The organism is Streptomyces sp. NPDC001204 (genome assembly GCF_053598035.1).
In genome coordinates this window covers 114,657-158,330 of sequence record NZ_JBSFJL010000014.1, presented here as the reverse complement: position 1 = coordinate 158,330, position 43,674 = coordinate 114,657, and the positions used below count along the sequence as shown (strand labels likewise).

Below are 43,674 nucleotides of genomic sequence, written 5' to 3'. Positions count from 1 at the left end.
CTCGGGTCCGTCCGGGTCTCTCCGGTCACCCGGCCTGCTCGGCGCTCGGGTCTGCCCGGGTCTCTCCGGTCACCCGGCCTGCTCGGCGCTCGGGTCTGCCCGGGTCTCTCCGGCCACCCGGCCTGCTCGGCGCTCGGGTCTGCCCGGTCCTCGGGTGCGGCCGGCCCTCCGAGTGCTTCGGTCATCCGGTCCTCGGTGGCTTCGTGTGGGCGGGCTGGATGACGACCGTGCCCGCACCGCCCAGTCACGAGGCCGGGTGGCGGGGGCGGCAGTGCCGCCCTGGGCGGCGACGGCCCTGCAGACCGCGGCCACGAATTCCGGCCGGTCCAGCAGCACGACTGTTCCGGCTCCCCCGCCGAGGTCCTCCACTCCTCCGGGGCGCCCCGTCCTCCCAGCCCGACCGGGCGTGCGGCCCCTCCCGGCGTGCGGCCCTACGGTCGCGTGGTCGGACCAGGCGTGCGGCCCTACGGGCGCGTGGTCCGACCAGGCGTGCGGTCGGACCAGGCGTGCCGACCGGCCGGGCGATGCCGGCCGACCGGTCGGGTGTGCCATCGTTCGGGGGCGGTCAGCCCGCCGTGCGCAGGACGGCCGCCACGATCGGGCCCGCCGCGTCGCCGCCGTGGCCGCCCTCCTGGGTCATGGCGGCGGCCGCCATGTCGTTGTGGTAGCCGGTGAACCAGCTGTTGGACTTGGCCTGGCCGTCGACCTCGGCGGAGCCGGTCTTCGCGCCGATGCTGCCGCCGAGCCCGGACATCGCGGGGGCCGCGGTGCCGCTGGTGGCGGTGCGGTTCATCATCTGCCGCAGCTGGGTGACCGTGTCGGCCGACAGGCCCCGGGCCTGGGCCAGCGGGCGGCCGTCGAGCTTCGCGGACACGATGACGGGCTGGCGGAAGGCGCCGGTCATCGCGGTCGCCGTCACCGACGCCATGTTCAGCGGGCTCATCTGCACCTGGCCCTGCCCGATCAGGTTGGCGGCGGTGTCCGGACCGCCGGAGGCGGGGACGGAGCCGTCGAAGGACGGTATGCCGACCTTCCAGTTGTCCCGGCCGAGCCCGAAGCGCTCCTCGGCCTCCCTGGTCAGGGAGTCCACCTGGACCTCGTCCGCGTACTTCACGAACGCCGTGTTGCAGGAACGGGCGAAGCTCTCCGAGAGGGTGGCGTGCTCATTGGGCTGCATGTTCTTGAGGTTGTGGAACGTCTGGCTCTGCCACACCGCCTCGTTCGGGCAGGGCGCGGGGCCGGCGGCCGTCGTGATCCCGTTGTCGATCAGGGTGGCCGCGCTGATGATCTTCATGGTGGAGCCGGGCGCGAGCCGGCCGAGGAAGGCCGCGTTGAAGCCGTCGGCCCGGTGGTTGGCGACCGCGAGCACCTCGCCGGTGGACGGCTTCACGGCGACCACGGACGACTCGGAGTACCGCTGCACGGCCCGCTCGGCCGCCGCCTGCGCACTCGCGCGGAGGGTGGTCTGCAGCTTGCCCGGCCGTCCCTTGGCCAGGGTGATCAGCGGGGTCTCGGCGGCGCCGGAGGCCTCGTGCCGGATGCTCAGCTCGACCGACGGCTCGCCGCCCGCCTTGTCGCCGTACTTGGCCCGCAGCTCGTCCAGGATCGGCCCGAGCGAGGGGTACTTGTCCTTGGTCAGCACGGCGCCGTCCCGGTCGACGGCCTCGATCGGCGGGGACGCCGACGCCCCGGTGACGAGCGTGTCGCCCTTGACCAGGCCGGGGTGCACGACCGAGGGCTGCCAGTCGACCAGCGGCTGGTGGGTGGACACGCCCCGCACGATGGTCAGCCGGCTGGCGTAGGCCAGCGGCTTGGACTTCCCGTCGTACGAGACGGTGGCCTTGACCGAGAAGGGCACGGTGGCCCCGGAGGCGGTCCCGGGCGTGATCTTCACATCGGTGATGTGCGCGTCGCGTCCGTAGGCCGCGAGCAACTCCTCGGCCGCCTCGGGGAAGTCCGTGTACGACGCGGCCTCCGCCGCCTCGTTCTTCTCCCAGGCCGCGAAGAACTTCGCCGAGGTCTCCTTCACCTCGTCCCGGCTCGGTGGCCCGGTCCTGGCGGGCGCCGGCCCGCTGGCCGCGACCGTGTTCCCGTTCAGCGCGGACACGAAGTTGTACGTCCCGTATCCCGCCCCGCCGATCATCGCGGCGAACACCCCGCCGACGATGGCGGCCTTGACCCCCTTGCGCATGGAAGCGCTCCCTCCCCGTTGCGGCCCCACCGCACTGTAAGTGGCGGCAGGGGCAACTGTGAGGGCTGTTTTCGGATGGTGTCCGAACAGTGATCAGCCGGCTGACTCAGACCCAGGTGTCCAGCCACATCCTTGAACGCCAGGAGTCGATCGGAATCGACGTCCCCGTGTACAGCGGCCAGAAGTAGACGAAGTCTGCGCGGTGGGGCCAGGCATTGCCCCGACCAGGGCATTTGCGTCTGGCCGGGACCGGATCAGGCGACTTGGGCACGCCTCTGGGCCGTGATCTTGAAGATTCGACGCCAGACAGAGGCGGGGGCGCAGCGAAGGAGCTTGCCGCTTCGTGCCTCCCGAGACCGACGAACCTCACGTGGTGTACGGCGGCGATCCTGCGGCCGTGATCGCGGCGCCGGAGCGTGTCCGACGGGTCGCGTCATGCAGGCCGTCCCCACCTCCAGAGCTGCCATCGCTCCGCCGTCCGTCCCGCCTTCCCAGTCGGTCGCGAAGGCCTTGGGCGGGCCGGGTCAGCGGCCCCGCTCCCGACAGTCATGTCACCTGAATGGCGCAACATGATGTGCCGCCCACATGGGCGAAGCTCAAGCTGGCTAGTGCCCCAACCGAGGCAATCCGTGAAAGGGGAACCGAATGCGCATTCGACGAATCCTTGCCGCCGTCATCGCCACGGCAGCCCTCGCCGGACTCGGCCTCACAGGCGCCGCCACCGCCACCGCCGCCGTCGCAAAGGGTGCCCCAACCGTCGTCAGCCCTGGTCAGTGCGAGGAGGGCGGCGGAACGCCCCGGATCGACTTGCCGGGCAACCCCTGCAAGGGCGGTACGTACGACGGGCAGTCGGTCGACTAAACCCCCACAAGGCGCCCCGCAGCCACGCGCCGCGGGGCGCCCCCGCGCGAGCGTAGCCGGGAGAGTCGCAGGGACTGTGCCGACCCGTCGGACACGCCCTGGACGCCACCCGATCCCGGCCTCAGTGCCTGGGGGCTGCCCGGCCTACGGCCGGGCAGCCCCTCACCAGGATCTTCATGAGCCTTCTAGGTGGCCGGGTCGGGCAGGTCAGGCCCGATGGTCAATGTGATCGTGCCTGGCGCTGCCTGTGCCGAGAGTGTGGGCGTGAGGCCGGGCAGGCGGCCGGCCAGTGCCTGAGCCTGGTCGGATTGGCCCTGTGGGTAGGTGAGGGTGCTCGTCGTCACCGGGGCGGGTGCGTTGCCCGTTGCGGTTATCTCGAAGCCCATGGCGCGCAGTCGTTCGGCGACCTTCAGCGCCTCGCCCTTCGTGCCGGTGCCGTTGAGGACGGTGATGTGCACCGTGTTTGCGGGGGCGGGCAGGTGAGCGGTGGCCTTCTTCAGGTCGCTCTTCGTCATTTCGCGGTCACGGTTGATGGCGGTGAACAACTGCCGGGCCGCAGGTTCTTGCCAGGTGACGTTGGCTTTGTCGGTGGGCACATCACGTTCGCGCGGGTAGTTGGGGACCGTCAGAAAGGAGATTCGGTCGGTTGCTATGCCCTTGACGCTGGAGGCCAGGCTGTAGAGCTGCTCGAGGTCGGCCAGCTCCGGGTCGGTGGTCAGGGACTTGGTGGCGGAGTTCAGGAAGCCATAGAGGGCGGTGGGGTTGTACAGCTTGGACTTGGCGCGGGTGACGAGGGACTGCATGAACTCCTGTTGGCGGCCGATGCGGCCGATGTCGGTGCCGTCGCCGATGCTGTAGCGGGCACGGACGTAGCCCAGGGCCTTCTTGTCCTTGACGATCTGGCAGCCGGCCTCCAGGTCGAGGTGGGCCTTCTTGTCATGGATGGCCTGTTCCGGGCAGACCTCGACGCCGCCGAGGGCGTTGACCATGCCGGTGAAGCCGCGGAAGTCGACGATCAGGAAGTGGTCGATGCGGACCTGGGTGTTCGCTTCGATGGTCTTGATGGCACAGGCGGTGGCCTTCGCGGTGTCGCCGGTGGAGCCGCCGATCGCGAACGCCTCGTTGATCTTGAAGTGGTGGGCGGAGGACTGCGTGCCGTTGCCGCTGTCGCAGGCGGGGATCCGCACCCAGGAGTCGCGGGGGAAGGAGACGGCCGTGGCCCATTTTCCGTCGCCGCTGATGTGCAGCAGCATGAGGGTGTCGGACTGCATGGTGGTGAGGTTCTTGCCGTAGGCGTCGCCGAGTCCTTCGCGGCTGTCGGAGCCGATCACCAGTATGTTCTGGCCTCCGGCCGCGGCCTTGGGCCGGTTGTCGCCGAGCGATTCGCCCACGTCGGCGCCCTTGATGTTGCCGTTGAGATGTGTGTAGAGCCAGCCGCCCACAGCAGCCGTGCCCAGGATGAGCACGGATACGCCGAGTGCGACCCACCGGCCGGTGTGTCGTTTGGGGCGTCGCCGCCGCCTGCCGGCGGATTCCGGGGAGCCGGGTGTTCTGCGCGCGTGTCCTGCCATGTCTGGCGGCGCTCCTTCGTGGGTGGTCAAGGCCTCGCTCCGGAGTGTCCGGGCGGCAGCGGCACGGGGGGCTCGGCCAACTGCGGATTTGGGCGAGGCCGAGCACGGACAGCAGGCGGCGGTGGCGGCGTCAGCGCGGCCTGTAAAGCTGCGGGTTAAGGGGAAGGCGTAGTTGCACCCTGCGGGTTGTGCCTGTTTCCCGGGACTTCGCGGAGGCGTTTCCGGCTGAAGTGCAGGATCCCCGACCTGCTGGCGGCGGTGGTCAGCGCCAGTTGGTGTCGTGGCTGAGTCGGTGGTGGTGGGCGTCGTACTGGTCGACTGTGGTGATGGTCCGTCCGTTCGGGATGGGTGCGGCCCAGGCGCGGTAGGTGGTGGTGCCGGGGACGGTGACCGTGGTGGCCTTCACCTGGGTGCCGTCGGAGAGGGAGACCACGCCGTAGGCGACGTTGGCTTCGGGGTTGGACACCATCAGTCGGGTGCCGCTGAGGCCCTTGTCGTGCAGGCCCCACAGCCCCATTCCCGCTGAGGCCCGGGGGTCCCGTGTGCCGGTGACGGGCTGGCAGTCGGCCCAGGGGCCGCCTTGGTGGTCGATGCGGACGCCGCCGATGAACATGCGCTGGCACAGCAGTGATGTGCCCGGTGCCGTGGTCCCGTTGGGAAACGTGGGCAGGGTGTAGCCCTTGGGCAGCGTCCGGTGGAACTCCAACACCACCGACCAACGGTGCCCGTCCATCCGGCCCTTGCCGATCACCTGCGTGACCACCTGTGGCACCTGCGGATGAGCGGAAGCAGACCGCTTGGCAACGACGGAGACGGGTGCGGATGCCGAGTGGGCGGTCGGGCCCGACGTCGCCGCGATCGCGGAGGCACCGAACGAGATCCCTCCGAACGCGGCGACTGCGACGGCCGCTATGGCTGCCTTCCTGGCAGAACTGAGAGCCACGGAGCATTTCTCCTTCAAAGCTGCCGCCCGACACCACGCCGGGCGGTCCTCGACGGCCGGCGCGCTGGGCCCACGCGCCGACCTGCAGCGACCACCAGGAGCGGTGGCCGCGACTAGTGCCCCGACAGGCAACGTTCGCCCCGTCTCGACGCCCGGCACGCACTCTCGCCGCACCGCCCGAAAGCCCAAGTACATCCAGTACGAGGACTTCCGGCCGGCACGCCGAGAGCACGCACCGGACGCCGCTCCTTGACGGGCAAACGTTGCCTGCCGCGGCACTAGGACGTCCGCTCGTAGGTACTCCCAAACACCCACGGCGGGTTGCACGCCCGCCAACATCGGTTCGAAACATCCCTGCACCCTCGGGCAGGGGGCCGGGCCGCCACGCTGGGCGATAGGAACCTGGCTCACTGTTCGCTTGCCGGACAGTGGGGCATCCGTGGGGCGCCGGGCTGCTGGGCCGCCGTAAAGGCCAGATCATGCGCCGACTGCCGCGCGGCCCGTAAATCTGCCGTGGGGCCGTCTCCGGGCCGTCCGAGGGCGGCCGGCAGCAACGGCTGACGACCGACAACGACCATGAGGGCACGGCCGGCAGCCGCGCCCTCATGGTGTGTTCGCCCAGCTAGACCCAGGTGTCCAGCCACATCCGCGACCGCCAGGAGTCGATCGGAATCGACGTCCCCGTGTACAGCGGCCAGAAGTAGACGAAGTTCCAGGCGATCAGCAGGAACAGGACGCCCGCGCCGGTGGCGCCCGCGACGCGGCGGGTCTCCGAGGAGCCGGGCGGGCCCACGAGCGCGCCGATCAGCATCGCCACCGCCAGGCACAGGAAGGGGAGGAAGACGATGGCGTAGAAGAAGAAGATCGTGCGCTCCTGGTACATGAACCAGGGCAGGTAGCCGGCGGCGGCGCCGCAGGCGATGGCGCCCGCACGCCAGTCGCGGCGGAAGAACCAGCGCCACAGGACGTACACCAGCGCGGCGCAGGCCGCCCACCACAGCATCGGCGTGCCGATGGCGAGGACCTCGCGGGCGCACTTGCCGGCGGCGTCCGTGGGACAGCCCGCCGTGCCGGGGGAGGGCGACTCGTAGAAGTACGACACCGGGCGGCCGTCGACGATCCAGCTCCACGGGTTGGACTGGTAGTTGTGCGGCGAGGACAGGCCGACGTGGAACTTGTAGACCTCGTGCTCGTAGTGCCACAGGCTGCGCAGCCAGTCCGGCAGGAAGGTGAAGGCGCCGCCCTTGCCGTCGGTCGTGGCCCAGTCGCGGAAGTAGCCGCCGCTGCCGTCGGCGGGGGAGCGGATCCAGCCGATCCAGGAGACCAGGTAGACGGCGATCGCGACCGGGACCGTGGCCAGGAACGTGATGCCGGTGTCCCGCTTCAGCACGGCCGTGTACGGGTGCCAGGCGCCGGCCACCTTGCGGGCGCCCACGTCCCACAGCACGGCCATGACGCAGAACGCGGCCAGGATGTACAGGCCGTTCCACTTGGTGCCGAACGCCAGGCCCAGCATGAGGCCCGCCGCCCAGCGCCATGGGCGCAGGCCGAGGCGGGTCGTCTCGGCCGTGTGCGCGTCGGGCCGCACCCGCCCGTCGACGTCGGCCGGGAGCGCGGCGGCGAGTTTCTCCCGGGCCCGGTCGCGGTCGATCAGCAGGCAGCCGAAGGCGGCCAGCACGAAGAACATCAGCACGCCGTCCAGCAGTGCGGTCCGGCTCATCACGAAGTGCAGGCCGTCCACCGCCATCAGCGCGCCCGCCAGGCAGCCGAGGAAGGTGGAGCGGAACAGCCGCCGGCCGATCCGGCACAGCATCAGCACCGACAGTGTGCCGAGCAGGGCCGTCATGAAGCGCCAGCCGAACGGGTTGAACCCGAAGAGCAGCTCGCCGAGGCCGATCACGTACTTGCCGACCGGCGGGTGCACGACATAGGCCGCGTCCGAGGGGATCGGGATGTGCCCGCCGGTCTTGAGGATCAGGTCGTTGGCGTTCTTGTCCCAGTTGACCTCGAAGCCGCGGTGGACGAGCGCCCACGCGTCCTTGGCGTAGTACGTCTCGTCGAATATCACCGCCTTCGGGCTGCCCAGGTTCCAGAACCGCAGCAGGCCCGCCACCAGCGTGACCAGCAACGGGCCGCCCCAGCCCGACCAGCGGACGATCCGGTCGGCGAGGGTCCGCGGGATGCCGAGGGCCGCCCACAGGCGCTCCCCGGGCCGCGCATACGGCGGCACCAGACGGTCGACGACGCCACTGCCGCCGCTCGCGGGCCCCGCGGAGTGGCCGAAGCGGCGCAGGCGCTGCTGCCACGTCGGCCGCTGGTCGTGCGGGGCCGGGCCCTGCCGGGTTTCCGTGTGGGACGCGGTACTGGTCACCGCGCCATCGTAGGGAACCGTTCTGTGTGAGTCCCGCGCATGGCCGGTACCGGCCGGGACGCGTCCGCCCGCGACGGCACTTGAGAGGATGGGGTGCGTGAATGGAATCCTTGTTTTGGCGGGCACTCCCATCGGCGACGTCCAGGACGCGCCGCCCCGGCTCGCGGAGGAGCTGGCCGGCGCGGACGTGGTCGCCGCCGAGGACACCCGGCGGCTGCGCCGGCTCACCCAGGCGCTCGGCGTCACCCCCAAGGGGCGCGTCGTGTCGTACTTCGAGGGCAACGAGTCCGCCCGCACCCCGGAACTGGTCGAGGAACTGCTCGGCGGGGCGCGTGTGCTGCTGGTGACGGACGCGGGCATGCCGTCCGTCTCCGACCCGGGCTACCGGCTGGTCGCGGCCGCCGTGGAGCAGGACGTCCGGGTGACGGCCGTACCGGGCCCGTCCGCCGTGCTCACCGCGCTCGCGCTGTCCGGGCTGCCGGTCGACCGGTTCTGTTTCGAGGGATTCCTGCCGCGCAAGGCGGGCGAGCGGCTGACCCGGCTGCGGGAGGTCGCGGACGAGCGGCGCACGCTGGTCTACTTCGAGGCCCCGCACCGGCTCGACGACACGCTCGCGGCGATGGCCGAGGTGTTCGGCGCCGAGCGGCGGGGCGCCGTGTGCCGGGAGCTGACCAAGACCTACGAGGAGGTGCGGCGCGGCGGGCTCGGGGAACTGGCCGCGTGGGCCGCCGAGGGTGTGCGCGGCGAGATCACCGTCGTGGTCGAGGGGGCGCCCGAGAAGGGACCCGAGGAGATCGGCCCCGAGGAACTGGTGCGGCGGGTGCGGGTGCGCGAGGAGGCCGGGGAACGCCGCAAGGAGGCCATCGCGGCGGTCGCGGCCGAGGCCGGGGTGCCCAAGCGGGAGGTGTTCGACGCGGTGGTCGCCGCCAAGCGCGCGGAGGCGTGAGACCCCGCTCACACCCGCTCTGAGCAGGGCGCATCTCTCATGAGCGGCCGCCCCATGGGGTAGCAAAGAGCCGTCCGGGAAGGCAAAGCGACTTCGGCCGCTGGAGGGACCCTTTGGCAAGCGGGGCCCAAAACGCCTCCAACACTCCCCAGGCCTTGTGCGCCGCCGACGGCGGAGGAGTTCACTGGACGACGGGACGGCAACCGTCCCCTTTGTCCAGCGGACACGAGGAGCTGGCGTGAGCGACATCACAGGGCGGCGGTACGGCCACCGCGGTACGGCCACGGCCGTCGTCAACGAGTCCTACTCCTTCGCCTGCATGAGGTGCGGGCACGGATGGGAGCAGTCGTACGAGATAGAGCACTACACGGACGGCGACGGCAACGAGTGCGTGCGGTACGTGACGGACGGCCGCGTCGTGCCGTCCCCGCTGAGCCGGCCGCGCTGCCAGAACTGCGACGGGCACGTCGTCCGGATCATGATGGCCGGCCGGGTGTCGTCCGCGCAGAGCCATCTGCACCCGCACGAGGAGCGCCGGCACCATCCGGCGCCGTCCGTGGCGAACCAGGTCGGGACGTCCCCGCCGGGGGAGGAGGCGGCGGACCGCGCGCAGGGCACCCGCACCGGCCACGGCGACCACCACTGGCACCTGTCGGACCTGCTGCACCCCTTCCACCGCAAGGCGGGCTGAGCGCCGCCCCGCGACGAGCGGTGGACGATGAGGACCCGCCCCTTCCGTAGGATCGGGGCATGCCTTCGAACGCCGACAAGAACGCGGCGCCCCCGCTTCCGGAGCCGCTCCGGATACCGGTCGCCGACTCCCACACCCACCTCGACATGCAGTCCGGCACGGTCGAGGAAGGCCTGGCCAAGGCCGCGTCGGTGGGCGTGACGACGGTCGTCCAGGTCGGCTGCGACCTCAACGGCTCGCGGTGGGCCGCCGAGACGGCCGCGGCGTACGACAGCGTCCACGCGACGGTCGCCCTGCACCCGAACGAGGCTCCGCGCATCGTCCACGGCGACCCCGACGGCTGGTCGCGGCAGGGCGCGCGCGAGCCGGGCGGGGACGCGGGGCTCGACGAGGCCCTGGCCGAGATCGACCGGCTGGCCGCGCTGCCCCAGGTCAAGGGCGTCGGGGAGACCGGGCTCGACTACTTCCGCACCGGCCCCGAGGGCAAGGCGGCGCAGGAGCGGTCCTTCCGCGCCCATATCGAGATCGCCAAGCGGCACGGCAAGGCCCTCGTCATCCACGACCGGGACGCGCACGCCGACGTCCTGCGCGTCCTCAAGGAGGAGGGCGCCCCCGAGCGGACGGTGTTCCACTGCTACTCGGGCGACGCGGAGATGGCCGAGGTGTGCGCCCGCGCCGGCTACTACATGTCCTTCGCCGGCAACGTCACCTTCAAGAACGCCCAGAACCTGCGGGACGCCCTCGCCGTCGCCCCGCTGGAGCTGGTCCTGGTGGAGACCGACGCGCCCTTCCTGACCCCGGCGCCGTACCGCGGACGGCCCAACGCCCCGTACCTCGTTCCGGTCACGGTGCGTGCGATGGCCGCCGTGCGTGGCATCGACGAGGACACCCTGGCGACGGCACTGGCGGTCAACACGGCCCGCGCTTTCGGCTACTGAGCGCATCCGGAGCGCTTTGGAGAGTGACGGGCGCTCCGCTAGGTTCTGGCCGCGTGAGCGATCTGCGGTACGAGGCGTACGAGACGTACGGCGCATACGAGACCTACGAGACGTATGAGTCCTACGGGCCGTACCACCCGCACGAGCAGTACGGCGGTGCGTACGAGCGGTACAACAACCCGTACCGGCAGGACAACGCGTACCGGCGGTACGGCAGCCCGTACGAGCAGGACAACGCGTACCGGCGGTACGGCGGCCCGTACCAGCGGTACAGCTCGCACGAGCAGTACGAGCAGTACGAGCAGTACGAGCACACCGCACTCCACCACGACGTGCACACCGCGCGGACGCTGCCGTACGGGCCCCACGGGTCGCCGTACGCGGACACGTACGGGCCCGCGTACGAGGCCCTCGGCCGGTCCGCCGCCCACGAGCCCACCCAGCCGGTGCTGCCCCGCCAGACCCGCCGGGCCGAGAGCGCTACGGCGAGCGGCGCGGGGAGCGGCACGCACCGGGGCGCGCGGCGGCGCAGGGCGTGGTACACGGAGCGGCCCGAGGCGTGCGTGCGCCGGCTGCTGCCCCGCGCGCTGGTCGTCGCGTTCCTGGCGGGCGGGACCACCGCGTTCGTCGCCGAGGACAAGGCGATCGAGCTCAGCGTCGACGGCAGCGAGCGCAGCCTGCACACCTTCGCCGACGACGTCTCCGGACTGCTGGCCGACGAGGGTGTGCGGCTCGGGCCGCACGACGTGGTGCTGCCCGACCCCGAGGCCGCGCTCACCAGCGGCGACGAGATCACCGTCCGCCACGGGCGGCCGGTCCGGCTGACACTCGACGGACACCGCCGCGAGGTGTGGACGACGGCGCGCACGGTCGACGAGGCGCTCAGGGAGCTGGGCGTGCGCGCGGAGGGGGCGTATCTGTCGGCCGCGCGCTCGAAGCCCATCGGACGCGCCGGACTCGCGCTCGACGTGCGCACCGAACGTTTGGTGACCGTCATGGCGGACGGCCGCGCCCGCACCGTCCGCACCAACGCGGCGACCGTGCGGGACGTGGTGGAGCAGGCCGGGATCACCCTGCGGGGCCAGGACACCGTCTCCGTGGCGCCGGACAGCTTCCCCCGCGACGGGCAGACGGTCACCGTGCTGCGGATCACCGGGAGCCGGGAGACGCGCGAGGAACTCATCCCGTTCGCCGTGCGACGCACCGCCGACCCGGCCCTGCTCAAGGGGACGGAGGTCGTCGAGCGGGCCGGACGGCCGGGAGTGCGCAGGGTCGAGTACTCCGTGCGCACGGTCAACGGCGTGCGGCAGCGGCCGTGGCTCGTGGAGTCGGAGATGGTGCGCGCGCCGCGGACGCAGATCGTGAAGGTCGGTACCAAGCCCCACCCGCGGTCGGTACGGGGCGCCGACCACCTCGACTGGCAGGGGCTCGCGCAGTGCGAGTCCGGCGGCCGGGCGGACGCCGTGGACGCCTCGGGCACGTACGGCGGCCTGTACCAGTTCGACGAAGACACCTGGCACGGCCTCGGCGGCCGGGGCCGCCCCCAGGACGCGCCCGCGGAGGAGCAGACCTACCGCGCGAAGAAGCTGTACGTGAGCCGGGGGGCGAGCCCCTGGCCCCACTGCGGCGACCGGCTGCGGGGGTAGGCGGGCGGGGCCGCGGGCGGGCCGTTCCCCGCGCGCCGGCCTCCGCTTCGGGCGGCCGCGGGCCGGACCCGGCTTCGGGCGGCCGTGGCAATCACGCCACCTGCGCCCCCGTACCCTTGTGCCGTGAGCAGCCCCGCCCCCGACGCCCTCCTGGGCCCCGCCGACATCCGCGAACTGGCGGCAGCACTCGGCGTACGCCCGACCAAGCAACGCGGCCAGAACTTCGTGATCGACGCGAACACCGTCCGCCGCATCGTCCGCACCGCCGACGTCCACCCCGAGGACGTGGTCGTCGAGGTCGGCCCGGGGCTCGGCTCCCTCACCCTGGCCCTGCTGGAGGCCGCCGACCGGGTCACCGCCGTCGAGATCGACGACGTACTCGCCGCCGCGCTGCCCGCGACCGTCGCCGCCCGCATGCCGGAGCGCGCCGGCCGTTTCGCGCTGGTCCACTCCGACGCGATGCACGTCACCGAGCTGCCGGGCCCCGCGCCCACCGCCCTGGTCGCGAACCTCCCCTACAACGTGGCCGTGCCCGTCCTGCTGCACATGCTCGACACCTTCCCGAGCATCGAGCGCACCCTCGTGATGGTGCAGGCGGAGGTCGCCGACCGGCTCGCCGCGGCGCCCGGCTCGAAGGTGTACGGCGTGCCGTCCGTGAAGGCGAACTGGTACGCCGAGGTCAAGCGGGCCGGGGCGATCGGCCGCAATGTCTTCTGGCCCGCGCCGAACGTCGACAGCGGACTGGTGTCCCTGGTCCGGCGCACGGAACCGCTCGCGACCACCGCCACCAAGCGTGAGGTCTTCGCCGTCGTCGACGCGGCCTTCGCCCAGCGCCGCAAGACCCTGCGCGCCGCGCTCGCCGGGTGGGCCGGGTCGGCCGCGGCGGCGGAGGCGGCCCTGGTCGCCGCCGGGGTCTCCCCGCAGGCGCGGGGCGAGTCGCTGACGGTGGAGGAGTTCGCACGGATCGCCGAGCACAAGGAGACCGGTAAGTGAGCGTCACCGTACGCGTCCCGGCCAAGGTCAATGTCCAGCTCGCGGTCGGCGCCGCCCGTCCCGACGGCTTCCACGACCTGGCGAACGTCTTCCTCGCGGTCGGTCTGTACGACGAGGTCACGGTCACCGAGGCCGACGAGCTGCGCGTGACCTGCGCGGGCGACGACGCCGGCCAGGTCCCCCTGGACCGTACGAACCTCGCCGCCCGCGCCGCCCTCGTCCTCGCCGAACGCCACGGCCGCAGCCCCGACGTGCACATCCACATCGCCAAGGACATCCCGGTCGCCGGGGGCATGGCGGGCGGCAGCGCGGACGGCGCGGGCGCGCTGCTGGCCTGTGACGCACTGTGGGGCACCAACGCCTCCCGCGACGAACTCCTCGGCATCTGCGCCGAGTTGGGCAGCGACGTGCCGTTCAGTCTGGTCGGTGGGGCGGCGCTGGGCACCGGGCGCGGGGAGAAGCTGCGCCCGCTGGAGGTCGGCGGCACCTTCCACTGGGTGTTCGCGATGGCCGACGGAGGGCTGTCCACACCGGCGGTGTTCCGCGAGTTCGACCGGCTGAACGAGGGCGTCCGGATCCCGGAGCCGACCGCCTCCGAGGACCTGCTGGCCGCGCTGGAGAAGGGGGACGTGGCCGCCCTCGCCGCCGCGCTCTCCAACGACCTCCAGCCCGCCGCGCTCTCCCTGCGCCCGTCGCTGGCGGACACCCTCGCGGCCGGCCGCGAGGCGGGGGCCCTGGCGGGCCTGGTGTCGGGGTCGGGGCCGACGACGGCGTTCCTCGTGGCGGACGCCGAGTCGGCGGGGACGGTGGCGCGAGCCCTGCGGGAGTCCGGCACGTGCCGCGCGGTACGCGTGGCGGCGGGGCCCGCGCCGGGGGCCACGGTGCTCTGAGCGGCCCGGTCAGAGGGTGTCGATCTCCGTCAGGTCGATGTCGATGTCGAAGGGGACGGAGAGCTTCAGACGGTCGTGGTGGATTCCGGTGACGATGTAGGTCTTGGTGACCGGATCGCGTTCGTACACGTAGACGACCGGCCGCTCCTCCTCGCCCACCATCTCCACCAGCCAGAAGTGGTCGATGCCCGCGGCGGCGTACTTGCGCGGCTTGGTGTCGCGATCGCGGGACTCGGAGTCGGGCGAGACCACTTCCACGGCGAGGACGACGTCGGAGGCCCGGAAGGACGTCTGGCTGCGGCTGGTCACCGCCTCAGCGCGGATCACGGAGACATCCGGTTCCGGCCCGTTCTTGCGGTCGATGACGACGGTCATCTCCCGGGTGACTTTCAGCCTCGGTGGAGTCGTCCGGCGCAGGCCGCTCACCAGCAGGTCGATGACAATGCTGTGGAAATAGCGCTGCGGACTCACGAAGACCAGGCTCCCGTCGATCATCTCGGTGTGCGGCGGGAGGCCGGGCAGCGTGTGCAGGTCGTCCACGGTCCAGCCGTCCTGAGGCGGCATCGGCCACCGGGACGCCGGCTCGGGCTCGGGCACGGTCACCTCGGGGATGGGCTCGGCAGTCATGGTTCCTCCCATGGCGGGATCCTGGGCCCTGCCTTCCCACCGTAGCGGCCGTATCCCGATCATGTCATCACAAAGAGTGACCGTTCTCTCGCGCACCGTCCCCTGCTCGCGAGGCCCTACGCTAGAAAGCTGACCGACCCCCGCGCACAGGAGTGAAATGGCCGTCAACCTGGTCAATGTCGAGAACGTCAGCAAGGTGTACGGCACGCGCGCCCTGCTCGACGGTGTCTCGCTCGGTGTGTCCGAAGGGGACCGGATCGGGGTCGTCGGACGCAACGGTGACGGCAAGACCACGCTGATCCGGATGCTGGCCAGGCTGGAGGGAGCCGACACCGGACGGGTCACGCACTCCGGCGGACTGCGGCTCGGGGTGCTCACGCAGCACGACTCCCTCGACCCGGAGGCCACCGTCCGCCACGAGGTCATCGGGGACATGGCCGACCACGAGTGGGCGGGCAACGCCAAGGTCAGGGATGTCCTGACCGGACTGTTCGGCGGGCTCGACCTGCCGGGCTTCCCCAAGGGCCTCGACACCGTCATCGGACCGCTGTCCGGCGGTGAGCGGCGGCGGATCGCACTCGCCAAGCTGCTCATCGAGGAGCAGGACCTGCTCGTCCTGGACGAGCCCACCAACCATCTCGACGTCGAGGGCATCTCCTGGCTGGCCCGGCACCTGCGCGAGCGCCGCTCCGCGCTGGTGTGCGTCACCCACGACCGGTGGTTCCTCGACCAGGTCTGCACCCGCATGTGGGACGTGCAGCGCGGGGCGGTGTACGAGTACGAGGGCGGTTACTCCGACTACGTCTTCGCCCGCGCCGAACGCGAGCGCATCGCCGCCTCCGAGGAGGCCAAGCGGCAGAACCTGATCCGCAAGGAACTGGCCTGGCTGCGGCGCGGCGCCCCCGCCCGCACCTCCAAGCCGCGCTTCCGCGTGGAGGCCGCCAACGAGCTGATCAAGGACGTGCCGCCGCCGCGGGACAGCAGCGAGCTGATGAAGTTCGCCTCCTCCCGGCTGGGCAGGACCGTCCTCGACCTCGAGGACGTCACCGTGCAGGCCGGGCCCAAGGTGCTGCTCAAGCACGTCACCTGGCACCTCGGGCCGGGTGACCGGATCGGTCTCGTCGGCGTCAACGGCGCCGGGAAGACCTCCTTGCTGCGGGCCATGGCGGACGCCGCCCGCACCGAGGGCGAGGCACAGCCCGTCGGCGGGCGGATCGCCGTCGGGAAGACCGTGAAGCTCGCCTACCTCTCCCAGGAGGTCGCCGAACTCGACCCGGACTGGCGGGTCCTCGAGGCCGTGCAGCAGGTGCGCGAGCGCGTCGACCTCGGCAAGGGGCGGGAGATGACCGCCGGGCAGCTGTGCGAGACGTTCGGCTTCGGCAAGGAGAAGCAGTGGACGCCGGTGGGCGACCTGTCCGGCGGTGAGCGGCGGCGTCTGCAACTGCTGCGCCTGCTCATGGACGAGCCCAACGTGCTCTTCCTCGACGAGCCCACCAACGACCTCGACATCGAGACCCTCACCCAGCTCGAGGACGTCCTCGACGGCTGGCCCGGCTCGATGATCGTCATCTCCCACGACCGCTTCTTCGTCGAGCGCACCACCGACACGGTGTACGCGCTCCTCGGCGACGGCGCGCTGCGGATGCTGCCGCGCGGCATCGACGAGTACCTGGAGCGGCGGCAGCGGATGGAGCAGCAGGCGGCGGCCGCCGCCCCGGTCCCGTCGGCCGTCGCCGAGCAGGCCGCGCCCGAGCGGAGCGCCGCCGAACTGCGCGCCGCGAAGAAGGAACTGCAGAAGATCGAGCGGCAGTTGGACCGGATCTCCGAGAAGGAGTCCACGCTGCACACGCGGATCGCCGAGCACGCCACCGACTTCGCGAAGGTCGCCGAACTCGACGCCGAGCTGCGCGCGTTGGCGGGGGAACGGGAGGAACTGGAGATGCGCTGGCTCGAACTCGCCGAGGACGCGTAGCGCTGCGGGCGGTCCCGTCGGGGGCGGGGCGCACGCGTCGTGTGAACGCGGCGTGGCGGTTTTCTGGAGGAGAGTCCCCCGGGTCCGCCACGCATAACGGGCGCGTCACGGGCCGGTCCTCCCTTGGGAACAGGGGCCGACGCGGCCCGGTGGCGGGCAGGTTGCGAGTGATAGGAATGAGCCGTCCGGGGACTTTCCCGGACGGCTCTGGGTTCTTCGGGTACCTCAGGGCGTGGCTAAAAAGCAGTGATTGAGGGGGAAGCGCGCTGATGTCTCAGCCGCCCAGCCGGCCGCCCCAGGGCGGCTTCGGAGCACCGCAGGATCAGCCGCATCAGCCGCAGGACCAGCCGCCGCAGCCCGGCGGCTTCGGGCCGCCGCAGACCCCACCGGCGCAGGGCGGTTTCGGAGCTCCCCAGGACCCGTCGGCGCAGGGCGGTTTCGGTGCCCCCCAGGACCCGCGCCAGGCCACGCCCCCGCCCCCGGCCCAGCCGCCGCAGACCCCGCCGCCCCCGCCCGCCGGACCGCCGCAGCCCGGCTACGGCTACCCGCAGCAGCCCGGTCCCTACGCCCAGCCCGGCCCCTACGGCGCGCCCGCCGCACCCGGCCCGTACGGGCAGCCGCAGCAGCCGGGGCCGTACGGGCAGCAGCCCGGCTACGGCTACCCGCAGCAGCCGTACTTCGGGGGCGCGCCCGGTACCCCGCCCCCCGGCGGCTCCGGCAGCCCGTTCAAGGGCAGGACCGCGGCCATCATCGGCGCCGCGGTGGCCGCCGTGCTCGTCGCCGGTGTCACGGTCTGGGCCGTCAGCGGCGACGACGGCGGCAAGAAGCCGGTCGCCGACGCGAGCGGCGACGCGAAGCCCTCGAAGTCCGCCGCCTCCGACGCCCCGGTCGACCCCGGTGACGGCAGCGGCGACGGCAAGGGGGAGACGGAGGACCTCAACGCGGGCCGCAAGTCCGGCGAGGCCAGGGTGCTCTGGTACAAGGAGGCGCCCGCCGCGCCCGGTGGCGGCGCCGAGGCCCCCGGTATGTGGATCACCGGCAGGACGGCGGTGAAGGCGGCGTACAAGCAGGTCTTCGCCTACAACGTCGGTGACGGCGGGCCCACCTGGGAACCGATCACGTTCCCGGAGAAGATCTGCGCGGTGACACCGCAGAAGACGGCCGACGACAAGGTGGTCGTGGCCTACATGAGCGGCAGCAGCGACCGCGCCAAGTGCAACCAGCTCCAGCAGATCGACCTGAACACCGGCGCGAAGGGCTGGACCGTCAAGGTCGAGGACGGCGAGCTGTTCGACAGCACGCTCACCATCGAGATGACCGTGGCCGGCAAGACGCTGATGGTGGGCCGCTCGCAGTCGGGCACGGCGTACGACGTCGACAGCGGCAAGAAGCTCTTCGACAAGCGGCGCTACGGCCAGGCCTGCTTCCCCGGCGCCTTCGCGGGCGGTGCCCGGCTGATCTCCGTGGCGTCCTGCGGGGCCGGCGGTTCGAACGAGCACGACGAGGTGCAGGAACTCGACCCCGCGACCGGCGCGGTCAGGTGGACCAAGAAGATCCCCAAGGACTGGTCGGTCGAGCGTGTCTACTCCGTCGACCCGGTGGTCGTGTACTCGGTGGACAAGGACAAGAAGCACTGGAACATCTCGACGCTGAGCGGCGGCGCCATCCGTTCCCAGGTGGACACCAAGTCGAACTTCAACGCCCAGTGCGGCTGGGCCATCCTCGCCCGTAACCTCCAGGGCTGCCAGGCCGTCGCCTCCGACGCCGACACCCTCTACCTGCCCACCGACGTCACCACCGGCGCCAACGAGATCGTCGCCCTCAACCTCGCCACCGGCAAGGAGAAGTGGCGTGTGAAGTCCCCGACGGACACCTCGATGATGCCGCTCAAGGTGGAGAACGGGCAGCTCATCGTGTACGTCGAGCCGTCGTACGACGCGGGCGGCCAGATCGTGTCCGTGGCGACGGCTGGCTCGGCCCACACTCCGGTCAAGCTGCTCCAGAACCCGGAGGGCACCGCGTCGATCGAGAACGGCTTCTACTCGCGGGCCGTCGACTGGGTCGACGGACGCTTCTACCTCTCCACCACCCGGCTGCGCGGAAAGGCCGACACGAAGGAGAAGCTGATGCTCGCCTACGGCAAGTGAGCCCGGCCGGCCGCGCCACGCGCGGCCGGCGCCGCACGCCGTTCCGGCCACCCGGCTTCCCCGTCGTCCCGCCCCCTCCGCTTCCCCCGAGGTGCACCCGCCATGTCCCAGCCGCCCCCGCCGCCCAACCAGCCGCCGCAGCCCGGCGGCTTCGGCCCGCCGCGGGACCAGCAGCCGCAGCAGCCCGCACAACCTCCGCAGACGCCGCCCGTGGGCGGTCCGGACTTCGCCAAGTCCCCCCAGCCGGCGCCGGGTTACGGCTACCCGCAGACACCGCAGGGCGCCCCGCAGACGCCGCCGCCCCCCGCCGGACCTCCGCAGTCCCAGTCCGGCTACGGCTACCCGGGCCTGCAGCCGAACCCCTACGCCCAGTCCGCCACCGCGCAGCCGAACCCGTACGGCGCCCAGCAGCCCGGGTACGGCTATCCCGGCCGGCCGCCGACCGTGCCGGTGCAGCCGCAGGCCGGAGGCCGGAAGATCAACGCCCAGGTGGTGATGATCGTCTCGACCGTCGTCGTGATCGCGCTGATCATCGGCACCGGCATCTGGTACTCGAACAGGTCCGACGGCGGCAAGCAGGACACCGCCAGTTCCAGCGGTGGCACCGGCGGCAAGGGAGACGACGGGAAGTCCGCCTCCGGCGGCACGGAGAAGGCGCCGTCCGACCCGGCCGCCAAGGTCCTCTACCAGGTGCCGATGCCCGAGGTGAGCGACCTGGTCACCACCACCGGCTCGTGGCTCACGGACAAGGCGTACGTCAAGAGCGGCGTCGCCGAGGTCGTCGGCTACGACCGGGACAAGGGCACCAAGCTGTGGACGATCGAGCTGCCCGGCCCGGTGTGCGAGGCCAGCAAGCACGCCACCCCGGAGGGCAGGACGGCGATCGTCTACGAGCCGGCCATGCCGACCAAGGACAAGCCCACGCACGGCTGCAGCCAGGTCGCGGCGATCGACCTGGACGCCGGAAAGAAGCTGTGGACGCAGACCGTCAAGTCCGGTGACCAGCCCGTCAGGCTCGACAACGTCACCGTCAGCGGCGGCACGGTCGCCGTGGGCGGCACCAGCGGCGGCGCCGCCTTCGACATCGCGGACGGCAAGGCCCTGTGGGCCCCGAAGGCGGCCGACACCTGCTACGACGCCGGGTACGGCGGTGGTGCGAAGCTGGTCGCGGTGCGCAAGTGCGGCCAGTACGGGCAGCGTCAGCTGCACATCCAGACGATCGACCCGAAGTCCGGCAAGGTGATCTCGGAGTACAAGATGTCGCAGGGCATCGAGTACGCCGCGATCGTCTCGACCGCCCCGCTCGTCGTGGCCGCCGACGTGGGCCAGAGCGCGGGCGACGGCAGCGGCATCTCGGACTTCTTCTCCATCGACAACGGGACCGGCAAGCTGCGCGCCCACATCTCGGCGCCCGGCGACACCTACGCGGCCCGCTGCGACGGCATCAGCAGGGTCGAGGACTGCCGGGGCCTCGCGGTCGGCAACGACCGGCTGTACGTGCCCACCGAGGACCACGACGGCAGCGAAGAGTTCCGCAAGACCAACGAGGTCGTCGCGTTCGACCTCGGCACCGGAAAGCAGACCGGCCAGCGCGCCGACGCGGGCGACGGCTACCACATCTACCCGCTGCGCATGGACGGCGCCGACGTCATCGCGTACAAGAGCCCGCCCTACGACAAGGGCGGCCAGATCGTCAGCATCGACGGCGGCAGTTTCAAGCAGACCAGGCTGCTGGAGAACCCGGCCTCGCGGGACGTGCGCGACGCGGAGACCTCCATGTCCCCGGACCGCGCGGAGTTCCTCTACTCCCAGGGTCACCTCTACATGTCGTCGATCTACGCCCGCAAGGCGTCGTCCTCGTCCCTCGGCAAGGACTACCTGGCGCTGGCCTTCGGAGCGGGCGGCTGATCCGCCGCACGGCCGGAACGAGACGGCCCCGTCCCCGACCGGGGGCGGGGCCGTGCGCGTACCACTCAACTCCCCCGCATGACCCTCGAAATGACTTTTGAATGCGAGGAATGCGAAAAGTCCGCCGATCCGGGGGTACTTCTCGCCGGTAGGGGCAGCGCGACGTCGAACAAGCGTGTAGCTTCCGGGGGCATGACGGGCGGGCGTGCCGGGGGGCCGCCGCCCGGGGCTGTGGACATCCTTGGGGGGACTGGGGGCTCGATGGGAGTGCGGCTCATGGTGGTCGACGACCACCGGCTACTGGCCGAGGCGCTGGCCTCGGCGCTGAAGCTGCGCGGACACCGCGTGCTCGCCGCCGCGGCGCCGGCCGCGGGCGCGGCGGACCTGGTGATCAACCGCGCTCCGGAGGTGTGCCTGCTGGGCACGGCGACACCGGCCGAGCCCGGCATCTTCGACCCGGTGGTGAAGATCAAGCGGGAGCGCCCGCAGGTCGCGGTGGTCGTGCTCGGCCCGGTTCCGTCCCCGCGCGGCATCGCGGCCGCCTTCGCGGCGGGGGCCTCGGGATACGTACGCCATGACGAGCGCATCGAGGGCGTCGAGCGGGCGATCATCAAGGCGAGGGCGGGCGAGGCCGCCGTCGCCCCCCAACTCCTCCAGGGCGCCTTCGGCGAGTTGCTGAACCCCGCCGCCCCACCGGACGACGAGGGCCAGCGTCTGCTGCGGATGCTCACCCCGCGCGAGGTGGAGGTCCTGGTCCGGGTCGCCGAGGGCGAGGACACCCGCCTGATCGCGGCCGGCATGGGCATCGCCCCCAGCACGGCCCGGACCCACGTCCAACGGGTCCTGATGAAGCTCGGGGTGGGCTCGCGGCTGGAGGCGGCGGCCCTGGCCGCCCGCACCGGCCTGCTGGACCGCGCGGGCCCGCTGCCGTGACCCCGTCGTCCGGCCCGGCTCTCCCGCGCCGGACGGGGGCGCCCGGGTCACCTGCTCTCTTGCGAGGAGGCCCGCCGTTCAGACCGGGTAGGAATCGCATCGTGTGACAGCGGCGCGGAGTGCCGCCGCATCCGGATTCCAGGGCGCGGAGCGCCCTGACGGCCCGACCGGTGGAGCCGGTCGAACTCGAACGCGCGTGCCTGGCGTTCGCTGATCGGGGTGATCGCATCGGTGGAGGGGTGCGACTGTTCGGGTGTCGCGCGTACGGTCGCATGGTGGGTGCCGGGTGATCGGCGAGGACGAAGAAGCCGGCGACCACGATCGCCACCCACTGCGGCCGGCCCAGCAGCGCCTCGACGACGACCGCGAGGGCGTAGAGGTTCACGCCGGCGATCAGGACGGCGGCGAAGGCGAACAGGGTCGAACTGCGCAGATGCGCCGGCCTGTCGAAGCGCAGCGGCAGGAACTCGGGTACCGACCGCACCTTGGAGCCGTAGGAGAAGGGCATCATCACCAGACCCAGGAAGACCATGGCCGGGATGGTGCCGATCCAGTACCAGTGCACGGTGTACGCGCCGTACTGGGCGCTGTTGGCCGCCATGCCGAGGATCTCGGCGGCGGCCAGGTTGGCGGAGATGAACGCGAGACCGGTGATCCAGGCGGGCAGGGAGCGTCCGGAGAGGAAGAAGTCGAGGCTGGTCCTCACCGAGCGGCGGGCGGCGAAGCCGATGCCGAGGACCACGGCGAAGTAGATCGCGAGGATCGCGTGGTCGAGTCCGTTCGTGGGGAGTCGTAGTCCTGCCGCCGGATGCACGGGTGGGGATGTGGGGGTTTGCATGTGAACTCACTTCGCCGCGCGAACTGGTCCAGCGGGAACCTACGCCTCCACGTTCAGTAATTGAACATTTTTGTTGAGGGGCTTTGTTCGATCGTGATCTAAAAGGGGGTGGTGAATTGTGAAGTGTTATGTTTGATTGTGTTGGGGTGGTCGAGTGCCGACGGGGTGTGGGCTCGCGGACCGGCGGCCCGGGGACCAGTAGGGAGTTCCGGCAGTGAAGAAGACCTCGACCCGGCTGGCCGACGGTCGTGAGCTCGTCTACTACGACCTGCGGGACGACACCGTGCGCGACGCGGTGGACCGGCGCCCGCTGGAGCCGACGGTCACCACCTCGGAGGTGCGCCGGGACGTGCTGCTCGGCGACGCGGTCGCCGTCGCCTCCCACCGCCAGGGCCGCACCTACCACCCGCCGGCCGACGAGTGCCCCCTGTGCCCGTCCACGGGTGACCGCCTGAGCGAGATCCCCGACTCCTCCTACGACGTGGTGGTCTTCGAGAACCGCTTCCCCTCGCTGACCGGCGACCTCGGCCGCTGCGAGGTCGTCTGCTTCACCTCGGACCACGACGCCTCGTTCGCCGGCCTGAGCGAGCGGCAGGCCCGGCTGGTCCTGGACGCGTGGACGGACCGCACCGCGGAGCTGTCCCGACTGCCCTCCGTGGAGCAGGTGTTCTGCTTCGAGAACCGCGGATCCGAGATCGGCGTGACGCTGGGGCACCCGCACGGCCAGATCTACGCCTACCCCTTCACCACCCCGCGCACCGCGCTGATGCTGCGCTCACTTGCGGCGCACCAGGAGGCCACCGGCGGGGAGAACCTCTTCGACGCGGTCCTGGAGCGCGAACTGGCCGGCGAGCGGGTGGTCGTCGAGGGCGACCACTGGGTGGCCTTCGTGCCGTACGCCGCGCACTGGCCCTACGAGGTCCACCTGTACCCCCGGCGCCGGGTCCCCGACCTGCTCGGACTCGACGAGGCGGCGCGCGCGGAGTTCCCCGGGATCTATCTGGACCTGTTGCGGCGCTTCGACCGGCTCTTCGGCGAGGGCGCCCCGCCGACGCCGTACATCGCGGCCTGGCACCAGGCGCCGCTCGGCGTGCCGGCCGGGTTCGGCGGTGTCACGCGCGACGACTTCGCGCTCCACCTCGAGCTTTTCACCATCCGCCGCACTTCCGGCAAGCTGAAGTTTCTCGCGGGTTCCGAGTCCGGCATGAACGTGTTCATCAACGACGTGCCGCCGGAGCGTGCGGCCGAGCGACTGCGGGAGGTAGCGGGTTCATGAGCAGGAAGTACCTGGTGACGGGCGGCGCGGGCTACGTCGGCAGCGTGGTCGCCCAGCACCTGCTGGAGGCCGGTCACGAGGTCGTCGTGCTCGACAACCTGTCCACCGGCTTCCGTGCGGGCGTGCCCGCGGGCGCCTCCTTCGTAGAGGGCGACATCCGGGACGCCGCCAAGTGGCTGGATCCCTCCTTCGCCGGGGTGCTGCACTTCGCCGCCTTCTCCCAGGTGGGCGAGTCGGTGGTGAAGCCGGAGAAGTACTGGGAGAACAACGTCGGCGGCACGATGGCCCTGCTCGCCGCGATGCGCGAGGCCGGCGTACGCACGCTGGTCTTCTCCTCCACGGCGGCGACCTACGGCGAACCGGAGCGGGTCCCGATCGTCGAGACGGCCCCCACCCGGCCCACCAACCCCTACGGCGCCTCCAAGCTCGCCGTCGACCACATGATCGCCGGCGAGGCGGCGGCCCACGGCCTGGGCGCGGTCTCGCTGCGCTACTTCAACGTGGCCGGCGCGCACGGCGCGTACGGCGAACGCCACGACCCGGAGTCGCACCTGATCCCGCTGGTCCTCCAGGTCGCCCGGGGCAGGCGGGAGGCGATCTCCGTCTACGGCGACGACTACCCGACCCCGGACGGCACCTGCGTACGCGACTACATCCATGTGGCGGACCTCGCCGAGGCCCATCTGCTGGCCCTGGACGCGGCCCGGCCCGGCGAGCACCTGGTGTGCAACCTCGGCAACGGCAACGGCTTCTCCGTCCGCGAGGTCGTCGAGACCGTCCGGCGGGTCACCGGCCACCCCGTTCCGGAGGTCGTGGCCCCGCGCCGGGCCGGCGACCCGGCGGTCCTGGTCGCCTCGGCGGCGGCCGCCCGCGAAAAGCTCGGCTGGAACCCGTCCCGCACGGATCTCGCGGGTATCGTCGCGGATGCCTGGGAGTTCGCGCAGCACATCGCAAGGGAGCGCTAAGTGGGGGCACTTGAGGTCCGGGAAGGCTTCACCGAGCTGTACGGCGCCGAGCCGGAGGGGGTCTGGGCGGCGCCGGGCCGCGTCAACCTGATCGGCGAGCACACCGACTACAACGACGGCTTCGTGATGCCCTTCGCGCTGCCGCACGTCACGACCGCCGCGGTCGCGCGCCGCGACGACGGCGTGCTGCGGCTGCACTCGGCCGATGTGCCGGGACCGCCGGTGGAACTGCGGGTCGACGACCTGGCCCCGGAGTCCGACCGGAACTGGACCGGCTACCCGGCGGGCGTGGTCTGGGCCCTGCGCGAGGCGGGCCACGAGGTGACCGGCGCGGACGTCCACCTGGCGTCGACGGTCCCCACGGGCGCCGGCCTGTCCTCCTCCGCGGCCCTGGAGGTCGTGGTCGCCCTGGCCCTGAACGACCTCTACGCCCTGGGCCTGAAGGGCTGGCAACTGGCCCGCCTGTGCCAGCGCGCCGAGAACGTCTACGTCGGCGCCCCCACCGGCATCATGGACCAGACCGCCTCGGCCTGCTGCGAGTCGGGCCACGCCCTGTTCCTGGACACCCGCGACCTGTCCCAGCGTCAGATCCCCTTCGACCTGGCTTCCGAGGGCCTGTGCCTGCTGGTCGTCGACACCCGGGTCCAGCACGCCCACAGCGGCGGCGAGTACGGCAGGCGCCGCGCGGGCTGCGAGAAGGGCGCGGCCCTGCTGGGCGTGGACGCCCTGCGCGACATCCCCTACGACGGCCTGGACGCGGCGCTGGCCGACCTGGCCGGCGAGGAGGAGGTGGCCCGGCTGGTCCGCCACGTCGTCACCGAGGACGAGCGGGCGGAACGGGTGGTGTCCCTCCTGGAGTCGGGCGACATCCGGTCGATCGGCCCGATCCTGACCGAGGGCCACGCCTCCCTGCGCGACGACTTCCGCGTCTCCTGCCCGGAGCTGGACCTGGTCGTCGACACGGCCCTCGCCTCCGGCGCCCTCGGCGCCCGGATGACCGGCGGCGGCTTCGGCGGCTCGGCGATCGTCCTGACCGACACCTCCGACGTTCCCGCCCTCACCAAGGCGATCGAACATTCCTTCACCGCCGCGGGCCACCGGACGCCGCGCGTCTTCGAGGCGGTTCCCTCGGCGGGCGCGAGACGGCTGGCCTGACGGAACGGGCGCGGGCGCGGGTCCCGCCGTCGGGAGCCGGTTCGGTCAGGGCAGGCGTTTGATCATGGTGTACTCGGTGATCCCCGGCGGATAGTCGGGGATCGCGCACACCACCTTGTAGTCGTGCCTGCGGTAGAAGTCCGGGGCCTGGAAGTCCCAGGTCTCCAGGCGGGCGGCGACGCAGGCGCGTTCGCGGTGGGCGATGCGTTCGGCGCGGGTCAGCAGGCGGGATCCGAGGCCCGTCCCGCGGTGGGGGTCGTCGACCCAGAGGTGGGTCACATGCAGCCAGGTCGCCCAGGTGTGGCCCACCAGTCCGCCCGCCAGATCGCCGGAGTCGTCCAACGCCCAGAGATGGATGGGGACTTCCCGGACGGCGGGGGTTCTGCGCAGGGCGTCGATGAGCGGGGAGGCCGCCGTGTTCGTGTCGCGGAGGCGGGAGCGGAGCAGATCGTGCCGCGCTTTGTCGACTTCTGCCTCAATACGAAACATGCGGCACACCCTAAACGCGTCGGCCGGTCAGTTCTGCGAATTGCCTTCCCCTCCGGGCCGCCGGTCGTACCCTGATGAGCGGCACCGGTGGGGGCCGGTGCTGGTCAGGGGGCGAGAGGGCTCGGGCAGGACACCGGGGCGGGGTGGCGGTCCGGTACGGCGAGGGCCGTACGACCGCGCTCGGCCCCGGGCGTCGGGTCCGTGCCGCTCGGAGTTCTCCGGCGATGGGAGACTCCCCTGCTCCGACCAGGAGCGTGGGGAAGGGGGTTTTCAGTGGTTCGTGTCCGAGTCCTGGTCGTCGACGACCACCGCATCTTCGCCGAGTCGCTCGCCGCCGCCCTGGCCGCCGAGCCCGACGTCGAGGTGTCCGCGGCCGGCTCCGGTCCGGCGGCACTGCGCTGCCTGGAGCGGGCGGCCGCCGACGGCCGCCGCTTCGACGTCGTGCTCGTCGACGCCGACCTCGGCGGCACCGTCCCCGGGGCCCGGCCCGCCGTCCCGGTGCGGGAGGGTGACGAGGACGGGCTGGTGGACGGGATATCCCTGGTCGCGGGGGTGCGGGGGGCCCAGCCGGGGGTGCGGACCGTCGTACTCGCCGAGAAGGACGACCCGCGCCGCGCCGCGCTCGCCCTCCAGGCCGGCGCCTGCGGCTGGGTCGCCAAGGACTGCTCGCTGTCCCGGCTGCTCACCGTCATCCGCGGAGTCCTGCGCGACGAGACCCATCTGCCGCCCGCCCTGCTCACCGGTGTGCTGCGGGAGCTGACCGCCGCCCGCAAGCACCGCACCGAGAGCGAGCGCCTGGTGGAGTCGCTGACCCCGCGCGAGCGGGAGGTGCTGCGCTGCATGGTCGCGGGGCTGGGCCGCAAGGCCGTCGCCGAGCGGCTGTACCTGTCCCCGCACACCGTGCGCACCCATATGCAGAACGTCCTGGGCAAGCTCGGCGTGCACTCCACGCTGGCCGCCGTGGCACTGGCCCGCCGGGCCGGGGTGGGGCCGGCCGACCTGGCGCCCGCCGGGCGGATCGGGGTGGAGGAAAGCAGCAGCGCCTGACCCGGCGCCCCCTCAGCCGGGGATGTTGTCGAACGGGGCGGTCAACTGGCGCAGCAGGCCGGCCAGTTCGGCGCGCTGCGCGGTCGACAGCTCGGCCAGCAGCGCGCGCTCCTGGTCCAGGAGTCCGGCCAGGGACCGGTCTGCACGGTCCCGGCCCTCGTCCGTCAGGCGGACCAGCACCCCGCGCCGGTCGCTGGGGTCGGGGAGTCGCTCCACCAGGCCCTTCTTGGCCAGCCGGTCGATGCGGTTCGTCATCGTGCCCGAGGTGACCAGTGTCTGGGTCAGCAGTTGCCCGGGGGAGAGCTGGTAGGGCGAGCCCGCGCGCCTGAGCGCCGTCAGGACGTCGAACTCCCAGGGCTCCAGACTGTGCTCGGAGAAGGCGAGTCGGCGTGCGCGGTCCAGGTGCCTGGCCAGCCTGCTCACCCGGCTGAGCACCTCAAGCGGTTCCACGTCGAGGTCCGGGCGCTCCCGGCGCCACGCTGCGACCAGCCGATCGACCTCGTCCTCCATGGCGATCAGTGTAGTGGTTGTGTCGACGTGAAGTCTCTTGGCGTCGAGTCTCTTGACGTCGAGATAATTACCGGGGGAGAGTTGAACGCAGCCGCCGACGACTCCCCGCACCTCCAGGAGGCCGCCATGTCCGTCCACAACCCCGCCTGGGATCCCGCCCAGTACCTGCGCCACGCTGGCCACCGGGCCCGCCCCTTCGCCGATCTCCTCGCCCGCGTCCCAGCTCTGCCCGGCGACCGGCCCCGCATCGCCGACCTCGGCTGCGGCCCCGGCAATGTCACCGCCCTGCTCGCCGACCGCTGGCCCACCGCGCACATCACCGGCTACGACAACTCCCCGGCGATGCTCGACAAGGCCGTGGTCGACCACCAGGGCCCCACCCCCGGCGGCGGCCGCCTCGACTTCACTCCCGCCGACGTCCGCACCTGGACCCCCGCCGAGCCGCACGACCTGATCGTCAGCAACGCCACGCTCCAGTGGGTGCCCGGACACCCGGACCGCTTCGCCGACTGGGTGGCGGGGCTGCGCCCCGGCGGCACCTTCGCCTTCCAGGTCCCCGGCAACTTCTCCGCCCCCAGCCACCGGCTCATGCGCGAGCTCGCCCGCTCCGCCCGCCGGCGCGACCTGCTCGCGGATGTCCTGCGCCACGAGGACGCGGTGCTCGCCCCCGAGGCCTATCTGGAGCGGCTGACCGGCCTCGGCTGCGCCGCCGACGTCTGGGAGACCACGTACATCCACCTGCTGGCCGGTGAGGACCCGGTCCTGGACTGGGTGAAGGGCACCGGTCTGCGGCCCGTCCTCACCGCCCTCGCCGACGACCCGGCGGCCCGCGAGGAGTTCCTGACCGAGTACCGCGCCGCCCTGCGGGAGGCCTACCCGGCCGGACCGCACGGCACCCCGTTCCCCTTCCGCCGCATCTTCGCGGTCGCCACCAAGGAGGCGTGAGGCATGCTCGCCGCCGTCGACCACGTCCAGCTCGCCGCCCCGCCCGGCTCCGAGGACGACCTGCGGGCGTACTACGCCGGTGTCCTCGGCATGACCGAGGTCCCGAAGCCGCCGGCTCTGGCCGCGCGCGGCGGCTGCTGGTTCCAGGCCGGGGCCGTCCGGCTCCACCTGGGCATCGAACGGGACTTCCGCCCCGCGAGGAAGGCCCACCCGGGACTCCGGGTGACGGCCGCCGAGGCCTTCGCCGCCCGGCTCGCGGCGCACGGCGCGAAGGTCGTCTGGGACGACGGCCTGCCGGGCCACAGGCGCTTCTACTCCGAGGACCCCGTCGGCAACCGCCTGGAGTTCCTGGAACCGCTCGCCTGAACCTCCCGCCCAGGACGTCGCGGCGCCCGGTCCTAGGACTTGCGGTGCCCGATCAGCCGGGGCCGCGGCTCCAGCCCGTCCAGCCCGTGCCAGGCCAGGTTCACCAGGTGGGCCGCGACCTCCGCCTTCTTCGGGCGGCGGACGTCCAGCCACCACTGGCCGGTCAGGGCGACCATGCCGACCAGCGCCTGGGCGTACAGCGGGGCCAGCTTCGGGTCGAAGCCGCGGGACTTGAACTCGCGGCCCAGGATGTCCTCCACCTGGGTGGCGATGTCCGAGATCAGGGAGGCGAAGGAACCCGTCGACTGGGGGATGGGGGAGTCGCGGACCAGGATGCGGAAGCCGTCCGTGTACTCCTCGATGTAGTCCAGCAGCGCGAACGCCGCCTGCTCGCACAGCTCGCGGGGGTGGCCCGCCGTCAGCGAGCCGGTGACCATGTCCAGCAGCCGCCGCATCTCGCGGTCCACCACGACGGCGTACAGGCCCTCCTTGCCGCCGAAGTGCTCGTACACCACCGGCTTGGACACCCCGGCCTTGGCCGCGATCTCCTCCACCGAGGTGCCCTCGAAGCCCTTCGCCGCGAACAGCGTGCGACCGATCTCCAGCAGTTGCTGGCGGCGCTCGGCACCGGTCATACGGGTACGGCGCGTGCGCCGCGGCTTGTCATTGCTGGGGGTGCTGGAGTCGGTCGCCACGCCGTCAATCATGCCGCCTCGGCGGTCTTCCTCCGGCGCCGGGAGTCGCCCTCCCCGTCGTTGCGGCGGGAATCGATACGCGAGCGTGACGGCCAGCGCACGTCGTAGGCCCAGCCGAACCGCTCGAACCAGCGGATGATCCGGGCCGAGGAGTCCAGCTGGCCGCGCTCCACTCCGTGCCGGGCCGAGGTCGGGTCGGCGTGGTGCAGGTTGTGCCAGGACTCGCCGCAGGACAGGATCGCCAGCCACCACACGTTGCCCGAGCGGTCCCGCGACTTGAACGGGCGCTTGCCGACCGCGTGACAGATGGAGTTGATCGACCAGGTCACGTGGTGCAGCAGCGCCACCCGGACCAGCGAGCCCCAGAAGAACGCGGTGAACGCGCCCCACCACGACATCGTGACCAGGCCGCCGATCAGCGCCGGCAGCGCCAGCGACACCGCCGTCCACAGCACGAACTGACGGGAGATCGTCCGCATGGCCCGGTCCTTGATCAGGTCCGGGGCGTACTTGTCCTGCGGGGTCTGCTCCTCGTCGAACATCCAGCCGACATGGGCCCACCACAGGCCCTTCAGCAGCGCCGGAACCGTCTCGCCGTACCGCCACGGGGAGTGCGGATCACCCTCGTGGTCGGAGAACTTGTGGTGCCTGCGATGGTCGGCGACCCAGCGGACCAGGGGTCCCTCGACCGCCATCGACCCCGCGATCGCCAGCGCGATCCTCAGGGGCCGCTTCGCCTTGAACGAGCCATGCGTGAAATGCCGGTGGAAACCGATCGTGATGCCGTGACAGCCGAGGAAGTAGAAGAAGACCAGCAGGCCGAGATCCAGCCAGCTCACCCCCCAGCCCCATGCCAGCGGCACCGCTGCGAGCAGCGCGAGGAACGGAACGGTGATGAAGAGCAGCAGCGTGAACTGTTCGATCGAACGCTTCTGCTCACCTCCCAGGGTGGCGGAGGGAAGAGAGGTGTCGGTCGCCTTCGGGGCGTCGTCGATCACATCGGAGCTTGTGGTCATGGGCGTCCCCTGTGGGGTCGAGGGTCGAGACGGGTCGTCGGGGTCAGGGAACCGTTCAGCTCCCTACGGTTCCGTAACCTACGGCGTCGTAAGTATGGCAGCGCCTCGCGCCGCGGCAAGAGCCCCTAGCCTGCGCGTCCCCCATGACACCTAGACTTGGAGGCGGTCGGACAGCGCGGTCCGCTCTGAAGAATTCCTTCCCGGACACCTGGCCCGTAAGCGGCAGCCGCCGCGCGGCACTCGTCCGGGTTCCCTCCCAGACGTGCTTCAACCCGCAAGGAGCCGCACCTGTGAGCAGTGCCGACGAGCAGACGACGACCAGCGCCGAGCTGCGTGCAGACATCCGCCGACTGGGTGACCTCCTCGGGGAGGCCCTGGTACGCCAGGAGGGCCCCGAGCTCCTCGACCTGGTCGAGAAGGTCCGCCGCCTCACCCGGGAGGACGGTGAGGCCGCCGCCGAACTGCTGCGCGGCACCGAACTCGACACCGCGGCCAAGCTGGTCCGCGCCTTCTCCACCTACTTCCATCTGGCGAACGTCACCGAACAGGTGCACCGCGGACGCGAACTGCGTGCCCGGCGCGCCGCCGAGGGCGGCCTGCTCGCCCGTACCGCCGACCGTCTCAAGGACGCCGACCCCGAACACCTGCGCGAGACCGTCCGGCACCTGAACGTCCGCCCGGTGTTCACCGCCCACCCCACCGAGGCCGCCCGCCGCTCGGTGCTCAACAAGCTCCGGCGCATCGCCGCGCTCCTGGAGGCCCCGGTCGTCGAGTCCGACCGCCGCCGCCTGGACACCCGGCTGGCGGAGAACATCGACCTCGTCTGGCAGACCGACGAGCTCCGCGTCGTCCGCCCCGAGCCCGCCGACGAGTCCCGCAACGCCATCTACTACCTCGACGAACTCCACGCCGGCGCCGTCGGCGACGTCCTGGAGGACCTCACCGCGGAACTGGAGCGCGTCGGCGTCAGGCTGCCCGACGACACCCGCCCCCTCACCTTCGGCACCTGGATCGGCGGCGACCGCGACGGCAACCCCAACGTGACCCCCGAGGTCACCTGGGACGTGCTGATCCTCCAGCACGAGCACGGCATCAACGACGCCCTCGACATGATCGACGAGCTGCGCGGCCTCCTGTCCAACTCGATCCGCTACACCGGCGCCACCGACGCACTGCTCCAGTCCCTCGGGACCGACCTGGAGAACCTGCCGGAGATCAGCCCCCGCTACAAGCGGCTCAACGCCGAGGAGCCCTACCGGCTCAAGGCCACCTGCATCCGGCAGAAGCTCGTCAACACCAAGCAGCGCCTGGCCACCGGCACCCCGCACGAGACCGGCCGCGACTACCTCGGCACCTCGGAACTCCTGGGCGACCTGCGGATCATCCAGGACTCCCTGCGCGAGAACCGCGGCGGACTGTTCGCCGACGGCCGCCTGGGCCGCACCATCCGCACCCTGGCCGCCTTCGGTCTCCAGCTGGCCACCATGGACGTCCGAGAGCACGCCGACGCCCACCACCACGCCCTCGGCCAGCTCTTCGACCGGCTCGGCGAGGAGTCCTGGCGCTACGCCGACATGCCCCGCGAGTACCGCGCCAAGCTGCTCGCCAAGGAGCTGAGGTCCAGGAGGCCGCTCGCCCCCACCCCGGCCCCCGTCGACGCGGCCGGCGCCAAGACCCTCGGCGTCTTCGAGACGGTCAAGCGAGCCCTGAGCGTGTTCGGGCCCGAGGTCATCGAGTCGTACATCATCTCCATGTGCCAGGGCGCCGACGACGTCTTCGCCGCCGCCGTCCTGGCCCGCGAGGCCGGACTCGTCGACCTGCACGCCGGCTGGGCCAGGATCGGCATCGTGCCGCTGCTGGAGACCACCGACGAGCTCAGGGCCGCCGACACCATCCTGGAGGACATGCTCTCCGACCCGTCCTACCGGCGCCTGGTCGCGCTCAGGGGCGATGTGCAGGAGGTCATGCTCGGGTACTCCGACTCCTCCAAGTTCGGCGGCATCACCACCAGCCAGTGGGAGATCCACCGCGCCCAGCGGCGCCTGCGCGACGTCGCCCACCGCTACGGCGTACGGCTGCGGCTCTTCCACGGCCGCGGCGGCACCGTCGGCCGCGGCGGCGGCCCCACCCACGACGCCATCCTCGCCCAGCCCTGGGGCACCCTGGAGGGTGAGATCAAGGTGACCGAGCAGGGCGAGGTCATCTCCGACAAGTACCTCATCCCGTCCCTGGCCCGGGAGAACCTGGAACTGACGGTCGCCGCGACCCTTCAGGCCTCCGCCCTGCACACCGCCCCGCGCCAGTCGGTGGAGGCACTGGCCCGCTGGGACGCCGCGATGGACGTGGTGTCCAACGCCGCCCACGCCGCCTACCGCAGGCTCGTCGAGGACCCCGACCTGCCGGCGTACTTCTTCGCCTCCACCCCCGTGGACCAGCTCGCCGACCTGCACCTGGGCTCGCGTCCCTCGCGCCGCCCCGACTCCGGCGCCGGACTCGACGGACTGCGCGCCATCCCCTGGGTGTTCGGCTGGACCCAGTCCCGGCAGATCGTGCCCGGCTGGTTCGGCGTCGGCTCCGGGCTGAAGGCGCTGCGCGAGGCGGGCCTGCGGCTGGAGGGGGACACCGTGCTCGACGAGCTGCACGAACAGTGGCACTTCTTCCGCAACTTCATCTCCAACGTCGAGATGACCCTGGCCAAGACCGACCTGCGCATCGCGCAGCACTACGTCGACACCCTCGTCCCCGACGAGCTCAAGCACATCTTCGACACCATCCGGGCCGAGCACGAACTCACCGTGCGCGAGGTGCTGCGCGTCACCGGCGAGAGCGAACTCCTCGACGCGCAGCCCGTGCTCAGGCAGACCTTCGCCATCCGCGACGCCTACCTCGACCCGATCTCCTACCTCCAGGTCACCCTGCTCAAGCGGCAGCGCGACGCGGCGGCGGCCGGTCAGGAACCCGACCCGCTGCTCTCCCGGGCCCTGCTGCTCACGGTCAACGGAGTGGCGGCCGGCCTGCGCAACACCGGCTGACCGCTACAAGCGAGACGCTCGGCTGGGATTTTCCAGCCGAGCGTCTTTGCGTGGGCGGCTGTTCACCTCGGCCGCCACGGCGGCCATGTGCTCCCGGCTGTGCCGCGACGGCCTGCCCGAGGCCGTCGCCCTGCTCACCTCGCCCACCGTGCCCGCGCGGGCGTGAGGGCCGCGTCGGCGGCCGCCGGCGGGTCAACGTTCGGTCTGACGCGTAACCCTGACGCTCCTTCATGCCGCCGCCCCATTTTGGAGAGATCGAGACAATCAGTTCACCTGACGTTGGGATAACGGCCGGGAGTCCCGGTTTTACTCGCTTCGCCTTGTTCGGTCGTACTCGGGTTCCCGTTGCCCGTGCCGCCGTTCTCCAACTTCAGGAGCGACTCCATGCCTCTTCCTCTCCCGAGGAACTCCCGGTCCCGCCGGACTCTGGTCCGGGCCACCGGCATCGTGCTTGCCGTGACCGGTCTGAGTAGCTTCCTTGCCGGGCCTGCCGACGCCAACCCGGCCGGTACCGGACTGGTGATCAACGAGGTGTACGGCGGGGGCGGCAACTCCGGCTCCACCTACACCAATGACTACATAGAGCTGTTCAACCCGACCGACGCGGCCGTCAGCGTGAGCGGCTGGTCGGTGTCGTACTTCAGCGCCAAGGGCAACCTCGGCGGGACGACGGCCCTCTCGGGCAGCGTGCCGGCCCGCGGCTACTACCTGGTCCAGGAGGCGAAGGGCACCGGCGGCACCACGCCGCTGCCCACCCCCGACACGAGCGGTCAGCTGGCGATGTCGGCGACCGACGGCTCGGTGACGCTGAACGATGCGACCAGTGCCGTCGTCGACACGGTCGGCTTCGGCACCGGCTCGATCGTCGAGGGCGCGGCTGCTCCCGCGCCGAGCAACACCACGGCCGTCACCCGCGTGACCCCCGGTGTGGACACGGACAACAACAGCGTCGACTTCACCACTCGCCAGCCCGCCCCCAAGAACTCGGGCAATGAACCCGGTGACGGCGGCGGTGAACCGGGCGGTGACGCAGGCAATGTGACGATCGCCGAGATCCAGGGCACCAACACGGACACCTCGCCGTTGGCGGGCAAGACGGTCACCACGGAGGGTGTCGTCACGGCGGTGTACGCGACGGGCGGGTTCAACGGTTTCTACATCGAGACGGGAGGCGCCGGCGGCACCGTTGCCGACGACAAGACGCCCGGAGCCTCGGACGCCGTGTTCGTCCACGGGTCACAGTCGGCCGGCATCGTGACCGTCGGCGAGAGCGTCCAGGTGCGCGGTACGGTCCAGGAGTTCGCCGGCACCACCGAGATCACCTTCCCGACCGTCACGAAGCTGTCCACCCCGCTGCCGCCCGTCACCCCCCTCAAGATCGCGTGGAGCGACCTGGAGACCGACGCCCGGAAGGAAGCGCACGAGGGCGAGCTCATCGCTCCCCAGGGCGACTTCACGGTGACGGACAACTACAACACCAACTTCTACGGCCAGATCGGGCTGGCCGCCGGCGACAAGATGCTGCGCCAGCCGACGGACGCGGGCCCCGCCGGCAGCGACGCCGCACAGCAGGCCGCCGACTACAACGACTCCCACGCCATCACACTCGATGACGGCGCCGGCGTCAGCTACACCGCCACCGGCGCCGCCGCCAACGACCCGCTGCCCTGGCTCACCGCCGGCAACCCGGTCAGCGTGGGTGCCAAGGTGACCTTCCACAAGCCCGTTGTCCTGGAGTACCGCAACTCGCTGTGGAACTTCCAGCCCACCGGCCAGGTCAACGGCGCCGGCACGGACATCGTCTCCTTCTCCGACATGCGCGCCCAGAAGGCGAAGCCGGCGGCCGTGGGCGGCAAGGTCCGCCTCGCGACCTTCAACGTGCAGAACTACTTCCCGATGACGGGCGACCAGTACATCGCCAAGGGCCTGGGGAAGTGCTCCTTCTACAACGACCGCCAGGGCAACCACATCGCGGTCAACGACTGCGGTGCCACCGGCCCGCGCGGCGCCGCCGACGAGGCCAACTTCCAGCGCCAGCAGAGCAAGATCGTCACCGGCATCAACGGACTCGGGGCCAGCGTGGTCTCACTGGAGGAGGTCGAGAACTCGGCCAAGTTCGGAGAGGACCGCGACAAGGCGCTCGCGAGCCTGGTCGACGCCCTCAACGCCAAGGCGGGCGCAGGCACCTGGGCCTTCACGCCGTCGCCGGCGGCTGCGGACCGACCGGCGGTGACCGCCGAGGACGTCATCCGGACCGCGTTCATCTACAAGCCGGCCGACGTCTCCCCGGTGGGGGCCTCGCACATCCTGAAGGACCTCTCCGGTCCCGGTCAGGACTTCTCCATCGCGCGCGAGCCGCTCGCCCAGGGCTTCAAGGCCGTCGGCACCGCCGACTCCGACGCCTTCCTGGTCGTGGCCAACCACCTGAAGTCGAAGGGCGGAACCGGCGCCGGTCTCTACCCCGGCGACAAGGAGGACACCCGCCCCGCCTACAACCAGGGCGCCTACAACGAGACCCGCACGCACCAGGCGCACGACATGCTCGGCTTCGCGCAGGAGCAGGCGCAGGCGCTGAAGACGGACAAGGTGTTCCTCGTCGGCGACTTCAACGCCTACAACCACGAGGACCCGATGGAGTACCTGTACAGCCAGGGCTACAGCGACCTCGGGTCGACGTACGACCCGGACCACTACTCCTACTCCTTCCACGGCCTCCAGGGCACCCTCGACCACATCGTCGCCAGCCCGGCCGCGCAGTCGATGGTCACCGGCGCGACGGTCTGGCAGATCAACGCACAGGAGTCGGTCGCCTACAACTACAGCCGCTACAACTACAACGCCACACAGCTCTTCAACGGCGACGACCCCTTCTCGGCCTCCGACCACGACCCCGTGGTCGTCGGCCTCAACATCGGGTCGGAGTCCGGGAAGGTCGCTTCCAAGGTCGACCTCAAGGTCACCCCGAACAAGGTCGTGGTGAACAAGACCGAGGTCATGGCGCACGTGACGGTCACGGCCGACGGCGCCAAGCCGACCGGCACCGTCACGGTGACCGTCGACGGCCAGACCTGCGGCGCCAAGCTCAACGGCGGCGTGGCGAACGTCAAGCTGCCGGTGTTCCACAAGACGGGCACGCACACCGTGACCGTGAGCTACTCCGGGGACGCCAAGGTGCTCGCCGGGACGGCTGACGCATCGGTGACGGTCACCACCAAGTAGCGCGCACGCACTGACGCGCGGCATGTACGACGGGAGCCTGCCCTTCGGGGCAGGCTCCCGTTCCTACTGGTCATGGAGGCTTACTGGTCATGGAGGTGTCGCGGACCGCGTGGACCAGCCGCCCGGCCCTCCGGGCTCAGTACGTGCCCTTGATCACAAAGAAGGAGCCGCGGATCACTCCGGCCAGCTTCGATTTCTGGCGCGCGAACTTGAAACGTGAAGCCAGTTCCTCGGGGACTTCCATGCCTTCCGAGAGCTTGAACCCCACTGCGCGCTTCGTTCCGTCATCGATGCCGTACATCACGTTGATCGACAGCCCGGACTCGTAGAACACGTAAGCCATCCGAAACCCGTCCACCTCGAAGGAAGCCACCTCGAGCGGACGGGCGGAGATGACGATGTCCCGCTCCTCGGAGAGGATGCGGGTCACCCAGTCGAGCACTTCCGGTGCCTCGCCGGCGGGCCTGACGGTGAAAACGTGGTCGTACTTGTTCTTGTAATAGCGCGCCTCGTTGGCGCGTAGTCCCGCGAGAGCCTCCGCCACCGGGGACGACGCCAGGCCGACGGTGGACACGTTCGCGAAGTCTACGGTGTACGGCATGAGCTCTCCTTGAGGCAGCGGCCCGCCCCGCCGCGAGGCCGCGGTGTCGTATCCACGCTACGTGCCCGCGCCGCGGCCCGGCTTCTCGATTCCTGCTCGATCGGGGCGACCTGTTCATCGGCCGGGCTTCGGGCGATGCCCTCCGGCCGGCCCACCGGCATGGGAACAGCCCGTTCCGGGGTGGCTCACAACGCCAGGAAGACCGCCGTCAGCAGCGCGACCCCCGACCCGGCCAGCACCCACGCCGCCCGGGTCCGCCGCAGTCCGCCCGCCACGACCACCGAGGCCAGCAGCAGCGCACCGCCCAGCGGGGCCCACGCGTACAGGATCCCGGCCGGGCCCGAGCGGACCACCTCGTCCGTACCCGGCTTCACGACGACGCTGTAGGTCTGCCCCTTGCGCACCGCCACGGTGTGGTCGATCACCACCTGGGCGCGGCCCTTCGACCCCGTCGAGACCGGTGTGTACGGCCCGGTGCACGTGTCGCCGTCGCACCGCGTCACCGCGACCGTGCCCTGCTCACGTCCCTTGGTGAGCATCACGTACGGCGCGGTGCGCCAGGACGCCCACACTCCCGCGATGAGGATCAGCGCCGTGACGGTGCCCATGGCCGCGACCCGCCCGAACCGGAGCGCGGCGTGGGAGGCCTGACGGGAACGGGTGGCGGTGGCGGCAGGCATGGCCGGGATCATTGGCCATGTCGCTACGACCGGTCAACTCCAGGGGGTGCGGCGGGAGGACAAGTCAGGAGTTGTACGCGCTTTGCGCCCGCTCCAGCCCCTCAGCCAGCAGACACTCCACCGAGTCCGCCGTCCGGTCCACGAAGTAGTCCAGCTCCTTGCGCTCGGCGGAGGAGAAGTCCTTCAGCACGAAGTCGGCCACCTGCATACGGCCCGGCGGACGTCCGATCCCGAACCGCACCCGGTGGTAGTCCGGGCCCATCGCCTTCGTCATCGACTTCAGCCCGTTGTGGCCGTTGTCGCCGCCGCCCAGCTTCAGCCGCAGCACGCCGTAGTCGATGTCCAGTTCGTCGTGCACCGCCACGACGTTCGCGAGCGGCACCTTGTAGAAGTCGCGCAGCGCGTTCACCGGCCCGCCGGACAGGTTCATGAACGACATCGGCTTCACCAGCACCACCCGGCGGCTCTCCGGCCCGGGAGGGCCGATCCGCCCCTCCACCACCTGCGCCTGCGCCTTGCCCGCCCGCTTGAACCGGCCCCCGATCCGGTCGGCCAGCAGATCCACCACCATGAACCCGACGTTGTGCCGGTTCATGGCGTACTCCGGTCCGGGATTGCCGAGGCCGACGATCAGCCAGGGGGCGTTCGCGGAGGTCGTCACGTCCATGTCTCCTCAATACGCGTCATACGCGCCAGCCGCCGCCCCCCGAGGGAAGCGGCGGCTGACGAGACGGCGACGGTCGGGCTCAGGCCTGCGCGGCCTCTTCGCCTTCCTCGCCCGCCGGGGCCTCCTCGGCCTGCGCGGCCAGCACCTGGAGCACCGCGGTGTCCTCCTCGACGGCCAGCTTGACGCCGTTGGGGAGGTTGATGTCCTTGGCGAGGATCGCGTCACCGGCCGACAGACCGGCCACGGACACCGGCAGGGTGTCCGGGATGTGCGTGGCCTCGGCCTCGACCGGCAGCGCGGTCAGGACGTGCTCGAGCAGGTTGCCGCCCGGGGCCAGCTCGCCCTCGGCGACGACCGGGATCTCGACGACGACGCGCTCGCCGCGCTTGACCATCAGCAGGTCCACGTGGACCAGGAAGCCCTTCAGCGGGTCGCGCTGCACGGCCTTCGGAATCGCCAGCTCGTTGCTCTTGCCGTCGATGTCCAGCGAGATCAGGACGTTCGGCGTACGCAGCGCCATCAGCAGCTCGTGACCCGGCAGCGTCAGGTGGATCGGCACCATGCCGTGCTCGTACAGCACACCGGGAACCTTGTTCTCACGGCGGACACGGCGGGCGGCACCCTTGCCGAACTCGGTGCGCGTCTCGGCGGCGAGCTTCACCTCGGACATGCTCTTCACTCCTCGTAGAGGTACACGGAAAACGGTCGGGGTCACCCGGCCACGAACGGCCTGCTACGAAGAGCGCGTCGATAACGGATCGCCGTACCTCGAGAACGAGTACGGCCTCCCTCGCCGAGCAACTGAAGCAGTCTACTCGGAGCGGGAGGCCGGACCCAAAACGATCTAGGGTCTGATGCTCACTGCTCGTCGAACAGGCTCGTGACCGAGCCGTCCTCGAACACCTCGCGCACCGCACGCGCGATGGTCGGCGCGATGGACAGCACCGTGATCTTGTCCAGTTCCAGCTCGTTCGGCGTCGGCAGCGTGTCGGTGAACACGAACTCGCTCACCTTGGAGTTCTTCAGCCGGTCCGCCGCGGGACCCGACAGCACACCGTGCGTCGCCGTCACGATCACGTCCTCCGCGCCGTGCGCGAACAGGGCGTCCGCCGCGGCGCAGATCGTGCCGCCGGTGTCGATCATGTCGTCCACCAGGACGCAGATGCGGCCCTTCACATCACCGACGACCTCGTGGACGGTGACCTGGTTCGCCACGTCCTTGTCACGCCGCTTGTGCACGATCGCCAGCGGCGCGCCCAGCCGGTCGCACCAGCGGTCCGCCACCCGCACCCGGCCGGCGTCCGGGGACACCACCGTCAGCTTCGAACGGTCGACCTTGTTGCCCACGTAGTCCGCCAGCAGCGGCAGCGCGAACAGGTGGTCCACCGGCCCGTCGAAGAAGCCCTGGATCTGGTCCGTGTGCAGATCCACGGTGAGGATGCGGTCGGCACCCGCGGTCTTCATCAGATCCGCGATCAGACGCGCCGAGATCGGTTCACGTCCCCGGTGCTTCTTGTCCTGCCGCGCGTAACCGTAGAACGGCACGATGACCGTGATGGAGCGGGCCGACGCGCGCTTCAGCGCGTCGATCATGATCAGCTGCTCCATGATCCACTTGTTGATCGGAGCAGTGTGGCTCTGGATCAGGAAGCAGTCCGCGCCGCGGGCCGACTCCTGATAACGCACGTAGATCTCGCCGTTCGCGAAGTCGAACGCCTTCGTCGGGACGACCCCGACGCCCAACTCGTGGGCGATTTCCTCGGCAAGCTCGGGGTGGGCGCGGCCGGAGAAGAACATCATCTTCTTCTCGCCGGTCGTCTTGATCCCGGTCACAGCAGTGTCTCCTCAGCGGGTGGTTCGCAACGTGGTGGGCTGCACTTGGGGGCGGGCTGCACTTATCACGGTACGCCGTCTTCAGCGTGCCGGTTTCCGGTCAGGCTTCGCCCTCCGGCTGTCCGGATACCGACTCGGCCGCCTTCGCCGCCGCGCTTCCCGGGCGCTTGCGAGCCACCCAGCCCTCGATATTCCGCTGCTGGCCACGGGCCACGGCCAGCGAACCGGGCGGTACGTTCTTCGTGATCACGGACCCGGCGGCGGTGTAGGCGCCGTCCCCGATCGTGACGGGAGCCACAAACATGTTGTCCGACCCGGTCTTGCAGTGCGAGCCGACCGTCGTGTGGTGCTTGCTCTCCCCGTCGTAGTTCACGAACACGCTCGCCGCGCCGATGTTCGTGTACTCGCCGATGGTGGCGTCACCGACGTACGACAGGTGGGGAACCTTGGTCCCCTCGCCGATCGAGGCGTTCTTCGTCTCGACGTACGTACCCACCTTGGACTTGGCTCCGAGGCGGGTGCCCGGCCGCAGGTACGCGTACGGCCCCACGGAGGCCCGCGGGCCCACCACGGCGCCGTCGGACACCGTGTTGTCCACCCGCGCCCCCGCGCCGACCCGGGTGTCCGTCAGCCGGCTGTTGGGGCCCACCTCGCAGCCCTCGCCGAGCCGGGTCGTCCCGTGCAGCTGCGTGCCGGGGTGCACGACGACGTCCTGCTCGAAGGTCACCGTCACGTCGATCCAGGTGGTCGCCGGGTCGACGACCGTGACACCCGAGAGCATCGCGTTCGTCAGGAGGCGGTCGTTGAGGGTCCGCCGCGCCTCGGCCAGCTGCACCCGGTTGTTGATCCCGGCGATCTCCCGGTGGTCGCCGGCCACGCAGGCACCGACCCGGTGCCCGGCCTCGCGCAGGATCCCGAGGACGTCGGTGAGGTACTCCTCGTGCTGGCTGTTGTTCGTCCGGACCTTGCCCAGCGCGTCGGCGAGCAGCCGCCCGTCGAACGCGAACACCCCGGAGTTGATCTCCCGGATCGCCCGCTGGGCCTCGGTGGCGTCCTTGTGCTCGACGATCGCGGTCACGGCGCCCGTGCCGGCGTCGCGGACGATCCGGCCGTAGCCGGTCGCGTCCGGCACCTCCGCGCTGAGCACGGTGACGGCGTTGCCGTCCTCCTGGTGCGTGGTGGCGAGCCGCTGGAGGGTCTCACCGGTGAGGAGGGGAGTGTCGCCGCAGACGACGATCACGGTTCCCTCGACGGGCCCGCCGAGCTCCTCGAGGCCCATCCGGACCGCGTGCCCGGTGCCCTTCTGCTTCTCCTGCACGGCGGTGCGGACCTCGGAGTCGACCTCGGCCAGGTGCTCGGTCACCCGCTCCCGAGCGTGCCCGACCACGACGACGAGGTTCTCCGGCTTCAACTCACGTGCGGCGGCGAGCACATGGCCCACCAGTGACCGGCCGCAGATCTCATGCAGGACCTTCGGTGTGGCCGACTTCATACGGGTGCCCTCACCCGCTGCGAGAACGACGACGGCTGCCGGGCGAATGGCGCTCACGGGATGCCCTTCGGCTGTGGATGGGTGGGGGTGGACATCCGCAGGATACCGGGGCGGTTGTGGGGAGATATGAGAGCGGGTCCCGACCCGTGGGGGCGGGACCCGGACCGGGACCGTGTGCACCGCGGCTCCCCCGCAAGGATTCGAACCTTGTCCTGCTGGTACCAAAAACCAGTGTGCTGCCAGTTACACCACGGGGGACAGCGCTTCAGACCTTACCGGAGACGTACCCGGGTCCGGGCCACGATTCCGTCCCGCCGGCCGCCGGAACGGGCCTGCGGTTCGGGTGGAATGTCCGCTTCCGATCTCGAACGGGGCATGGTTCAGCAGTTCGAGGGATACCGACTGGTTTCGCTGTTATTCGATTACGGAGTGTGCTGGGGTCCGGTACCCGGAACTCACCGGAAATGCCCCGGCCGGCGCCCGTAGGCTGGAGCCATGACCACGACGGGGGAAGACCACGAGGCGGTCCCGACCGGGCCGTGGTGGTGGGCGCGCCGGCGCAGCGCCGCGCTCGACGGGGGGCTGGCGCTGGTGTCCGCGCTGGAGTGCGGGGCCGAGGGCGTGCCGTTCGCCCGGGACGCGGGGATTCCGGCGTCCCTGGGGATCGTGTTCGGGGTGCTGGCGGGGTCCGTTCTGCTCATCCGGCGGCGGTGGCCGATCGCCGTGGTGCTGGTGGCGATCGCCATCACGCCGGCCCAGATGGGCTTCCTGATGGGCATCGTCGGGCTCTACACCCTGGCCTCGTGCGAGTTGCCACGCAGGGTGATCGCCGCGCTGGCCGGGATGTCCCTGCTAGGGACGATGATCGTGACGTTCGTGCGGGTGCGCCAGGACATGGCGCGCGGGGACCTGACCCTCGGCAACTGGTTCGTGCCGTTCGCCGCGGTGACCACCTCGCTCGGGCTGACGGCCCCTCCCCTTCTTCTCGGCCTCTACGTCGGGGCCCGGCGGCGGTTGATGGAGAGCCTGCGGGAGCGGGCGGACAGTCTCGAACGGGAGTTGCAGCTGCTCGCGGAGCGGGCGGAGGAGCGGGCCGAGTGGGCCCGCAACGAGGAGCGGACCCGGATCGCGCGGGAGATGCACGACGTGGTCGCGCACCGGGTGAGTCTGATGGTGGTCCACGCCGCAGCGTTGCAGGCCGTGGCCCGCAAGGATCCGGA

At 71.2% G+C, this 43,674-nt stretch carries 35 protein-coding genes, 1 tRNA gene and 1 pseudogene (1 of these 37 cut by a window edge); 20 read left to right on the top strand and 17 right to left on the bottom strand.

Annotated elements, in window-relative coordinates:
• Positions 1 to 565: 565 nt before the first annotated feature.
• On the bottom strand, positions 566 to 2,191 hold the full coding sequence (locus ACWC91_RS20905; RefSeq protein WP_450643447.1) for a penicillin-binding transpeptidase domain-containing protein: 1,626 nt from the start codon (positions 2,189 to 2,191) through the stop codon (positions 566 to 568).
• 645 nt (positions 2,192 to 2,836) lie between these two features.
• On the opposite strand from ACWC91_RS20905, the gene ACWC91_RS20900 reads away from it, so the two are divergent.
• Entirely contained in the window at positions 2,837 to 3,052 is a 216-nt protein-coding gene (locus ACWC91_RS20900; RefSeq protein WP_225074769.1) for a hypothetical protein, read from the top strand.
• 185 nt (positions 3,053 to 3,237) lie between these two features.
• On the opposite strand, the gene ACWC91_RS20895 is transcribed toward ACWC91_RS20900, so the two are convergent.
• The 3 genes from ACWC91_RS20895 to ACWC91_RS20885 all read right to left on the bottom strand — a co-directional run bounded on the left by ACWC91_RS20895 (position 3,238) and on the right by ACWC91_RS20885 (position 7,937).
• Positions 3,238 to 4,623 carry an LCP family protein gene (locus ACWC91_RS20895; RefSeq protein WP_225074770.1) on the bottom strand — a complete coding sequence of 462 codons (1,386 nt, stop codon included), beginning with the start codon at positions 4,621 to 4,623 and terminating at the stop codon, positions 3,238 to 3,240.
• Positions 4,624 to 4,885: 262 nt separating this feature from the next.
• The gene (locus ACWC91_RS20890) at positions 4,886 to 5,566 is read right to left on the bottom strand and encodes a hypothetical protein (RefSeq protein ID WP_450645027.1); all 681 of its coding nucleotides are present in this window, start codon (positions 5,564 to 5,566) and stop codon (positions 4,886 to 4,888) included.
• A 622-nt stretch (positions 5,567 to 6,188) separates the two neighbouring features.
• Positions 6,189 to 7,937: a dolichyl-phosphate-mannose--protein mannosyltransferase gene (locus ACWC91_RS20885; protein WP_450644137.1), complete on the bottom strand. Its 1,749-nt coding sequence runs from the start codon at positions 7,935 to 7,937 to the stop codon at positions 6,189 to 6,191.
• Positions 7,938 to 8,034: 97 nt separating this feature from the next.
• Between ACWC91_RS20885 and rsmI the strand changes: the two genes are divergently transcribed.
• From rsmI to ACWC91_RS20855, 6 genes are all read left to right on the top strand, one after another.
• Positions 8,035 to 8,883 (top strand): 16S rRNA (cytidine(1402)-2'-O)-methyltransferase, encoded by an 849-nt coding sequence (gene rsmI / locus ACWC91_RS20880; RefSeq protein ID WP_281156057.1) that lies wholly within the window; start codon positions 8,035 to 8,037, stop codon positions 8,881 to 8,883.
• Between the two features lie 238 nt (positions 8,884 to 9,121).
• Positions 9,122 to 9,574: a hypothetical protein gene (locus ACWC91_RS20875; protein WP_225074774.1), complete on the top strand. Its 453-nt coding sequence runs from the start codon at positions 9,122 to 9,124 to the stop codon at positions 9,572 to 9,574.
• A gap of 59 nt (positions 9,575 to 9,633) precedes the next feature.
• Positions 9,634 to 10,512, top strand: coding sequence for a TatD family hydrolase (locus ACWC91_RS20870; protein WP_225074775.1), 879 nt, complete (start codon positions 9,634 to 9,636; stop codon positions 10,510 to 10,512).
• A 332-nt stretch (positions 10,513 to 10,844) separates the two neighbouring features.
• On the top strand, positions 10,845 to 12,158 hold the full coding sequence (locus tag ACWC91_RS20865) for a ubiquitin-like domain-containing protein (protein WP_450644142.1): 1,314 nt from the start codon (positions 10,845 to 10,847) through the stop codon (positions 12,156 to 12,158).
• Positions 12,159 to 12,281: 123 nt separating this feature from the next.
• A complete protein-coding gene (rsmA, locus tag ACWC91_RS20860) occupies positions 12,282 to 13,151 on the top strand; it encodes a 16S rRNA (adenine(1518)-N(6)/adenine(1519)-N(6))-dimethyltransferase RsmA (protein ID WP_225074776.1) in 870 nt (289 codons plus the stop codon).
• Complete coding sequence (locus tag ACWC91_RS20855; protein ID WP_450644140.1) at positions 13,148 to 14,041, top strand: 4-(cytidine 5'-diphospho)-2-C-methyl-D-erythritol kinase; 894 nt, start codon at positions 13,148 to 13,150, stop codon at positions 14,039 to 14,041. Before rsmA ends, ACWC91_RS20855 begins: the two co-directional genes overlap by 4 nt.
• A gap of 9 nt (positions 14,042 to 14,050) precedes the next feature.
• Here the strand turns inward: ACWC91_RS20855 and ACWC91_RS20850 are convergent, their stop codons facing one another.
• On the bottom strand, positions 14,051 to 14,668 hold the full coding sequence (locus ACWC91_RS20850) for a Uma2 family endonuclease (protein ID WP_225074778.1): 618 nt from the start codon (positions 14,666 to 14,668) through the stop codon (positions 14,051 to 14,053).
• 157 nt (positions 14,669 to 14,825) lie between these two features.
• Between ACWC91_RS20850 and ACWC91_RS20845 the strand changes: the two genes are divergently transcribed.
• The 4 genes from ACWC91_RS20845 to ACWC91_RS20830 all read left to right on the top strand — a co-directional run bounded on the left by ACWC91_RS20845 (position 14,826) and on the right by ACWC91_RS20830 (position 21,628).
• A complete protein-coding gene (locus ACWC91_RS20845; RefSeq protein WP_225074779.1) occupies positions 14,826 to 16,640 on the top strand; it encodes an ABC-F family ATP-binding cassette domain-containing protein in 1,815 nt (604 codons plus the stop codon).
• Between the two features lie 269 nt (positions 16,641 to 16,909).
• The gene (locus ACWC91_RS20840) at positions 16,910 to 18,787 is read left to right on the top strand and encodes an outer membrane protein assembly factor BamB family protein (protein ID WP_376500230.1); all 1,878 of its coding nucleotides are present in this window, start codon (positions 16,910 to 16,912) and stop codon (positions 18,785 to 18,787) included.
• A 102-nt stretch (positions 18,788 to 18,889) separates the two neighbouring features.
• Positions 18,890 to 20,695, top strand: a complete 1,806-nt coding sequence (locus tag ACWC91_RS20835) for an outer membrane protein assembly factor BamB family protein (protein WP_450726000.1) — start codon at positions 18,890 to 18,892, stop codon at positions 20,693 to 20,695.
• A gap of 261 nt (positions 20,696 to 20,956) precedes the next feature.
• Positions 20,957 to 21,628, top strand: coding sequence for a helix-turn-helix transcriptional regulator (locus tag ACWC91_RS20830; RefSeq protein WP_225074782.1), 672 nt, complete (start codon positions 20,957 to 20,959; stop codon positions 21,626 to 21,628).
• A gap of 292 nt (positions 21,629 to 21,920) precedes the next feature.
• Here the strand turns inward: ACWC91_RS20830 and ACWC91_RS20825 are convergent.
• Positions 21,921 to 22,466 (bottom strand): annotated as a pseudogene (locus ACWC91_RS20825) (sodium:solute symporter family transporter); the annotation flags it as partial.
• Positions 22,467 to 22,680: 214 nt separating this feature from the next.
• On the opposite strand from ACWC91_RS20825, the gene galT reads away from it, so the two are divergent.
• The 3 genes from galT to galK are packed head-to-tail and all read left to right on the top strand — an operon-like array spanning position 22,681 to position 25,862.
• Positions 22,681 to 23,742 carry a galactose-1-phosphate uridylyltransferase gene (gene galT, locus ACWC91_RS20820; RefSeq protein WP_225074783.1) on the top strand — a complete coding sequence of 354 codons (1,062 nt, stop codon included), beginning with the start codon at positions 22,681 to 22,683 and terminating at the stop codon, positions 23,740 to 23,742.
• Complete coding sequence (gene galE / locus ACWC91_RS20815; protein ID WP_450643330.1) at positions 23,739 to 24,707, top strand: UDP-glucose 4-epimerase GalE; 969 nt, start codon at positions 23,739 to 23,741, stop codon at positions 24,705 to 24,707. The genes galT and galE overlap by 4 nt, the downstream gene beginning before the upstream one ends.
• Entirely contained in the window at positions 24,708 to 25,862 is a 1,155-nt protein-coding gene (gene galK, locus ACWC91_RS20810) for a galactokinase (protein ID WP_450643328.1), read from the top strand.
• A gap of 45 nt (positions 25,863 to 25,907) precedes the next feature.
• Here the strand turns inward: galK and ACWC91_RS20805 are convergent, their stop codons facing one another.
• A complete protein-coding gene (locus ACWC91_RS20805) occupies positions 25,908 to 26,351 on the bottom strand; it encodes a GNAT family N-acetyltransferase (RefSeq protein ID WP_225074786.1) in 444 nt (147 codons plus the stop codon).
• A gap of 273 nt (positions 26,352 to 26,624) precedes the next feature.
• Here ACWC91_RS20805 and ACWC91_RS20800 point away from each other — a divergent pair, with 273 nt between their 5' ends.
• Positions 26,625 to 27,398: a response regulator transcription factor gene (locus tag ACWC91_RS20800; protein WP_225074787.1), complete on the top strand. Its 774-nt coding sequence runs from the start codon at positions 26,625 to 26,627 to the stop codon at positions 27,396 to 27,398.
• 12 nt (positions 27,399 to 27,410) lie between these two features.
• On the opposite strand, the gene tamR is transcribed toward ACWC91_RS20800, so the two are convergent.
• Positions 27,411 to 27,908 carry a MarR family transcriptional regulator TamR gene (gene tamR / locus ACWC91_RS20795; RefSeq protein ID WP_141360378.1) on the bottom strand — a complete coding sequence of 166 codons (498 nt, stop codon included), beginning with the start codon at positions 27,906 to 27,908 and terminating at the stop codon, positions 27,411 to 27,413.
• A gap of 126 nt (positions 27,909 to 28,034) precedes the next feature.
• On the opposite strand from tamR, the gene ACWC91_RS20790 reads away from it, so the two are divergent.
• On the top strand, positions 28,035 to 28,853 hold the full coding sequence (locus ACWC91_RS20790; protein WP_225074902.1) for a trans-aconitate 2-methyltransferase: 819 nt from the start codon (positions 28,035 to 28,037) through the stop codon (positions 28,851 to 28,853).
• A gap of 3 nt (positions 28,854 to 28,856) precedes the next feature.
• Positions 28,857 to 29,219, top strand: coding sequence for a VOC family protein (locus tag ACWC91_RS20785; RefSeq protein ID WP_281156042.1), 363 nt, complete (start codon positions 28,857 to 28,859; stop codon positions 29,217 to 29,219).
• Positions 29,220 to 29,251: 32 nt separating this feature from the next.
• Here ACWC91_RS20785 and ACWC91_RS20780 read toward each other — a convergent pair whose 3' ends face one another.
• Positions 29,252 to 29,926 (bottom strand): TetR/AcrR family transcriptional regulator, encoded by a 675-nt coding sequence (locus tag ACWC91_RS20780; RefSeq protein WP_141360380.1) that lies wholly within the window; start codon positions 29,924 to 29,926, stop codon positions 29,252 to 29,254.
• Positions 29,923 to 30,930: an acyl-CoA desaturase gene (locus tag ACWC91_RS20775; RefSeq protein WP_225074790.1), complete on the bottom strand. Its 1,008-nt coding sequence runs from the start codon at positions 30,928 to 30,930 to the stop codon at positions 29,923 to 29,925. Before ACWC91_RS20775 ends, ACWC91_RS20780 begins: the two co-directional genes overlap by 4 nt.
• 290 nt (positions 30,931 to 31,220) lie before the next feature.
• On the opposite strand from ACWC91_RS20775, the gene ppc reads away from it, so the two are divergent.
• Positions 31,221 to 33,962: a phosphoenolpyruvate carboxylase gene (gene ppc, locus ACWC91_RS20770; RefSeq protein ID WP_450643324.1), complete on the top strand. Its 2,742-nt coding sequence runs from the start codon at positions 31,221 to 31,223 to the stop codon at positions 33,960 to 33,962.
• 384 nt (positions 33,963 to 34,346) lie between these two features.
• Positions 34,347 to 37,181 carry an ExeM/NucH family extracellular endonuclease gene (locus tag ACWC91_RS20765; RefSeq protein ID WP_450643322.1) on the top strand — a complete coding sequence of 945 codons (2,835 nt, stop codon included), beginning with the start codon at positions 34,347 to 34,349 and terminating at the stop codon, positions 37,179 to 37,181.
• Between the two features lie 136 nt (positions 37,182 to 37,317).
• Here ACWC91_RS20765 and ACWC91_RS20760 read toward each other — a convergent pair whose 3' ends face one another.
• The 7 genes from ACWC91_RS20760 to ACWC91_RS20730 form a co-directional block, all read right to left on the bottom strand.
• Positions 37,318 to 37,782, bottom strand: coding sequence for a hypothetical protein (locus ACWC91_RS20760; protein ID WP_225074793.1), 465 nt, complete (start codon positions 37,780 to 37,782; stop codon positions 37,318 to 37,320).
• Positions 37,783 to 37,967: 185 nt separating this feature from the next.
• On the bottom strand, positions 37,968 to 38,474 hold the full coding sequence (locus ACWC91_RS20755; protein WP_225074794.1) for a hypothetical protein: 507 nt from the start codon (positions 38,472 to 38,474) through the stop codon (positions 37,968 to 37,970).
• Positions 38,475 to 38,526: 52 nt separating this feature from the next.
• Positions 38,527 to 39,129 carry an aminoacyl-tRNA hydrolase gene (pth, locus tag ACWC91_RS20750; protein ID WP_225074795.1) on the bottom strand — a complete coding sequence of 201 codons (603 nt, stop codon included), beginning with the start codon at positions 39,127 to 39,129 and terminating at the stop codon, positions 38,527 to 38,529.
• Between the two features lie 79 nt (positions 39,130 to 39,208).
• Complete coding sequence (locus ACWC91_RS20745) at positions 39,209 to 39,799, bottom strand: 50S ribosomal protein L25/general stress protein Ctc (RefSeq protein WP_225074796.1); 591 nt, start codon at positions 39,797 to 39,799, stop codon at positions 39,209 to 39,211.
• A 188-nt stretch (positions 39,800 to 39,987) separates the two neighbouring features.
• Positions 39,988 to 40,962 carry a ribose-phosphate diphosphokinase gene (locus tag ACWC91_RS20740; protein WP_225074797.1) on the bottom strand — a complete coding sequence of 325 codons (975 nt, stop codon included), beginning with the start codon at positions 40,960 to 40,962 and terminating at the stop codon, positions 39,988 to 39,990.
• 100 nt (positions 40,963 to 41,062) lie between these two features.
• Complete coding sequence (glmU, locus tag ACWC91_RS20735; RefSeq protein WP_225074798.1) at positions 41,063 to 42,511, bottom strand: bifunctional UDP-N-acetylglucosamine diphosphorylase/glucosamine-1-phosphate N-acetyltransferase GlmU; 1,449 nt, start codon at positions 42,509 to 42,511, stop codon at positions 41,063 to 41,065.
• Positions 42,512 to 42,639: 128 nt separating this feature from the next.
• Positions 42,640 to 42,712, bottom strand: a tRNA-Gln gene (locus ACWC91_RS20730).
• Positions 42,713 to 42,949: 237 nt separating this feature from the next.
• Between ACWC91_RS20730 and ACWC91_RS20725 the strand changes: the two genes are divergently transcribed.
• On the top strand, positions 42,950 to 43,674 hold the 5' portion of the coding sequence (locus ACWC91_RS20725; protein WP_376500212.1) for a sensor histidine kinase. Its footprint extends 658 nt past the window's final position; 725 of the gene's 1,383 nt are visible here — the first part of the coding sequence; the start codon lies at positions 42,950 to 42,952; its stop codon lies beyond the right edge, outside the window.

What these genes read in the sequence shown, in the direction of transcription:
- ACWC91_RS20905 (WP_450643447.1), bottom strand. Translation starts at nt 2,191, where the DNA reads ATGCGCAAGGGGGTCAAGGCCGCCATCGTCGGCGGGGTGTTCGCCGCG.
- ACWC91_RS20900 (WP_225074769.1), top strand. Translation starts at nt 2,837, where the DNA reads ATGCGCATTCGACGAATCCTTGCCGCCGTCATCGCCACGGCAGCCCTC.
- ACWC91_RS20895 (WP_225074770.1), bottom strand. Translation starts at nt 4,623, where the DNA reads ATGGCAGGACACGCGCGCAGAACACCCGGCTCCCCGGAATCCGCCGGC.
- ACWC91_RS20870 (WP_225074775.1), top strand. Translation starts at nt 9,634, where the DNA reads ATGCCTTCGAACGCCGACAAGAACGCGGCGCCCCCGCTTCCGGAGCCG.
- ACWC91_RS20850 (WP_225074778.1), bottom strand. Translation starts at nt 14,668, where the DNA reads ATGACTGCCGAGCCCATCCCCGAGGTGACCGTGCCCGAGCCCGAGCCG.
- ACWC91_RS20845 (WP_225074779.1), top strand. Translation starts at nt 14,826, where the DNA reads ATGGCCGTCAACCTGGTCAATGTCGAGAACGTCAGCAAGGTGTACGGC.
- ACWC91_RS20840 (WP_376500230.1), top strand. Translation starts at nt 16,910, where the DNA reads ATGTCTCAGCCGCCCAGCCGGCCGCCCCAGGGCGGCTTCGGAGCACCG.
- ACWC91_RS20835 (WP_450726000.1), top strand. Translation starts at nt 18,890, where the DNA reads ATGTCCCAGCCGCCCCCGCCGCCCAACCAGCCGCCGCAGCCCGGCGGC.
- ACWC91_RS20830 (WP_225074782.1), top strand. Translation starts at nt 20,957, where the DNA reads ATGGGAGTGCGGCTCATGGTGGTCGACGACCACCGGCTACTGGCCGAG.
- galE (WP_450643330.1), top strand. Translation starts at nt 23,739, where the DNA reads ATGAGCAGGAAGTACCTGGTGACGGGCGGCGCGGGCTACGTCGGCAGC.
- ACWC91_RS20805 (WP_225074786.1), bottom strand. Translation starts at nt 26,351, where the DNA reads ATGTTTCGTATTGAGGCAGAAGTCGACAAAGCGCGGCACGATCTGCTC.
- tamR (WP_141360378.1), bottom strand. Translation starts at nt 27,908, where the DNA reads ATGGAGGACGAGGTCGATCGGCTGGTCGCAGCGTGGCGCCGGGAGCGC.
- ACWC91_RS20790 (WP_225074902.1), top strand. Translation starts at nt 28,035, where the DNA reads ATGTCCGTCCACAACCCCGCCTGGGATCCCGCCCAGTACCTGCGCCAC.
- ACWC91_RS20785 (WP_281156042.1), top strand. Translation starts at nt 28,857, where the DNA reads ATGCTCGCCGCCGTCGACCACGTCCAGCTCGCCGCCCCGCCCGGCTCC.
- ACWC91_RS20780 (WP_141360380.1), bottom strand. Translation starts at nt 29,926, where the DNA reads ATGATTGACGGCGTGGCGACCGACTCCAGCACCCCCAGCAATGACAAG.
- ACWC91_RS20775 (WP_225074790.1), bottom strand. Translation starts at nt 30,930, where the DNA reads ATGACCACAAGCTCCGATGTGATCGACGACGCCCCGAAGGCGACCGAC.
- ACWC91_RS20765 (WP_450643322.1), top strand. Translation starts at nt 34,347, where the DNA reads ATGCCTCTTCCTCTCCCGAGGAACTCCCGGTCCCGCCGGACTCTGGTC.
- ACWC91_RS20760 (WP_225074793.1), bottom strand. Translation starts at nt 37,782, where the DNA reads ATGCCGTACACCGTAGACTTCGCGAACGTGTCCACCGTCGGCCTGGCG.
- ACWC91_RS20755 (WP_225074794.1), bottom strand. Translation starts at nt 38,474, where the DNA reads ATGATCCCGGCCATGCCTGCCGCCACCGCCACCCGTTCCCGTCAGGCC.
- pth (WP_225074795.1), bottom strand. Translation starts at nt 39,129, where the DNA reads ATGGACGTGACGACCTCCGCGAACGCCCCCTGGCTGATCGTCGGCCTC.
- ACWC91_RS20745 (WP_225074796.1), bottom strand. Translation starts at nt 39,799, where the DNA reads ATGTCCGAGGTGAAGCTCGCCGCCGAGACGCGCACCGAGTTCGGCAAG.